The sequence below is a fragment of the Micromonospora sp. U56 genome, assembly GCF_018070095.1.
GTDB classification, from domain to species: domain Bacteria; phylum Actinomycetota; class Actinomycetes; order Mycobacteriales; family Micromonosporaceae; genus Micromonospora; species Micromonospora purpureochromogenes.
Map to the genome: position 1 here is coordinate 1 of NZ_JAGPYL010000025.1, position 54312 is coordinate 54312.

At 74.1% G+C, this 54312-nt stretch carries 60 protein-coding genes; 29 read left to right on the forward strand and 31 right to left on the reverse strand.

Annotated elements, in window-relative coordinates:
- Positions 1-437: 437 nt before the first annotated feature.
- Positions 438-1055, forward strand: coding sequence for a disulfide bond formation protein DsbA (locus KBX37_RS11650; RefSeq protein WP_210775919.1), 618 nt, complete (start codon positions 438-440; stop codon positions 1053-1055).
- Between the two features lie 4 nt (positions 1056-1059).
- Here KBX37_RS11650 and KBX37_RS11655 read toward each other — a convergent pair whose 3' ends face one another.
- Positions 1060-1806, reverse strand: coding sequence for a TIGR02452 family protein (locus KBX37_RS11655; protein ID WP_210775920.1), 747 nt, complete (start codon positions 1804-1806; stop codon positions 1060-1062).
- A gap of 49 nt (positions 1807-1855) precedes the next feature.
- Positions 1856-2623, reverse strand: a complete 768-nt coding sequence (locus KBX37_RS11660) for an SGNH/GDSL hydrolase family protein (protein ID WP_247657708.1) — start codon at positions 2621-2623, stop codon at positions 1856-1858.
- Between the two features lie 4 nt (positions 2624-2627).
- Between KBX37_RS11660 and KBX37_RS35210 the strand changes: the two genes are divergently transcribed.
- On the forward strand, positions 2628-2762 hold the full coding sequence (locus tag KBX37_RS35210) for a hypothetical protein (protein WP_256440255.1): 135 nt from the start codon (positions 2628-2630) through the stop codon (positions 2760-2762).
- A 38-nt stretch (positions 2763-2800) separates the two neighbouring features.
- Here KBX37_RS35210 and KBX37_RS11665 read toward each other — a convergent pair whose 3' ends face one another.
- From KBX37_RS11665 to KBX37_RS11685, 5 genes are all read right to left on the reverse strand, one after another.
- Positions 2801-3895 carry a magnesium and cobalt transport protein CorA gene (locus KBX37_RS11665; protein WP_210775922.1) on the reverse strand — a complete coding sequence of 365 codons (1095 nt, stop codon included), beginning with the start codon at positions 3893-3895 and terminating at the stop codon, positions 2801-2803.
- 70 nt (positions 3896-3965) lie between these two features.
- On the reverse strand, positions 3966-4598 hold the full coding sequence (locus KBX37_RS11670; RefSeq protein ID WP_210775923.1) for a class F sortase: 633 nt from the start codon (positions 4596-4598) through the stop codon (positions 3966-3968).
- Between the two features lie 95 nt (positions 4599-4693).
- Positions 4694-5182, reverse strand: a complete 489-nt coding sequence (locus KBX37_RS11675) for a hypothetical protein (RefSeq protein WP_210775924.1) — start codon at positions 5180-5182, stop codon at positions 4694-4696.
- A gap of 884 nt (positions 5183-6066) precedes the next feature.
- Entirely contained in the window at positions 6067-6585 is a 519-nt protein-coding gene (locus tag KBX37_RS11680) for a pyridoxamine 5'-phosphate oxidase family protein (RefSeq protein WP_210775925.1), read from the reverse strand.
- A gap of 68 nt (positions 6586-6653) precedes the next feature.
- Positions 6654-7478 carry a bifunctional 2-polyprenyl-6-hydroxyphenol methylase/3-demethylubiquinol 3-O-methyltransferase UbiG gene (locus KBX37_RS11685; protein WP_210775926.1) on the reverse strand — a complete coding sequence of 275 codons (825 nt, stop codon included), beginning with the start codon at positions 7476-7478 and terminating at the stop codon, positions 6654-6656.
- A 79-nt stretch (positions 7479-7557) separates the two neighbouring features.
- Between KBX37_RS11685 and KBX37_RS11690 the strand changes: the two genes are divergently transcribed.
- The gene (locus tag KBX37_RS11690) at positions 7558-8814 is read left to right on the forward strand and encodes an MFS transporter (RefSeq protein WP_210775927.1); all 1257 of its coding nucleotides are present in this window, start codon (positions 7558-7560) and stop codon (positions 8812-8814) included.
- A gap of 4 nt (positions 8815-8818) precedes the next feature.
- On the opposite strand, the gene KBX37_RS11695 is transcribed toward KBX37_RS11690, so the two are convergent.
- Positions 8819-9889 (reverse strand): Gfo/Idh/MocA family oxidoreductase, encoded by a 1071-nt coding sequence (locus KBX37_RS11695; RefSeq protein ID WP_210775928.1) that lies wholly within the window; start codon positions 9887-9889, stop codon positions 8819-8821.
- A 91-nt stretch (positions 9890-9980) separates the two neighbouring features.
- A complete protein-coding gene (locus KBX37_RS11700) occupies positions 9981-11090 on the reverse strand; it encodes a serpin family protein (protein WP_210775929.1) in 1110 nt (369 codons plus the stop codon).
- 155 nt (positions 11091-11245) lie between these two features.
- On the opposite strand from KBX37_RS11700, the gene KBX37_RS11705 reads away from it, so the two are divergent.
- The 4 genes from KBX37_RS11705 (at position 11246) to rnhA (ending at position 13991) form a co-directional block, all read left to right on the forward strand.
- Complete coding sequence (locus KBX37_RS11705) at positions 11246-11545, forward strand: zinc ribbon domain-containing protein (RefSeq protein ID WP_305798105.1); 300 nt, start codon at positions 11246-11248, stop codon at positions 11543-11545.
- A 27-nt stretch (positions 11546-11572) separates the two neighbouring features.
- Positions 11573-12793: a lycopene cyclase family protein gene (locus tag KBX37_RS11710; RefSeq protein WP_210775931.1), complete on the forward strand. Its 1221-nt coding sequence runs from the start codon at positions 11573-11575 to the stop codon at positions 12791-12793.
- 122 nt (positions 12794-12915) lie between these two features.
- The gene (locus KBX37_RS11715; RefSeq protein ID WP_210775932.1) at positions 12916-13428 is read left to right on the forward strand and encodes a hypothetical protein; all 513 of its coding nucleotides are present in this window, start codon (positions 12916-12918) and stop codon (positions 13426-13428) included.
- Between the two features lie 62 nt (positions 13429-13490).
- Positions 13491-13991, forward strand: a complete 501-nt coding sequence (rnhA, locus tag KBX37_RS11720) for a ribonuclease HI (RefSeq protein ID WP_210775933.1) — start codon at positions 13491-13493, stop codon at positions 13989-13991.
- A gap of 86 nt (positions 13992-14077) precedes the next feature.
- Here rnhA and KBX37_RS11725 read toward each other — a convergent pair whose 3' ends face one another.
- The 4 genes from KBX37_RS11725 to KBX37_RS11740 form a co-directional block, all read right to left on the reverse strand.
- Positions 14078-14329, reverse strand: a complete 252-nt coding sequence (locus tag KBX37_RS11725; RefSeq protein ID WP_210775934.1) for a hypothetical protein — start codon at positions 14327-14329, stop codon at positions 14078-14080.
- Between the two features lie 42 nt (positions 14330-14371).
- A complete protein-coding gene (locus tag KBX37_RS11730) occupies positions 14372-15277 on the reverse strand; it encodes a pentapeptide repeat-containing protein (RefSeq protein ID WP_210775935.1) in 906 nt (301 codons plus the stop codon).
- A gap of 180 nt (positions 15278-15457) precedes the next feature.
- Positions 15458-15877, reverse strand: coding sequence for an SSI family serine proteinase inhibitor (locus tag KBX37_RS11735; protein WP_210775936.1), 420 nt, complete (start codon positions 15875-15877; stop codon positions 15458-15460).
- Between the two features lie 305 nt (positions 15878-16182).
- Positions 16183-16992, reverse strand: coding sequence for an SDR family oxidoreductase (locus KBX37_RS11740; protein WP_210775937.1), 810 nt, complete (start codon positions 16990-16992; stop codon positions 16183-16185).
- A gap of 77 nt (positions 16993-17069) precedes the next feature.
- Between KBX37_RS11740 and KBX37_RS11745 the strand changes: the two genes are divergently transcribed.
- Entirely contained in the window at positions 17070-18488 is a 1419-nt protein-coding gene (locus KBX37_RS11745; protein WP_210775938.1) for an RtcB family protein, read from the forward strand.
- A 5-nt stretch (positions 18489-18493) separates the two neighbouring features.
- On the opposite strand, the gene KBX37_RS11750 is transcribed toward KBX37_RS11745, so the two are convergent.
- Positions 18494-18919: an archease gene (locus tag KBX37_RS11750; RefSeq protein WP_210775975.1), complete on the reverse strand. Its 426-nt coding sequence runs from the start codon at positions 18917-18919 to the stop codon at positions 18494-18496.
- Positions 18920-18979: 60 nt separating this feature from the next.
- On the opposite strand from KBX37_RS11750, the gene KBX37_RS11755 reads away from it, so the two are divergent.
- Positions 18980-19312 carry a hypothetical protein gene (locus KBX37_RS11755; protein ID WP_210775939.1) on the forward strand — a complete coding sequence of 111 codons (333 nt, stop codon included), beginning with the start codon at positions 18980-18982 and terminating at the stop codon, positions 19310-19312.
- Between the two features lie 56 nt (positions 19313-19368).
- On the opposite strand, the gene KBX37_RS11760 is transcribed toward KBX37_RS11755, so the two are convergent.
- The gene (locus KBX37_RS11760; RefSeq protein ID WP_210775940.1) at positions 19369-20052 is read right to left on the reverse strand and encodes a triacylglycerol lipase; all 684 of its coding nucleotides are present in this window, start codon (positions 20050-20052) and stop codon (positions 19369-19371) included.
- A gap of 209 nt (positions 20053-20261) precedes the next feature.
- On the opposite strand from KBX37_RS11760, the gene KBX37_RS11765 reads away from it, so the two are divergent.
- On the forward strand, positions 20262-20867 hold the full coding sequence (locus tag KBX37_RS11765; protein WP_210775941.1) for an MBL fold metallo-hydrolase: 606 nt from the start codon (positions 20262-20264) through the stop codon (positions 20865-20867).
- Positions 20868-20932: 65 nt separating this feature from the next.
- On the opposite strand, the gene KBX37_RS11770 is transcribed toward KBX37_RS11765, so the two are convergent.
- Both KBX37_RS11770 and KBX37_RS11775 read right to left on the reverse strand, forming a co-directional pair.
- Positions 20933-21631 carry a B3/4 domain-containing protein gene (locus tag KBX37_RS11770; RefSeq protein ID WP_210775942.1) on the reverse strand — a complete coding sequence of 233 codons (699 nt, stop codon included), beginning with the start codon at positions 21629-21631 and terminating at the stop codon, positions 20933-20935.
- Positions 21632-21638: 7 nt separating this feature from the next.
- On the reverse strand, positions 21639-22247 hold the full coding sequence (locus tag KBX37_RS11775) for a LysE family translocator (RefSeq protein ID WP_210775943.1): 609 nt from the start codon (positions 22245-22247) through the stop codon (positions 21639-21641).
- 29 nt (positions 22248-22276) lie between these two features.
- Between KBX37_RS11775 and KBX37_RS11780 the strand changes: the two genes are divergently transcribed.
- Entirely contained in the window at positions 22277-23767 is a 1491-nt protein-coding gene (locus KBX37_RS11780) for a PLP-dependent aminotransferase family protein (protein ID WP_210775944.1), read from the forward strand.
- A gap of 2 nt (positions 23768-23769) precedes the next feature.
- Here the strand turns inward: KBX37_RS11780 and KBX37_RS11785 are convergent, their stop codons facing one another.
- On the reverse strand, positions 23770-24810 hold the full coding sequence (locus tag KBX37_RS11785; protein ID WP_210775945.1) for a YafY family protein: 1041 nt from the start codon (positions 24808-24810) through the stop codon (positions 23770-23772).
- 44 nt (positions 24811-24854) lie between these two features.
- On the opposite strand from KBX37_RS11785, the gene KBX37_RS11790 reads away from it, so the two are divergent.
- Together KBX37_RS11790 and KBX37_RS11795 are read left to right on the forward strand one after the other, a co-directional pair.
- Entirely contained in the window at positions 24855-25331 is a 477-nt protein-coding gene (locus KBX37_RS11790; protein WP_210775946.1) for a hypothetical protein, read from the forward strand.
- Complete coding sequence (locus tag KBX37_RS11795; RefSeq protein WP_210775947.1) at positions 25328-25786, forward strand: hypothetical protein; 459 nt, start codon at positions 25328-25330, stop codon at positions 25784-25786. The genes KBX37_RS11790 and KBX37_RS11795 overlap by 4 nt, the downstream gene beginning before the upstream one ends.
- A gap of 35 nt (positions 25787-25821) precedes the next feature.
- Here KBX37_RS11795 and KBX37_RS11800 read toward each other — a convergent pair whose 3' ends face one another.
- Positions 25822-26478, reverse strand: a complete 657-nt coding sequence (locus tag KBX37_RS11800) for a TetR/AcrR family transcriptional regulator (protein ID WP_210775948.1) — start codon at positions 26476-26478, stop codon at positions 25822-25824.
- A 112-nt stretch (positions 26479-26590) separates the two neighbouring features.
- On the opposite strand from KBX37_RS11800, the gene KBX37_RS11805 reads away from it, so the two are divergent.
- Genes KBX37_RS11805 through KBX37_RS11815 form a run of 3 tightly spaced genes read left to right on the forward strand, consistent with a single transcriptional unit; the run spans position 26591 to position 29936 of the window.
- Positions 26591-28090, forward strand: a complete 1500-nt coding sequence (locus KBX37_RS11805; RefSeq protein ID WP_210775949.1) for an NAD(P)/FAD-dependent oxidoreductase — start codon at positions 26591-26593, stop codon at positions 28088-28090.
- Positions 28091-28128: 38 nt separating this feature from the next.
- Positions 28129-29031: an SDR family oxidoreductase gene (locus KBX37_RS11810; RefSeq protein ID WP_210775950.1), complete on the forward strand. Its 903-nt coding sequence runs from the start codon at positions 28129-28131 to the stop codon at positions 29029-29031.
- Complete coding sequence (locus KBX37_RS11815) at positions 29028-29936, forward strand: alpha/beta fold hydrolase (RefSeq protein WP_210775951.1); 909 nt, start codon at positions 29028-29030, stop codon at positions 29934-29936. The genes KBX37_RS11810 and KBX37_RS11815 overlap by 4 nt, the downstream gene beginning before the upstream one ends.
- 43 nt (positions 29937-29979) lie before the next feature.
- Here the strand turns inward: KBX37_RS11815 and KBX37_RS11820 are convergent, their stop codons facing one another.
- Positions 29980-30894, reverse strand: coding sequence for a glycosyltransferase family 2 protein (locus tag KBX37_RS11820; RefSeq protein ID WP_210775952.1), 915 nt, complete (start codon positions 30892-30894; stop codon positions 29980-29982).
- A 99-nt stretch (positions 30895-30993) separates the two neighbouring features.
- On the opposite strand from KBX37_RS11820, the gene KBX37_RS11825 reads away from it, so the two are divergent.
- The 3 genes from KBX37_RS11825 (at position 30994) to KBX37_RS11835 (ending at position 34172) form a co-directional block, all read left to right on the forward strand.
- Positions 30994-32115: a CapA family protein gene (locus KBX37_RS11825; protein ID WP_210775953.1), complete on the forward strand. Its 1122-nt coding sequence runs from the start codon at positions 30994-30996 to the stop codon at positions 32113-32115.
- Between the two features lie 90 nt (positions 32116-32205).
- Positions 32206-32868 carry a GntR family transcriptional regulator gene (locus KBX37_RS11830; protein ID WP_210775954.1) on the forward strand — a complete coding sequence of 221 codons (663 nt, stop codon included), beginning with the start codon at positions 32206-32208 and terminating at the stop codon, positions 32866-32868.
- Positions 32865-34172: an MFS transporter gene (locus KBX37_RS11835; RefSeq protein WP_307849040.1), complete on the forward strand. Its 1308-nt coding sequence runs from the start codon at positions 32865-32867 to the stop codon at positions 34170-34172. The genes KBX37_RS11830 and KBX37_RS11835 overlap by 4 nt, the downstream gene beginning before the upstream one ends.
- Positions 34173-34183: 11 nt before the next feature.
- Here KBX37_RS11835 and KBX37_RS11840 read toward each other — a convergent pair whose 3' ends face one another.
- Positions 34184-34603, reverse strand: a complete 420-nt coding sequence (locus KBX37_RS11840) for a hypothetical protein (protein WP_210775955.1) — start codon at positions 34601-34603, stop codon at positions 34184-34186.
- Between the two features lie 142 nt (positions 34604-34745).
- On the opposite strand from KBX37_RS11840, the gene KBX37_RS11845 reads away from it, so the two are divergent.
- Positions 34746-35834 (forward strand): S-(hydroxymethyl)mycothiol dehydrogenase, encoded by a 1089-nt coding sequence (locus KBX37_RS11845; RefSeq protein ID WP_210775956.1) that lies wholly within the window; start codon positions 34746-34748, stop codon positions 35832-35834.
- Positions 35831-36460: an MBL fold metallo-hydrolase gene (locus KBX37_RS11850; RefSeq protein ID WP_210775957.1), complete on the forward strand. Its 630-nt coding sequence runs from the start codon at positions 35831-35833 to the stop codon at positions 36458-36460. The genes KBX37_RS11845 and KBX37_RS11850 overlap by 4 nt, the downstream gene beginning before the upstream one ends.
- 24 nt (positions 36461-36484) lie before the next feature.
- Here the strand turns inward: KBX37_RS11850 and tsaA are convergent, their stop codons facing one another.
- Genes tsaA through KBX37_RS11865 form a run of 3 tightly spaced genes read right to left on the reverse strand, consistent with a single transcriptional unit; the run spans position 36485 to position 38702 of the window.
- A complete protein-coding gene (tsaA, locus tag KBX37_RS11855; protein WP_210775958.1) occupies positions 36485-36898 on the reverse strand; it encodes a tRNA (N6-threonylcarbamoyladenosine(37)-N6)-methyltransferase TrmO in 414 nt (137 codons plus the stop codon).
- The gene (locus KBX37_RS11860) at positions 36895-37848 is read right to left on the reverse strand and encodes a sensor histidine kinase (RefSeq protein WP_307849041.1); all 954 of its coding nucleotides are present in this window, start codon (positions 37846-37848) and stop codon (positions 36895-36897) included. The genes tsaA and KBX37_RS11860 overlap by 4 nt, the downstream gene beginning before the upstream one ends.
- On the reverse strand, positions 37845-38702 hold the full coding sequence (locus KBX37_RS11865) for an MEDS domain-containing protein (RefSeq protein WP_210775959.1): 858 nt from the start codon (positions 38700-38702) through the stop codon (positions 37845-37847). Before KBX37_RS11865 ends, KBX37_RS11860 begins: the two co-directional genes overlap by 4 nt.
- A gap of 197 nt (positions 38703-38899) precedes the next feature.
- Here KBX37_RS11865 and KBX37_RS11870 point away from each other — a divergent pair, with 197 nt between their 5' ends.
- The 3 genes from KBX37_RS11870 to KBX37_RS11880 all read left to right on the forward strand — a co-directional run bounded on the left by KBX37_RS11870 (position 38900) and on the right by KBX37_RS11880 (position 41448).
- Positions 38900-39364 (forward strand): VOC family protein, encoded by a 465-nt coding sequence (locus KBX37_RS11870; protein ID WP_307849042.1) that lies wholly within the window; start codon positions 38900-38902, stop codon positions 39362-39364.
- Between the two features lie 53 nt (positions 39365-39417).
- On the forward strand, positions 39418-40527 hold the full coding sequence (locus KBX37_RS11875) for a DUF3626 domain-containing protein (protein WP_210775960.1): 1110 nt from the start codon (positions 39418-39420) through the stop codon (positions 40525-40527).
- A 228-nt stretch (positions 40528-40755) separates the two neighbouring features.
- On the forward strand, positions 40756-41448 hold the full coding sequence (locus KBX37_RS11880) for a hypothetical protein (RefSeq protein ID WP_210775961.1): 693 nt from the start codon (positions 40756-40758) through the stop codon (positions 41446-41448).
- Between the two features lie 78 nt (positions 41449-41526).
- Here the strand turns inward: KBX37_RS11880 and KBX37_RS11885 are convergent, their stop codons facing one another.
- Entirely contained in the window at positions 41527-43155 is a 1629-nt protein-coding gene (locus KBX37_RS11885; protein ID WP_210775962.1) for an alkaline phosphatase, read from the reverse strand.
- Between the two features lie 862 nt (positions 43156-44017).
- Between KBX37_RS11885 and KBX37_RS11890 the strand changes: the two genes are divergently transcribed.
- Complete coding sequence (locus tag KBX37_RS11890; protein WP_210775963.1) at positions 44018-44605, forward strand: hypothetical protein; 588 nt, start codon at positions 44018-44020, stop codon at positions 44603-44605.
- Positions 44606-45017: 412 nt separating this feature from the next.
- Here the strand turns inward: KBX37_RS11890 and KBX37_RS11895 are convergent, their stop codons facing one another.
- Positions 45018-46448, reverse strand: a complete 1431-nt coding sequence (locus tag KBX37_RS11895) for an MFS transporter (protein ID WP_210775964.1) — start codon at positions 46446-46448, stop codon at positions 45018-45020.
- 60 nt (positions 46449-46508) lie between these two features.
- Positions 46509-46745, reverse strand: coding sequence for a hypothetical protein (locus tag KBX37_RS11900; RefSeq protein ID WP_088962112.1), 237 nt, complete (start codon positions 46743-46745; stop codon positions 46509-46511).
- A gap of 138 nt (positions 46746-46883) precedes the next feature.
- On the opposite strand from KBX37_RS11900, the gene KBX37_RS11905 reads away from it, so the two are divergent.
- Positions 46884-48062: a geranylgeranyl reductase family protein gene (locus tag KBX37_RS11905; protein ID WP_210775965.1), complete on the forward strand. Its 1179-nt coding sequence runs from the start codon at positions 46884-46886 to the stop codon at positions 48060-48062.
- Positions 48063-48072: 10 nt separating this feature from the next.
- Here KBX37_RS11905 and KBX37_RS11910 read toward each other — a convergent pair whose 3' ends face one another.
- Positions 48073-48240: a hypothetical protein gene (locus tag KBX37_RS11910; RefSeq protein ID WP_210775966.1), complete on the reverse strand. Its 168-nt coding sequence runs from the start codon at positions 48238-48240 to the stop codon at positions 48073-48075.
- Here KBX37_RS11910 and KBX37_RS11915 point away from each other — a divergent pair.
- Positions 48239-48430 (forward strand): hypothetical protein, encoded by a 192-nt coding sequence (locus tag KBX37_RS11915; protein WP_210775967.1) that lies wholly within the window; start codon positions 48239-48241, stop codon positions 48428-48430. The two genes, KBX37_RS11910 and KBX37_RS11915, sit on opposite strands and share 2 nt — an antisense overlap.
- Positions 48431-48514: 84 nt before the next feature.
- Here the strand turns inward: KBX37_RS11915 and KBX37_RS11920 are convergent, their stop codons facing one another.
- The gene (locus tag KBX37_RS11920; RefSeq protein ID WP_210775968.1) at positions 48515-50308 is read right to left on the reverse strand and encodes a bifunctional UDP-sugar hydrolase/5'-nucleotidase; all 1794 of its coding nucleotides are present in this window, start codon (positions 50306-50308) and stop codon (positions 48515-48517) included.
- 229 nt (positions 50309-50537) lie between these two features.
- Here KBX37_RS11920 and KBX37_RS11925 point away from each other — a divergent pair, with 229 nt between their 5' ends.
- Entirely contained in the window at positions 50538-51440 is a 903-nt protein-coding gene (locus KBX37_RS11925) for an SDR family oxidoreductase (protein ID WP_210775969.1), read from the forward strand.
- Positions 51441-51471: 31 nt separating this feature from the next.
- Here the strand turns inward: KBX37_RS11925 and KBX37_RS11930 are convergent, their stop codons facing one another.
- The gene (locus KBX37_RS11930; RefSeq protein ID WP_307849043.1) at positions 51472-52131 is read right to left on the reverse strand and encodes a nucleotidyl transferase AbiEii/AbiGii toxin family protein; all 660 of its coding nucleotides are present in this window, start codon (positions 52129-52131) and stop codon (positions 51472-51474) included.
- Positions 52128-52460: a hypothetical protein gene (locus KBX37_RS11935; RefSeq protein WP_154936863.1), complete on the reverse strand. Its 333-nt coding sequence runs from the start codon at positions 52458-52460 to the stop codon at positions 52128-52130. The genes KBX37_RS11930 and KBX37_RS11935 overlap by 4 nt, the downstream gene beginning before the upstream one ends.
- Positions 52461-53514: 1054 nt before the next feature.
- On the opposite strand from KBX37_RS11935, the gene KBX37_RS11940 reads away from it, so the two are divergent.
- Positions 53515-54105: a hypothetical protein gene (locus KBX37_RS11940; protein ID WP_210775970.1), complete on the forward strand. Its 591-nt coding sequence runs from the start codon at positions 53515-53517 to the stop codon at positions 54103-54105.
- The last annotated feature ends 207 nt before the right edge of the window (positions 54106-54312 follow it).

The window sequence follows — 54312 nt, forward strand, 5'->3', positions numbered from 1 at the left end:
CCGGACCGGCGCCGCCCACCCGACACCGCAGGTCAGACCGGATATCCAGGCGGCGACCATCGACCTCGATCCGGACATCCGGCACTGAACCGGCGGACGGGTGGCCTCCTGCCCAGGCGCCTACCGACGGCCGACCGACACCCTCGCTCACAGCTCGCGGGCCGGTTGGTCAGGTCTCCGCTGGGAGACATGTTCGTGGTGAGCGATATGCCTGTGAGCCATAAATATGCCTCAGAGTCATATCGCTCACCGGCCCATCGACCGGTCATGCACTACTGGCAGTAGCCGATCGCCGTGTTGCCGTTGCCGGTCGGCGGCCCTCGGCGTGCCGGTCGCCGATTGGCCCAGCCGATCACCCTGAAATCGGCTCTCACACTGGGCCGCTCCACCGGCCAGGATCGAAGGACGACAAAGATCCTGGAAGGACCGGAACGACGATGACGACGGCCGACATGTGGTTCGACCCGCGCTGCCCCTGGGCCTGGAACGCCTCCCGCTGGCTGCTGGAGGTGGAACAGGTCCGCGCGGTCGAGGTGCGTTTTCACGTGATGAGCCTCAGCGTGCTCAACGAGGGTCGCGAGGGGTTGGAGGAGTGGTACCGGGAGTGGTTGAAGCCCGGCATGGGCCCGGTGCGGGTCGTGGTGGCGGCGGAGATGAAGGCCGGCCCGGAGGTGCTGCGGGACCTCTACACCGCGCTGGGCAACCGGATCCACCACGACCGGGCGCCGATCGGGCCCGACCTCTACCGGGCGGCGCTGGCCGAGGTGGGGCTGCCCGTCGAGCTGGCCGACGCAGCCGACTCCACCGTGTACGACGCGGCGCTGCTGGCCAGCCACCACGCCGGCCTGGAACCGGTCGGCGAGGACCTCGGCACCCCGACCATCCACGTCACCGACGACGCCGGCCGGCGCACCGCGTTCTTCGGGCCGGTGGTCGCGCCGATCCCGCGTGGTGAGGACGCCGGCCGGCTCTGGGACGGGGTGGTGCTGGTCGCCGGCACCGACGGGTTCTTCGAGCTGAAGCGGGCCCGGACCCGGCCGCCGATCGACCGCTGACCGTTCAGCCGAACGCCGCGGCGAAGGGGCCCCGGTTCGTCGGATCCGGCACCGCGAACACCACCAGGTCGAACCGGCCCGCGTACGGGCGGCCGGGCCCGAGCAGGTCGGCGAAGGCGGCGGCGACCTGGCGCGGGTCGTTGCGGAACACCCCGCAGCCCCAGGCGCCGAGCACCAGCCGCCGGTGTCCGTGCGCCAGCGCCACCCCGAGCACCCGCCCTGCGCGACGTCGCAGCACCCCGGGCAGGTCGACCGGCTCGCGCAGCGCACCGGCGTTCGGCGCCGCCGCGGTCAGGAAGGTCACCGGGTACGGCGCGATCAGCCGCCCCGAGTCGTCCCGGAACACCGCGACGTCGGGGGAGTGGATGACCCGGTCGGAGTAGACCGGGTCCGGCCGGGCCCGGTGGTACGCGTAGAACTCCGGCGCCGTCCGCAGGCTGGCGGCCAGGGCGGAGGACCGGGCCAGGCTCTCCTCCTGGGCGTGCGCGCCGGTGGCGTACCCGCCGCCGGGTTTCTTCGCGGAGGCGAAGTTGAGGCAGGCGACCCGGCCGTCGGCGGTGCCGGCGAGCCGGCGGGTGGCGGCGAGGCTCGTCTCGTCGGTGACCTCCACCGTGGACGGTCCCGCCGGGCCGGGCTCGGGCAGCGGCTCGTCGGGCAGGTGCAGGGTGGCGGCCGGTACCGGCCCGTACCGGCCCTCGGCGACGAGCCGGTCGGTCTCGGCGGCCAGCGCCGCCCGTTCGGTACGGTCCACCGGCCCATCATGCCGGCCCGGGCCGACTCCGGCCGCCCCGACCGTCCGCTCAGGTCAGCTCGACCGGCAGCGGCACCGGGCGCTTCGCCACCCGGTCGTCGCCCGAGGAGCGGCCGCGCAGGTGCCGGGCCAGCCACGGCAGCAGGTGCCACCGGGTCCAGGCCAGCTCGGTGCGGAGCACCTCGTGCCCGCGTCGCCGGGGTGCGACCGCCAGAGGTCGGGTCCACGAGTCGTCGTACCCGGGCAGGCCGGCGGTGTGCGCGAGCGCCGCGGCGATCCGCTCGTGGCCGGCGCTGTTGGCGTGCAGCCGGTCCTCGCTCCACAGCCGGGGGTCGGAGGCGACCGGGTGGGCGGCGAAGTCCAGCAGGGTGGCCCCGGTCTCGGCGGTGACCCGCCGCAGCGCCGCGTTGAGCATGACCACCCGGCCGCGCAGCGGGCGGGCCAGCGGCATCACCGGCACCGGATCGGGCAGCGTGAAGGTCAGCACGGTGGCGCCCTGGCCGACCAGCGCCCGCTGCATCGTCGCCACGTCCGCGGCGATCCGCCGCGCGTCGAACGAGGGCCGCAGCACGTCGTTCATGCCGGCCACCACCGTGCACAGGTCCGGCGCCAAATCGAGGGCCACCGGCAGTTGCTCGGCGAGGATGCGGGCGGTGGTCCGCCCCCGGATCGCCAGGTTGGCGTACTCCAGGCCGCCCTGCTCCCGGGCCACCGCCTCGGCGAACCGGTCCGCCCAGCCCCGGTAGCCGCCGGCGTCGTCCGGGTCGTCGAGCCCTTCGGTCGTGCTGTCGCCGATCGCGACGTACCGCTGCCACATCACGGTGGACAGCCTATGGGCGGCGGTGCCGCCGCCGTCCGCCGGGCGGGGCCGGTACGGGGCGCGCGCCTGGTTGTTCTCGCTGGACCGGGAGCTGGCCGCGCTCGCCGAGCGTGATCCGACCCTGATCCGGCCCTGATCCGGCTCGTCCTGTCTGCACCGGGTCTGGCGGAGGGCTCAGAGCCAGCCGGAGCGGCGGAAGAGCCGGTGCAGGACCACTGCGGCGGTCGCCATCAGCAGCAGGGCGCCGGCGTAGCCGTACCGCCAGGTCAGCTCGGGCATGTGGGTGAAGTTCATGCCGTACACGCCGGCCACGGCGGTCTGGGTGGCGGCGATCGCGGCCCACGCGGCGATCTTGCGCATGTCGTTGTTCTGGTCGACGGCGAGCTGCGCGAGCCGGGACTGGAGCACCGAGTTGAGCAGCTCGTCGTACGCGGCGACCCGCTCCACCGCGCGGCTCAGCCGGCCCTCGACGTCGACGAACCAGCGGCGCAGCCCCGGCGGCGGCCCACCGGCCCGGTCGGCGACCAGCACGCGCACCGGCTCCTGCAACGGCAGCACCGCCCGCTTGAACTCCACCACCTCCCGCTTGAGCTGGTAGATGTGCTGGATGTCGGCGCCCCGGTCGGGGGCGAAGACGCTCTCCTCGACGCGTTCCAGGTCCTTCTCCAGGTGGGCGGCGACCTCCAGGTACAGGTCGACCATTCGGGCGGCCACCGCGTACGCCACCGCCCACGGCCCCTCGGCCAGCATCGCCGGGCGGCTCTCGATGTCGTGCCGGACCGGGGTCAGGGCGCCGGAGGCGCCGTGCCGGACGGTGATGACGAACCGGTCGCCCAGGAAGACCATCACGTCCCCGGTGTCGATCACCTCGGAGGTCGCGGTCAGCTCGGCGTGCTCGACGTAGCTGGCGGTGCGCAGCACCAACAGGGTCACCCCGTCGTGCCGCTGCACGGTGGGCCGGTGCCCGTCGGCGAGCGCCTGCTCCACGACGAGTTCGTCGAGGCCGAAGGTGCGCCCGACCGCCGCCATCACCGCCGCGCCCGGGTCGTGCAGCCCCAGCCAGACGAAGGCGTTGCGGCCGCGCCGGGAGCGGGCGTACGCGTCGGCGTAGTGCGGGCGGCCGGACTCCCGGCGGCCGTTGACATACACCGCGCAGTCGACCACGGCGTCCGGATTGGACCGCCGCGGGGCCGGCGCGGACGCCTCGGCCTCGCGGCCGAGCACCCGGTCGACCAACGACCCCAGTCGCGGAATGAGCCGTGCCGCCACCGTCCACCTCCGCCGCCCTCGATCCGGGGGCCCACCGTAGTACGACGGAGCTCCCGCCGGTGGTGGTGGGTCAGGCCACGGCGGTGGCCCGCACGACGATGTTGTCGGAGTAGTCGCGGGAGCGCTCGTCGAAGCGTCCGCCGCAGGTCACCAGGCGCAGCCCCGCGCCCGGCCCGCCCGGTCCGTAGACCAGCGCGGTGGGAAAGCTCCGCTTCGGGTACGCCCCGACGCCGTCCACCGCGAACGTCACCGCCCGCCCGTCGGCGCGGGTGACCCGTACGGTGTCGCCGGGCCGCAGCCGCCCCAGGTTGAAGAAGACCGCCGGGCCGTCGCGGGTGTCCACGTGGCCGACGATCACGGCGTTGCCGGCCTCACCGGGGCTGACGCCGGGCCGGTACCAGCCGGCGACGGTGGGGCGGTCCAGCGGCGGCACCTCCAGGGTGCCGTTCGGGTCGCCGGCGACGGACACCAGGTCGGCGTGGACGCCGATGGCCGGGATGTCGATGCGGACCGGTTCCGAGCGGGGCAGCACCGGCCCGGGGGATCCGCTGCGGTCGGCGCCGCGCGCGCCCACGCCGGGCTGCGGCGGCCCCGCCGGCGACGCGGTGAGCCCCACCGTGATCAGGCTGAGTCCGGCGGCGCCGGCCACCGTCACCGCCGCCACCGACGCCCGGGTACGCGTGAACCACCTGCCGAGGGCCATCGCCTCACCTCCCGCGACACGGCGATGCGGTCGGGGTGCCCGTCCCGGTCGCGCCGGTGCGGGCACCCCGTCCTAGGGATGGTGTGAGGTACGGGTCAGGCGACGGGCGCGGCCGCTCGGCGTCGGCGGCGGACCATGACGGTCGCCCCGATCGCGGCGGCTCCGGCGAGCGCGCCGCCCGCGGCCAGCAGGCCGGTGGTGCTGTCATCGCCGCCGCCACCGGCCGGCGCCGCGCCGATCGGGGTGACGGTGAAGGTGGCGCTGCCCCCGGAACTGCCGTCACCGCACGTGGTGGTCACCGTGTAGGTGCCCAGGGTGAAGCCGGCGGTGAAGAGTTCCGCGCTCAGCCCGCCGCCCGCGGCGGCGGTGGTGGAGCGGACGTTCTGGTCCCGGTTCGGGCCGGTGACGCGGAAGATCGCGTCGCCCGCGTTCGGGTTGCAGGTGGTCGCGGTGAGTACGACCGTCCCGCCGACCGGTGTGGTGGCCGGTGACACGATGGTCTGCGCGAGCGCGGCGGCCGGGAGCAGAAGCGTGCCGAGTCCCACGCCGAGCGCCGTCGATACGAGAACTGACTGTGCCTTCATACGCGTCTTCCCTCACTTTTCGTCCGCTGTCTGCGTGGGACGTCGTTCGGGTGGCCAACTCCGTAACTAGCACCGGTGTGGCCAACACTAGGAGGGTTGGGCGTCGCGCCCGACGTAAATGAGAAATCTTCGTTGCCGTCACGAGTTTTACCTCGCGCCGGGGAGCTGCGGAAATGCCCGCACAGGACCGCCCACAACGCCCTTCCGGTCGTACCTGTTCGCGCCGGTCGTCCCGTTGCGACGAGAAGTGGGCTTCCGCGCTGGCCCGTCCCCCTGTGCGAAGAGCTGTCCGGCTCGGCCGGTTTCCGCGGCGGCCGGCCGCCCGGCGCGTCGCGGTCCTGCGCCTTCCAGCCCCCACCCCCACCCCCAGATGCGCGCAGTTTCAGAGAAAGAGTGGCCATTCCGGGCGCTGAGGCCACTGATTCTCGGAAAGTGCACCCGGCCGTCGGGTCGCGACGGGGTCGAACTGTCTTTCCGGACGGGGGCTGTTGCTGGCGTCCAGGCTCGTGTCGCTCCACTGTGGTCGACGGCGCGGGAGGTTCGGTGCGGCCGGATTCGAGGGCGGACGGTGTGCGGCCGGTGGGGCCCGGCGGCGCCAAGCGGCGGCCGGTGGCTCGCTCGGCCAGCGCCCGCCACAGGCCGCTGCGGAGTGGCGCGGAGTTATCTGGTGGACTGAGCTCGGGCTTCCCATGTGCTGACACTCCGGTGTGGACTCGAGGTCGGCGAGGGTGGGTCCGGAGGTCCCCGCCGGCTGTCCATTCCGTCAGCCTCGACCAGGACCCAGCATCCAGCTAGCCTCCTAGGATGGCCTACGGGTTGTGACGCATCCGGCTACCCGACGGTGCGCCGGAGGACGGGTCGGGCCTGCCGGGCGTTGCCAGGAACTACCGAGGTGGGCGTCGCCAGAACTGGCGTGGGGCGTACCCGTCGCGGCGCAGCCAGTGTTCGGTGTAGACGATCCGGTCGGCCTCGACGACGACCAGCGGTCCACTCGGTGGCTCGTCCAGCGACCGTCCCCGCTCCGCGTGGTCGGACTGCCAGCGCACCGTCGGCCACCAGTGCGCGAAGTCGGCGTCGCCCTCGTGCAGCACCCGGGCCTGCCCGAACAGTTGCGCGCCGCGGCTGCTGGCCTGCCCGACGAGCGGGGCGAACACCCCGACCGACACCCGTGGGTCGGCGGCGATGTTGCGCATCTTCGGCGAGGTGGCCGCGGCGGTGAACATGACCGCGAAGTCGAGGTGGAAATAGCGGACCGGGGTGGCCAGCGGGCCGTCCGGGCCGGCGGTGGCGAGCACGCACATGTTCTGCGACGACAGCAGGTTGAGGATCCGCTCGCCGAGGCGTTCGGGGTCCAGGCGGGCGGTGGGGGCGGGGCCGGCGAGCCAGGGGTTCGTGACGGGCATGGTGGATCGTCCCATGCCCGTCCCGGGCCCTCAGATCCGGTCGCGGACCCGCCCCGGTGCGGGACGAATCACCGCTTGCGCGCCTGGAGCGTGTACGTCTGCGCCAGCCGCCACGGCCGGTCGGCCAACCGCCACTCGCCGTCGGCGTCCTTGGTCTGCCGGCCGGGCAGCGCGTCCCAGGGCGCGCTGTCGTGCTCCTGGAGCATGGTGAGATCGAAGCCGGCGTCGAGCAGGGCGGTGACCACCTCGCCGAGGCCGTGGTTCCACTCGTGGGTGGTGTTGTGCCGGAACGTGGCCTCGGTGCTGACGTAGGTGCCCGGCTCCGCCCAGACCAGCGGTTCCGGCCGCTCGAAGTACGGGTGCTCCACCACCAGCAGCCCGTCCGGGTGGGTCTCGTCCAGCGCCCACAGCATCGGGTGGCCCTCGCGCAGGAACAGCCGGCCGCCGGGGCGTAGCAGCGCGGCGACCACGCCCGCCCAGCGGCGGATGTCGGGCAGCCAGCACAGCGCGCCGACGCCGGTGTAGACCAGGTCGAAGCCGCCCACGCCGAGCACCTCGGGCGCGTCGTAGACGTCGGCCTCGACGAAGTCCACGGCGGCGCCGGTCCGCCCGGCCAGGGCGCGGGCCTGGGCCAGCGAGGCGCCGGAGAAGTCCAGCCCGGTCATCCGCGCGCCGAGCCGGTGCAGCGAGACGGTGTCGGTGCCGATGTGGCACTGCAGGTGCACGCCGCGCAGACCGGTCACGTCGCCGAGGCGGGGCAGGTCGAAGCGGATCACCTCGCTCAGGTACGCCGGGTCGGCGGCGAAGCGCTCCACCGCGTAGTCGGGCGACGCGGCGTGGGCGGGGGCGCGCTCGTCCCAGTTGGCCCGGTTGAGGGTGCGGTAGTCGGTCACCGGCGAACCGTCGCACATCCCACCGCCGCCGCTCAACGGGGATTCGTCGCCGCCCGCAGGGCTGGTAGGTTGCCTCGCCGTGACGGCGCAGCGGTGGGACGGGCGGTTCGCGAAGCTGTGGGCGGCGAGCACCTTGTCGGCGCTGGGCAGCGGCATGGCGACCGTGGCGGCGCCGTTGTACGTGGCGGCGCGCACCGACGACCCGCTGGTGGTGTCCGCGGCGTCCGGGGTGGCGTGGCTGCCCTGGCTGCTGTTCGCGTTGCCGGGCGGGGTGTTGGCGGACCGGGTCGACCGGCGGCGGCTGATGGTCGTCATCGACTGGGTACGGGTGGCCGCCCTGGCGGTGCTGACCGGCGCGATGCTGACCGGCCGGGCCGGGGTGGTGCTGCTGTACGTGGTGCTCTTCGTGATCAACACGGGCGAGATCGTGTTCCGTTCGGCCAGCCAGGCGATGCTGCCGGCGGTGGTGCCCCGGGCCCGGTTGGAGCGGGCCAACGGCTGGCTGGGCGGCGGCACCACGCTGATGAACGGGATGCTGGCCGGTCCGCTCGGCGGGTTCCTCTTCCTCGTCGCCGAGAGCATCCCGTTCCTGGTCAACGCCGGCACGTACGCGCTCAGCGCGGTGCTCGTCGCGCTGGTTGCCGGGACGTACCGGGGTGGGGCCGACGCGGGGCGCCCGCCGGCGCGGTCGGTGCGGGCGGAGATCGGGGAGGGGTTCCGCTGGCTGTTGGGGCAGCGGCTGCTGCGCACCATGGCGGTGCTGATCGGGCTGCTCAACCTGACCCTCACCGCGGCGCTGGCGGTGCTGGTGCTGCTCGCCACCGACCGGCTGGGTCTGGACTCGGTCGGCTATGGGCTGCTCTTCACCTGCATGGCGGTGGGTGGGCTGCTCGGCGCGGTGGTCGGCGACCGGCTGGTCGCGGCGATCGGCGCGACCTGGACCATCCGGGTCGGGCTGCTGGTCGAGGCGGGCCTGCACCTGGCCCTGGCGGCGTCGACGAGCGCCTGGCTGATCGGCGGGGCGCTGTTCGCCTTCGGGGTGCACGGCGCGCTGTGGAACATGGTCGCGAACTCGCTGCGCCAGCGGCTGACCCCGGCGGCGTTGCAGGGGCGGGTCGGCGGCACGACGTTGTTCATCGCCGCCGGCGGCAACTGCGCGGGTGCCCTGCTCGGCGGCGTGATCGCCACGACGTTCGGACTGACCGCGCCGTACTGGGTGGGGTTCGTGGTGGCGGTGGCGGTGTCCGCGGCCACCTGGCGGGTGTTCGACCGGGCCACGGTCTCCGCCGCGTACGCCGATCCGGACGACCGGCAGCCGGTCGTCCGGATCGGTTGAGCGGTCAGCGGGCCGAGACGGGCAGCACCTCGCCCCGCTCCGCGGAGCGGTGCGCCAGCTCGATCAGTTCCACTGTGGCGACGGCGTCGCGCGGGTCGACCGGCATCGGGGTGCCGTCCCGCAGCGCCGCTGCCACCTGCGCGTAGAAGTCCTGGTAGCGGCCCGGGTCGGTGGGCACCGGGCGCAGGTCGCCGTCGACGCCGAGCCGGCCGTACCGTTCGGCGGGGACCTCACCCCAGCCCGGCGCGTCCGGGCGGCCCCCGGCGCGCAGCGCCTCCTCCTGCACGTCCAGGCCGTAGCTGGTCCAGCCGGCGTGGTCGCCGAGGACGCGCATTCGCGGACCGAGCTGCGCGGTCACGGCGCTCATCCAGAGGTGGGAGTGGACGCCGCCGGCGTGGGTGAGTGCCACGAAGGCGTCGTCGTCGACCTGGGCGTCGGGTCGCCGCCGGTCCACCTCGGCGTACACGCTGCGCACCGGCCCGAACAGCTGCACCGCCTGGTCGACGAGGTGGGCGCCGAGGTCGTAGAGGGCGCCGCCGGCCTCGCCGGGGGCCGCGCTCTCCCGCCAGCCCTCCTTGATCGCCGGCCGCCACCGCTCGAACCGGGACTCGAAGCGGAGGACCCGGCCCAGCTCACCCTCGGCGATCAGCCGGCGAGCGGTCAGGAAGTCGCCGTCCCAGCGGCGGTTCTGGAACACCGTCAGCGGCACGCCACGCCGGTCGGCCTCGTCGATGAGGCCGCGACCCTCCGCCGCCGTGGCGGCCAGCGGCTTGTCCACCACGACGGCCAGCCCGGCCGTGACGGCGGCCCGGGCCATCGGCACGTGCGTGCGGTTCGGCGTCGCCACCACGACCAGGTCGAGGCTGTCCGCGGACTCCCACAGCCGGTCGGCGTCGTCGAGGACGCGGGCGTCCGGGTGGTCCTTGCGGGCCTGCTCCTGCCGCTGCGGGTTGCCGGTGACGACGGCGTCCAGCCGCAGCCCGGGGGTCGCGGCGATCAGCGGGGCGTGGAAGACCTGGCCCGCCAGCCCGTATCCGAGCAGTCCGACCCGCAGTGGTGCCGGCGTGTTCGCCATGGTGTTCCCCCGGTTTCCCGTCCGTGCCCTGGTCGTTCCAGGTTGTGCCGGTACGAACCTACGCGCCGGCCCGGACCGGTGTGCCGCCCGGTCAGCGGGGAGTCGGCTCGGTCACCCAGCCGGCGACGAGGACCAGGCTGGTCGGGCGGTGCACCGCCAGGAAACCGAACGGGCGGTCGACGTCGAGGCTGACCCGCCGCGCCCGTACGCGGTGCCGGGGTGGCGCGGAGCCGGGTGCGATGGCGATGGCGGTGACCGCGGCGGCGCGGAAGCCGGTGGCGCTGAACTCGGCCGTGACGGTCTGCCGGGCCTGGGAGACGTAGAGCAGCGGGGCGATGCCGGGGAAGTTGTCCGCGTCGCGGCGGGTGGCGGCGGCGAGCCCGTACAGCTCGGCGCGGTCGAGCAGGTCGTGGTCGGCGTCGACGCGGAACGCGACGGTGTGCACGGCCAGGTGCGGCCGGTCGTCGACCGCCTCGACGGTCTCCTCGGTGACGCCGGGCCCGGCCGGGTGGGGCAGCGTCGGGCCGCCGCCGAGGGCGCGGATCGCGGCCGGCAGCACAGCGCCGGCCGGGCGCCCGGGGACGCCGAGGGCCAGCACCACGTCCACGTCCGCGTCACCGGCGACGGTCAGCAGGCTCACCGGTCCGGCCGGGGTGTCGGCCACCCGCAGCGTCCGGGGATCGCCGCCGTACCGGTGCAGACCGGTCAGCCGCCGGCCCTGCCAGGGGCCCTGCCGTGGCTCGCACCAGCCCTCCTGGAAGGGCGTCGCCCAGCCGGTCAGCACCGAGAGGGCGCTGGCCAGCACCAGCGCCGTGTCGGGGGTGACGGTGATCGGCATCTTCTGGATCTGCCCGTCGGTGTGGGTGGACGCCCAGCGGTCCAGCACGGGCTCGTCCACGGCCCGGTCGCCGGTCAGCTCACCCCGCATCGACGCGGGGACCGCGCGCAGCCAGGCCGGGTTCAGTCGCAGCTCGCGTCGGGCCCAGAAGCCCAGCGCCAGCCGGGTGGTGGGGGAGGTGGCCAGGTCGTAGGGGGTGGCGTCGGGGGCGACGGCGGTCAGCTCGTCGCGGGCCGGGCCGGCCGCGTGTCGGGCGAGCAGGGCCAGCAGCGGGTACGCCCCGGCGCCGGACAGGACGGTCTGCCGGTCGTCGATCAGGGCGGCCCAGCGGGCGGTGAGGGCGTTGGCGGGGGTGCTGCTCATGCCGTGGCACCGTACCGGCCGGGCGGTGCGCCGTGGGGGCTCCGCCCGGCGGGGGCCGGGGGCTGCCAACTGTTGCGGCCGGGTGGTGGCGTATGCCCGGGTGTCGTCGGCTGACCAGCGTGATGACCTGGAGCGGCAGGCCGGGCGGGTGGTGACTGGCGCGACCGAGCGGGGCCTGTCGGTCGACCAGGTTGCCGCTGCACGCCCACAGATTCACCTGCGATCCGTGCGGCCTTGTCCTGGATCGGGACGTCAACGCCGCCCGCAACCTCGCCCAGCTCGTGGTCGCCGGGAGTGGCCCGGAGACCGTAAACGGACGTGGAGCCGACCGTAAGACCCGCCTCGGTGGGCCGGTGGCGACGAAGCGTCAACCCGGCACCGCCCCGGCGGGCAAGACCGGGACCGTCGTCCGGCAACGGACGACTGCGAGGCGTGAGCTTACTCATGCTCACTGACTCGCAACGGTGTGACAGCGTGGTCGGGTGGACAACGTCGACCTGGCCGTCGTCGGCGGTGGCGGCGCCGGTTCCCTGGTCCTCGCCGCGCTGGACCGGCACGACGTGCGTGGGCTGCGGATCGCCGTGGTGGACCCGGTGCGCAAGCGCGGCCAGGACCGCACCTGGGCGTTCTGGGGTACGCCCGGCACCGACCTGGAGCCGATGCTCAGCGCGAGCTGGCGGCAGGTGGAGGTGACCACGCCGGCCGGGCGGCGCCGGCTCGACCTCGCCCCGCTGCGGTACGCGATGCTGCCCTCCGCCCCGGTCTACGAGAGGGCCGCCGAGGCGGAGCGGCGCCTCGGCGCCACCCGGGTCGACGCGGCGGTCGGCGCCCTCGACGACGCCGGCGGGTCGGTGACCGTGCGGGACGCCGACGGCGCGGCGCTGCTGCGGGCTCGGTGGGTGCTGGACTCCCGCCCCCGGCCGCCCCGGCGGGCGGGGCGGACGAGCTGGTTGCAGCACTTCCGGGGCTGGTGGCTGGAGTCGGCCGGGCCGGTGTTCGACCCGGGCCGGGCGGTGCTGATGGACTTCCGCACCCCGCAGCCGGCGCGGGGTGTCTCCTTCGGCTACGTGCTGCCGGTCAGCGACCGGTACGCCCTGGTCGAGTACACCGAGTTCTCCCCGCGACGGCTGACCGACGCCGGCTACGACGCCGCGTTGCGCGGCTACGCCCACCTGCTCGGCCTCGACCTGACCGCGCTCACTGTCCGGGAGGTGGAGGACGGGGTGATCCCGATGACCGACGCCCCGTTCGAGCGCCGGCCGTCGCCGCGGGTGGTGCGGCTGGGCACCGCCGGCGGAGCCACCCGGCCGTCGACCGGGTTCACCTTCTCGGCCATGCACCGGCAGGCCGAGGACGTGGCCCGGGCGCTGGCCGCCGGCCGGGCCCCCGTGCCCCGGCCGGCGTACCCCCGTCGGCACCTGTGGATGGACGCCGTCGCGCTGCGGGCGCTGGACTGCGGGGCGGTCGGCGGCCCGGAGTTCTTCGACCGGCTCTTCGACCGCAACCCGGCGCAGCGGGTGCTGCGTTTCCTCGACGGCGCCACCACCCCGGCGGAGGACCTGGCGGTGATGCGGTCCAGTCCGCTGCTGCCGATGACCTCGGCGGTGGTCGGTGACGCCGTCGGCCGGCTGCGCGCCCGGCTGTGGCCCCAGCCGGGACCCGTCGGTACGGCCCCGGACCGGGCGGGTCAGACCGGCTCGTAGGTCGCGATCACCACCCCGGTGACGGTGGTGCCGCTGCCCACCGGGCCGCTTCCGTCGCCGGTCTTCGGCCGGTACGGTCACCCGGGCGCGACCGGCCGGGACGGTCGGGAACGGGGGCGGACGTGCGGCGCGGACACCTGATCGGGCTGGTCGCCGCGACGGTGGCCGTCGCGCTGCTCTGCTGCGGCGGACTCGTGGCCGGCAGCGCGTTCCTGCTGCTGCGCCCGGAGAACGCCCACGCCGTCGCCTACGCCGACCAGCTGACCGTCGGCCAGGGCTACCGGCAGCTCGCCGACTCCGACTGGAGCGACGGGACCTGCGGCTGCAACCTGCTCCGGTCGTTCGTCGGCCCTGCCGACGTCGATCCGGTGGCCGTCTTCACCGGCGGGGGACTGGTCCTCGCGCCCGACACGCGTGTGGTCGACCGGTTCTGGGAATATCTCGCCGCGGGCGAGGGCCGCAGCCCGGAGTCCGGCACCTGCCGGGTCATCGTCGAGCGGCTGCGGCACGGGGAGACCCTGGGCCACCACGAGGAAAGGCTCTCCTGGGCCGAGGTCGACGGCTGGTACGCCGGGTCGCTCGATGTGCTCCAACTTTTCGTCGACTGCGAACAGGACCACGGCGGGATGTGGTGACGCGGAGGCGCCGGGACCGGCCGCCCGGGCCGCCGCCCGCCCGTACCGGTAGGTTCTGCGGCATGGTGGACGCGGGGACCGGCAGGGTCGTGGAGGTCTGGACCGACGGGGCCTGCAGCGGTAACCCCGGGCCGGGCGGCTGGGGCGCGCTGCTGCGCTACGGCAGCCACGAGCGGGAGATCTGCGGCGGCGAGGCCACCCCCACCACCAACAACCGGATGGAGCTGACCGCCGCCATCGAGGCGCTGGAGAGCCTGACCCGGCCGGTCACCGTCCGCCTGCACACCGACAGCACGTACGTGCGCAACGGCATTACCAGTTGGCTGGCCTCCTGGAAGCGCAACGGCTGGCTGACGGCGGCGAAGCAGCCGGTCAAGAACGCCGACCTGTGGCAGCGGCTGGAGGCGGCCTGCGCCCGGCACGAGGTGACCTGGCTGTGGGTCAAGGGGCACAACGGCCACCCGGAGAACGAGCGGGCGGACGCGCTGGCCAACAAGGGGATGACCGAGGCGCGGGCGGCGGCGCCGCTCAGCGCTCCGGCAGGCGCTCGCGCAGGGCGCTGACCAGGGCGATCTCGCGCCGGCCCGGTACGTCGTCGGGCCGGGCCGGACGCCGCCGGCCGGGCCCGACCCGGGTCGGGGCGCCGTGACTACTCCGTGGGGGGATTGACCGCCTCCTCCTGGGAGGGGTCGGTCGTGCCGGACACCGCGTCCACGTCGTAGCCGGCGCGGCTGGTGTCCCGAGCCGAGAGGTGCTCCTCGGCGGGCAGGTCCGCGAAGTCGTCGCCGGTGTCGTGCGTGCTGCGCAGCGAGTCGCCCGGCGGGCGCAGCGACGCCTCGTACGCGGGGGTGCCGTCCGGTTCGTCGGAGTCGGCCCGGTCGAAACGCTGTTCATCCGTCATACCGACCTACCTGCCCGTCTGGCCGGCCGGCAAACACGCCGGTCAGCGGCGGGGATCGCGCTTGCCCCGGCCGGTCGGGCCGGCCGCGGCGCGGGCCCCGCCCGGGCGGGGACGGCCGACCGGGGTGATGGCCAGCCCCGACCAGTGCGGCGGGTGGCGCAGCGCGGGCGGGAGCACGGTGCGCCGGTCGCCGCGGGCCGCGTCGAGCTGCGACTGGTGCAGGAACAACGCGCCGGACAGGTCCGCGCCGCGCAGGTCGGCGCCGCGCAGGTCCGCGCCCGTGAGGTCGGCCAGCCGCAGCCGCACCCCGCGCAGGTCCGCGCCGATCAGGCACGCGCCGCGCAGGTTCGCCCCCACCAGGTCCGCCCCGCGCAGGTCGACGCCGAGCAGCGCCGCGCCCCGCCGGTCGACGCCGTCGTGGCCGGCCCGGACCAGCTCGCTGGCCCGCACCAGCAGCGGGTTCATCCGCCCCCGGTACGCGTCGACGTCCACGTCGCGCAGCGCGTCGGCGCCGCCGGCGGTGCGGCCTCGGGTCTCGTCCACGGCCGCCCGCAGCTCGTCGCGCAGCGCCCCCGCCGGGGTCAGCGCCAGCGCCTCGGTGAGATACCAGAGCAGCTCGTGCAGCGGGCGCACCACGGCGAAGGTGGTGAACATGGCCGACGCCGTCGCCGGGTCGTCCCGCCAGTCCCGCCCGCCGAAGGTGACCTGGGTGACGTGCTGGCCGGCGCCGAAGCAGTCGAAGACGGTGCAGCCGGGGAAGCCCCGCTCGCGCAGCTGCGGGTGGATGCCGCAGCGCGAGTCGGCGCCCAGGTTCGGGCAGGGCTGGCCGGCGGGCTTGTCCAGCGCGAAGTCCGCCGAGGCGGCGAAGGCCGGGGCGACGCAGCACAACCCGACGCAGCGGGCGCAGTCGGCGTGCAGCTCGGTGCCGCCTCGGGGTGTTTCGGACACGCTGACCGGTCTCCCACTGGTTGGTTCGGCTGCCGCCCGGGTCGCCCGAGCCGGCGTACCCCATTGTCCGCCAGCGGGGTGCCCGGGCCGCCCGGGGGAGGCGCTGATCGGTCTCGGCTTGCTCTCGTGACCGAAAGGCGCGACGCCCGTTCCCCAGGGACGGGCGCCGCGCCGATCCGGTCAGAAGGCGAACAAGGCGCCGGTGCCGCGCAGCAGCAGGCACCGGTTCTCGTACGACTTCGACCAGGTCACCGGCCGGTCCTGCCAGAACCCCCAGGCGTGGACCGTGACCGGCGCGTAGTCGAAGGTGCAGGGGCCCGGGTCGGCCGACAGGGCGGAGAGGTCGCCGTCGACGCGGGCCAGGGTGCGGCAGGCGGCGACCGCGTCGGGGTGGGTGCCGCCGGTCGGTCCGCAGACCAGCACGGCCGAGCGGTCCTCGGCGGTGCCGGGCCGGTCGATGTCGAGCAGCAGCACCGACGGGGTCTCCGGGCCGGATCGGGGTGCGGCCTGGGCGGCCTGGGGGAGCAGGGCCGCCTGCGCGGTCAGTACGGCGACGGCGAGGGCGGCCGCCGTGGCGGCGGCGCGTCGGGCGAAGGGCATCGTGGCGTCCTTCCGGTTGCGGCCCCGGGTCGGGGCCGGTGGACGGCCCGTCCGTCGTGTGGCCGGGCCGTCGAGAACCCTAGGTGGACGGTGTGAACGCGAAGCGTCACGATTTGTTACGCCACCTGACGTCCTCCGGAGGGCAGGTGTGACAACCTGCGCCGGCGCGCGCCGGGAGGGCGGTCGTCCGCCGCGACATGGTCTCCGGCCCGACCCATGAGTTGCCGCGGTGTTGCCGACCACCCGCGTGCGCCGGCCGCACGTCGTCGTCCGCCCCCGGTCGGCAGCCCGGACGCAGGGGTGACTCAGACCGAGCGCCAGTCGTCCGAGCGCAGGTGCGAGCCGGCCTGCGGGCCCATCAGCAGCATGCCGCCGTCCACCGGCCAGGACGCGCCGGTCACGTACGCCGCGGCGGGCGAGGCGAGCAGGGCCACCACCGCGGCGACCTCCCGCGCGTCGCCGGGCCGGCCCACCGGTACGCCCGGACGGTCCTCGGTGAACGGGTCGACGTCCTCCTGGCCGGTCATCGGGGTGGAGATCTCGCCGGGCGCCACCGCGTTGACGGTGATTCCGTCGGCGGCCAGCTCCTGCGCCATGACGCGGGTGAGCAGGCCCAGCCCGCCCTTCGCCGCGCAGTACGCGGCCGACCCGACCCGGGGCGCGTGCTCGTGCACGCTGGTGATGTTGACGATCCGGCCGCCCCGCCCGGCGGCGCGCATCCGCCGGGCCGCCCGCTGCGAGCAGAGGAACGGGCCGTCCAGGTCCACCGCGAGCACCTCGCGCCACTGCTCCCAGCCCATGTCGACGAACGGGACGGACGCCCCGGTGCCGGCGTTGTTCACCAGCACGCCGATCCCGGCGAGCCGGTCGGCCAGCGCGTCCACGACGGCGGCGGCCTCCGGCAGCCTGGTCAGGTCCAGCTCGGCGACCTCGCAGCGGCGGCCCAGGGCGCCGACCTCCGCGGCGGTGCGCTGCGCGCCCGCGCGGTCGCGATGCCAGGTGATGCCGATGTCGAAGCCGGCCTCGGCGAGGGCGACGGCGCAGGCCTTGCCGATGCCGGAGTCCGCGCCGGTGACGATGGCGACCTTCGGGTAGTTCTCGTATCGCTGGGGCATGCTGCCAGCACTACCCGGATCGGGCGAGGGAGAACCGGAGGGGGTGTAACCGGTCCGGGCCGGGGTAGCCGGGCGGGATGGACCTGGTCGAGGAGTCGCCGTACCGGTTCCGCATCGACCGGCACGATCCGATGCGGGTACCGGGAGTGGTGTTCGCGTCCCGGGCGCTGCTCCCGGACGCCGGGGCGGACAAGTCGCTGGAGCAGGTGGCGAACGTGGCCACTCTGCCCGGCATCGTCGGCGCCTCCTACGCCATGCCGGACGTGCACTGGGGCTACGGCTTCCCGATCGGCGGGGTCGCCGCCACCGCCGTCGAGGACGGGGGAGTGGTCTCGCCCGGCGGGGTCGGCTTCGACATCTCCTGCGGGGTGCGGCTGCTCACCGTCGACCTGGACCGGGCCGCGCTGCGCCCGCGGCTGGACGCCGTGATGGACGGCCTGAGCGAGTCCACCCCGCGCGGCATGGGCAAGGGCGCCGTGTGGCACCTGACCGACCGGGCCGAGCTCGACGCCGTGCTCCGCGGCGGCTCCCGGTACGCCGTCGAGCGCGGCTTCGGCGTCCAGCGGGACCTGGACCGCTGCGAGGACTACGGCGCGGTGGTCGACGCGAACCCGGCCCAGGTGAGCGAGCGGGCGGTGGAGCGCGGCGCCCGCCAGGTGGGCAGCCTCGGCTCCGGCAACCACTTCCTCGAGGTGCAGGCGGTGGAGGAGGTCTACGACGAGGCCGTGGCGGGGACCTTCGGGCTGCGCGCCGGCCAGGTCTGCGTCATGATCCACTCCGGCTCGCGCGGGCTGGGCCACCAGATCTGCACGGACTACGTCCGGGAGATGGAGAAGGTGATGCCCGGGTACGGCATCCACGTGCCCGACCGGCAGCTGGCCTGCGCGCCGGTCTCGTCCCACGAGGGCCGGGCCTATCTGGGGGCGATGGCCGCCGCGGCCAACTACGCCCGGGCCAACCGGCAGCTGCTCGCCCACGCCGCCCGGCAGGTCTTCGCCCGGGTCACCGGCTGCGACCTCGACCTGGTTTACGACATCTCGCACAACCTCGCCAAGATCGAGACGCACGAGGTGGACGGGACGCCCCGGCCGCTCTGCGTGCACCGCAAGGGCGCCACCCGGGCCCTCCCGCCGGGACACCCCGAGCTGCCCGACGATCTGCGCCCGGCCGGGCAGCCGGTCCTCATCCCCGGCTCGATGGGCACCGGCTCGTACGTGCTCACCGGCGTGGCCGGCTCGCCGGCTTGGGCGTCAACCTGCCACGGTGCTGGCCGGGTGCAGAGCCGCAAGCAGGCCACCAAGGCGGTCCGCGGGCACGACCCGCGCCGGGAGCTGGAGGCGCAGGACATCGCGGTGCGGGGCGCCAGCCGGCGCGGGCTGGCCGAGGAGATGCCGGCCGCATACAAGGACGTCACTGCCGTGGTGGCGGCGGCCGAGGGGGCCGGCCTGTGCCGGAAGGTGGCCCGGCTGGTGCCGCTCGGCGTGGTGAAGGGCTGAGCCGGTCAGACGTCCACCGTCACCGCGCAGCGCCAGCCGGAGTCGGTGCCGGCGAACTGCAGCTCGTGCAGCGAGACCGCCTTCGGCACCGCGCCGACCAGCTCCACCGCGTCGGTACCGACGGTGTGCCAGCGCACCTGCAGGCCATCGGCGCCCGGCTGGGCCTCGGTGACCAGCGGCACCGTGCCCTCGGTCTCCAACCGGAAGATCACCTCGTCGAGGATCCCCACCAGCAGGTCCTCGTCCCGGTCGGCCGGCAGCTCGACCGTCGTCTCGCCGTCCGGGTGGGCGCCGGTGGTGTCGACGAAGGTCTGCACCAGCGCGGCGACCGCCTCGGCCAGGCAGCCCTCCCGGTCCGGCGCCCACGCCTCGATCCGCACGTCGGCGGTGTGCGGGACGGCGCGGTGCCCTCGGTCCATGCCCCCGATCATGCCCCTGCCACGGCTGTCCGGCAGCCGGAACTGTCGCACCGGGACGCTACGTTGCTCCCCATGATCGCCGATGACGCGGACGCCCTGGCTGTCACGTTCCACCGCATGATGCGGGCCGTTCTCGCCGCCGAACGGCGCGGCGCCGACACCCTCGGCCGCACCGTCGAGCTGGCCCGCGACTGGGGCACTGGTCCGGCCGCCGACGCCCGGCTGGCCGACGCGCTGTGCCGGCTGCACGGCGAGCCCGACGAAGCTCCGGCGACGCCGGAGTCCGCCCGGGGCGCGGCGATCGGGAAGTTCGCCGCCAACGCCCGGCGGCTGCGCGAGGGGGAGATCACCCCGGCCGAGTTCCACGAGATCATGGACGACGACGGGGGCGCGACCCGAGGCTGACCCCGGGGGCCGCCGGCCTGCGGCGTGGGTCCGCACCACCGCCGGCCCCACCGCCGTCACGGGTTGACGAAGTCGCGCACCTGGCCGTAAATGGTGGCGTTGCTCTGCAGGCTGTTGTGTGCCACGCAGCCCGCCAGCGTGTTGCTCGCCCCGGCGAGCACCGTGCTGTCCACGGGGTTGATCACGCCGTCGCAGTTCGACCGCCAGGTGCCGTACGTCGGGACGCCGGGGGTCTCGTCGACCGAGTTGAGGTTGGCCAGGAAGGTCGAGCCGATCCGCATCTCGGTGCAGGCGGTGCTGTAGCAGGCGTTGGCGGAGCTGGTGCCATGGTTCGGGCCGCCGAGGGAGACCCAGCGGTCCACCTTGCCCCCGCCGCCGAGGTCCTTCAGGTAGTAGCGGGAGGAGAGCCCGCCCATCGAGTGGGTGACGATGTCCACCTTCGTCGCGCCGGTGCGGGCGAGCAGCTTGTCGACCTCCTGGCCGACCTGCTGCGCGGTGGTGGCGTTGGACTGGCTGGTGTTGTAGGAGAAGGCGCGCAGCCGGCTCGACGGCCAGCCGTCGGCCTGGAACCGGCTGATCATCGTGTTCCAGGTGCTGGCACTGCTGTTCCAGCCGTGCACGAACAGGATCGGGTTGCTCGACGCGGTGTATGTGGCGGCCTGTGCGGGGGTGGGCGCGACGGCGACGGCGGCGACCGCCACGGCCACCGCGAACAGCCACCTGCTGATGTACGTCCTCATGGTCGTCTGTCTTTCTCGGATGCCCGCGCGGGAAGGGGGGTGTGCGCGGACCGACGCCCAACTGGTGGTTGGACGTCGGTCGACGGGGGTCTCGGTACTCCGATGTGACAGATGTTACTGACGGGTTGCCTTTTGATGTCAATACGTCAATCTGTGCTGCTGGGGGCACGGACAGCGACGTCGAGCAGGGCTGCGGTAGCGTCCGTCCGATGCTGATCACGAAGTACACCCACGCCTGCGTACGGCTGGAACGCGACGGTCGCGTGCTCGTCGTCGACCCCGGCACCTGGAGCGAGCCGGCCGCTCTCGTGGGCGCGGACGCTGTCCTGGTCACCCACGAACACGCCGACCACATCGACGTGCTGCGGCTGGCCGGCCTCGGCGTACCGGTCTTCGCGCCCGAGGGCGCCGAGCTGCCCGCCCTGCCCACGCTGCCGGTCCAGCGGGTACGGGCCGGGCAGCGGTTCAGCGCCGCCGGCTTCGCGGTCACCGCGGTGGGTGGCCGGCACGCCACCATCCACGACGGCCAGCCCGACTGCGCCAACCTCGGGTACGTCGTGGACGACGAGGTCTACCACCCGGGTGACTCCCTGCATCTGCCCGGGCAGCCGGTGCGGACGCTGCTGGTGCCGGCCCAGGCCTCCTGGCTGAAGCTGACCGAGGCGATCGGGTTCGCCCGTGCGGTCGGCGCGGCGCGCACCCACCCGATCCACGACGCGCAGCTCAACGAGCGGGGCCTGGCCAGCGTGAACGGCTGGTTCGCCGAGACGCTCGGCGACGGTTACCGCTACCTCGCGCCCGGCGAGACGGCCTGACCAGGGCGCGGCCGGCCGTGGCGTGCTCGCCGGACGCCGGTCCCCGCCGGGAACGACGGGGGACCTCAGCCGGGTACGTCGACGGCCGGTGCGGCGGCGGTCAGCACCGCGCCCCGCGTGTCGACCTGCCAGCCGGCGGCCAGCTCCGCGGTCAGGGTGTCCAGCAGGGCCGGCACGTCCCGGCCGGCCGAATCGTGCAGCGCCTCGGCCACGATGAGCACGGTCCCGGTCGTGTCGCGCACCGCCGACCAGCCGCTCTGCCGGTGGGTCCACCGCCGGGAGTGCGCCCGCCCCGCCCCGTCGGCGAAGACCACCTCCCCGGGCTCCGGGCGCTCGACGTCCCCGCTGAGGGTCACGTACTCCTCCTCGCCGGTAGCGGGCCGGACGGCCAGGTCGCCGTCGACCCGCGTCACGTCCAGCACCGCGACGGGGATCGCGTACGCGAGCGACACCGCGTTGCAGAGGTCGACCAGCGGGTGGAGCCGGGGCAGCTCGCCCTCCCGGCGGAACCGGCGCAGCAGCGACTCGGCGGCGCACCGGTAGCGGGTCGGCGGCAGTCCCATCGCGGCGAAGGCGCGCCGCCAGGCCCGGATCTCGGGGAATCCGCTTTCGGCGCCGCCGGCCAACCGCTGCCGCGCCAGGTCGGCGAAGTGCGCGACCCGTGCGTCCACCGCGACGTCCGGCGTGATGCCGTCGGCGGTCAGTACGCCGGCGACCAGCGTCGGATGCGCCGACCGGACGCCAGGGGCGTGGTGGAAACGCATGGGACTCCTATCTCTCGGCGAGCAGCAGGGAGACGCCGAGCGCGACGAACGACCCGGCGAAGGCGCGGCGCAGCCAGTCGGTCAGCCGGGGCCGGGCCAGCACCCGGTCGCGGACCGTGCCGGCGAAGCTGCCGTAGGCGGCGAACACCCCGAAGGTGACCAGCATGAACACCGCCCCGTGGGTCAGCATCCGGCCGGTCGCGCCGGGGCCGCCGGCCGGCACGAACTGCGGCAGGAACGCCACGAAGAAGAGGGTCGGCTTGGGATTGAGCAGGTTGACCAGTACCGCCGACAGGATCACCCGGTGCGCCGGGCGGGCGGCGGTGTCGGCGTCGGCGAAACCCGAGCGGTCCCGCCAGGTCGACCAGGCCAGGTACAGCAGGTAGCCGACGCCGAGGTACTGGACCAGGCGGAACGCCGGGGCGCTGGCGTGCAGCAGCGCGGCGAGCCCGGTGCACGCCGCGGCCAGGTGCGGCACGACGGCCACCGTGCAGCCGAACGCGGCGATCACCCCGGCGCGGCGTCCTCGGGACAGCCCGGCGGAGAGGGTGTAGACGACCCCGGTGCCCGGGGTGGCGACCACGACCAGCGTGGCCAGGAGGAACGCGATGCTCACGGGTTCCACCCTGCGGCCATAATGGTCCGGTGGACAGGGCCAAAGCCAGCGCATCCGACGAGTCCATAACCCCCGGATCGGACTTCCTCCAGCTCGACGTCGGCGCCGCCCCGCCCGGTGGCCGGGCCGACTGGCTGGCCGGGCGGCTGCGCGCCGCCATCGCCGACGGCCGCCTCCCACCGGGCGGGAGACTGCCGGCCAGCCGGGTGCTCGCCGACGAGCTAGGCGTGTCCCGGGGCGTGGTCACCGAGGCGTACCAGCGGCTGGCCGAGGAGGGGCAGGTCGCCGGGCGGGGGCGCGGCGGCACGGTCGTGGTCGCCACCCCGGCCACCCCGCCGGCGGCACCGGCCCGGGCGGCGGTGCCACCGCCCGAGGCGCTGTTCGGGCCGGCCCCCGGCACCGAGATCTTCGAGGTGCTGCGCGCCGCCCCCGCGCGGATCGACCTGACGCCCGGCGTACCCGATCTGGCGGCCTTCCCGCGCGGGGCCTGGCTGCGCGCCGAACGGGCGGTGCTGCGCCGCCTCGACGCCGCCGCCCTCGGGTACGGCGACCCGCGCGGCGCTCCCGCGCTGCGGCTCGCAGTGGCGCAGCGGCTGGCCCGAACCCGGGGCATCCGCGCCGACCCCGAGGAGGTGGTCGTGGTGGCCGGGGTGTCCCAGGCCCTCGGCCTGCTCGCCCAGGTCCTGCACGCCGACGGCGTGCACACCGTCGCGGTCGAGGACCCGGGCTCGCTCGGCGTCCGCCAGCACCTGCGCAACTGGCGGCTGGACACCCCGCCGGTCGCGGTGGACGCGCACGGGCTACGGATCGGGGAACTGGCCGCCGCCGGTCATCCCGCCGTCCTGCTCACCCCGGCCCACCAGTTCCCGACGGGCGGGGTGCTGCACGGCGACCGGCGACGCCAGCTCCTCGACTGGGCGCGGCGCGGCGGGCTGGTCCTGGAGGACGACTACGACGCCGAGCACCGGTACGACCGCCCGCCGGTGCCCGCCCTGCGCGGCGCGCTGCCCGAGCGGGTCTGCTACACCGGCAGCGTCTCCAAGCTGCTGGCCCCCGCCCTGCGGGTGGGCTGGGTGCTGGTGCCCCCGCGTCACCTCGACGCCCTGGTCGCGGCGAAGCGGATGGCGGACCTCGGCAACGCCGTCCTGCCGCAACTGGTGCTGGCCGAGCTGATGACCTCCGGCGACCTGGACCGGCACCTGCGGCTGCTGCGCCGCCGGCACGTGCGCCGCCGGGACGCGATGATCCGCGCGATCGCCGCGTACCTGCCCGGGGCCACGGTGCACGGGGCGGCGGCCGGGCTGCACCTGACCGTCACCTTCGCCGGTGACATGCCCGACGCCGACCTCGCCGCCGCCACGCTGCGCCGGGGGGTGAAGACCCAGCCGCTGTCCTGGCACGCGCAGCGCCCGTACCCGCCCGGACTGGTCCTCGGCTACGCGGCGAACACCGCGAGCGAGATCGACGAGGGCGTCGCCACGATCGGCGCGGTGCTGCGCGGCCGTCCGGGTCCCGCGTGACCTCACCGACGTGGTCGCCGGCCCGGCGTCGAGGCCGCCACGTCCGGGGAGCAGGGCCCCGATGACGGGGCGGTCGCGGTCCGGTAGAGGGCGGCGAGCCCGGCCGCCGTCTCCGCCAGCAGGTCGCGCAGCTCGGTCGGGGCGAGGACCTCCACCTGGGCGCCGAGCCGCAGCAGGTCGCCGTGGGCGTGGGTCAGCGACTCGATCGGCACCACGGTGGTGACCCATCCGTCGGCGTCGGGGGCGCCCGCGCCCGCCTCGGCCGTCGCGACCACCACCGCACTGCCGATGTCCCGGAGTCGTTCCCGGCCGGCGGGGGAGAGCCGGATCACCGCCTCGTCCCGGTGCAGGCGGGCACGGAAATCCATGACGTGGGTCCGCCACCAGGTCGGCAGGTCGAAGCCGGCCGGCCGCTCGAAGGTCTCCGGCAGGACGGTCAGGTCGAGGATCTGGTTGACCCGGTAGCTGGCTGGACCGTTTCCCCCGTCGGCGACCACATACCATCGACCGCCCTTGAGGACCAGCCCGTACGGCGCCAGCACCGTCGTCCGCTCGCCGCGCCAGCTGCGGTAGCGCACGCGCAGCCGGTGCTGCCGCCACACCGCGTCCGCCGTGGACGCCAGGTACGGCGAGGCGTCGCCGTCGGAGTACCCGCTCGGGGTGTCCAGGTGGAATCGCTGGCGGAGCGCCTCGGCCCGGTCCCGCAGCGCCGCCGGCAGCGCGGCGTCCAGCTTCAGTTGCAGCGCGGCGACCACGGCGCCGTAGCCGAGTTCGGCGGCCGGGCCGGGCAGCCCGGCGAGGAAGAGCCGCTCGGCCTCCTCGGTGGTCAGCCCGGTCAGCCGGGTGCGATAGCCGTCGAGCAGTTGGTAACCGCCGGCGTGCCCGGCCTCGCCGTAGAGCGGAATGCCGGCGGCGTGCAGCGACTCGACGTCCCGGTAGATGGTGCGGGTGGAGACCGTCAACCGTTCGGCGAGTGCCGCAGCGGTCATCCGGCCGTGCGTCTGGAGCAGGAGCAGGAGCGAGAGCAGGCGACTGGCGCGCATTCCGCTGACACTAGTTGTCAGCAGATCGGGCCTACCGTCCCGGCATGGCTTTCCGAGACAAGGAGCTGCGGACGCCGGGACCGGTCACGGTCGCCGGGCGGCAGCTCAAGCGCTACCACATCGACCAGCCGGAGCCGCGCCTCACGCCGGAGGTGGAACGCGCCGCCTACGCCTTCCTGCCCCGCCTGCTGTCTCCGCCCGACGGCGGCACCCCGCCGGCCGGTTGGGTGGTGCTGCACCGGGGCGCGGACACCGGCGCCTACCTGCTGGCGTACGCCTGGTTCTGGGACAACGTGGTGGAGTGCCGGATCGCGGTGGCCGGGCAGCCGGCGCTGCGCTGCCCGGACGACGACCCGGCGCACTTCGTGCCGCTGGACCGGCCCGGGGTCGGCTGCGTCTGGGAACTCGGCGTGCTCGAGCACGAGCGGGCCGCCTGGGTCCGCCACGTGCTGGCCCCGGACCTGCCGGACCTGGCCGGGTACCTGGCCGACAGTCGGGCGGAAGGACCGGTGGGCCGGTGAGCGGGGACTTCGACTTCCTGGCCGGCCGGTGGGACGTCGCCAACCGTCGCCTCACCCGGCGGCACGTCGGCAGCGACGACTGGGACGAGTTCCCCGCCACCATGGTCGCCCACCGGTTCTTCGCCGGCGCGGGCAGCTTCGACGAGATGACCTGCCCGACCAGGGGCTTCTCCGGTGCCACCGTACGGATCTTCGACCCGGTCTCCGCGCAGTGGTCGATCTACTGGATGCACAGCCAGCGCGGCCGGCTGGAACTGCCCCCGGTCGTCGGAAAGTTCACCGATCAGGTGGGCACCTTCTACGCCGACGACAGCGACGAGGGTCGGCCGATCCGGTGCCGGTTCGTCTGGTCCGGCATCACCGCCACCTCCTGCCGGTGGGAACAGGCATTCTCCATCGACGACGGGACGACCTGGGAGACCAACTGGATCATGGACTTCACCCGGGCCGACTGAACGGTCGAGGGCGTGGCGGCAGCGCCGCCACGCCCTCAGCCCGGATCGGTGCTGCGGTAGATGCCGGTCAGCCAGACGTCGAGCAGCACGTCCACCACGTCCCGCTCGGCCACGGCCGGCCCGTCGCCGGCGAAGGTCGCGTACCAGACCCGCTCGTTCATCGAGTTCAGCGCGATCGCCAGGTCCCGCGCGGGCAGGCCCGGTGGGGCGGCGCCCCGGCGGCGTTCCGCCTCGATGGCGGCCTCCACCGCCTGCACCCACCGCTCCAGCACCCGGGCCCAGAGCCGGCGCACCTCGGCGTTGGTGCCGCGCACCTCGGCGCAGGCCAGCACCACGGCCCGGTGGGCGCCGAAGGTGGCGTGGAACCGGCTGATCAGTTCCCGCCACCGGGCCCGGGGGTTCTCGGCGAGGTGGACCAGCACGTCCCCGGCGGCGGTGTCGGCCTCCTCGGTGACCCGGTCCAGCAGGGTCAGCAGCACCGCGTCCTTGGCGGGGAAGTAGAAGTAGAAGGTCGGCCGGGAGATGCCGGCGCCCCGGGCCAGGTCGTCGATGGAGATCTCACCGAACGGGCGCTGCTCCAGCAGCCGCTCGGCGGTGGCCAGGATGGCCAGCTCGCGGTCGTCGCCCGCGGACCGTCCGGCCCGCCGTCCGCGGCCGGCCGCGGCGCCGGTGGGGGTACGGACGGTCGTCATGAACGCCGATGTTACACGCGCTCGACAGGGTGTCGATTGCTCTCGACAGAGTGTTGACGGGCGTCGACGGTGGTGGATAGTGTCCGTCCACCGCCTCAGCCAGGGAGTTGCCATGGCCTCCGACCACGTCGACGTCCTCATCGTCGGAGCCGGCCTGTCCGGCGTCGGCGCGGCCTGCCACCTGCGACGCAACTGTCCGGACAAGACGTACGCGGTGCTCGAGGCCCGCGACGCGATCGGCGGCACCTGGGACCTGTTCCGCTACCCCGGCATCCGCTCCGATTCGGACATGTTCACCCTCGGCTACTCCTTCAAGCCGTGGACCGACCCGAAGGCCATCGCCGACGGTGACGCCATCCGCCGCTACGTACGCGAGACCGCCCGCGAGTACGGCGTCGAGGAGCACGTCCGCTTCCGGCACCGGGTCCTGCGCGCCGAGTGGGACGGCGCGAGCGCCCGGTGGACCGTCCACGCGCACCGCGACGACACCGGCGAGGACGTCGTCCTCACCTGCGCGTTCCTCTTCGCCTGCTCCGGCTACTACCGCTACGACGCCGGCTACACGCCCGAGTTCCCCGGGGCCGAGCGGTTCACTGGGGAGCTGGTGCACCCGCAGCACTGGCCGGCGGACCTCGACTACACCGGCAAGCGGGTGGTGGTGATCGGCAGTGGCGCCACGGCGGTCACCCTGGTCCCGGCGATGGCCGAACGCGCCGGCCACGTCACCATGCTCCAGCGCTCGCCCACGTACGTGATGTCGCTGCCCTCCCGGGATGTGGTCGCCGACGCGCTGCGGCGCTGGCTGCCCGCGAGGGCCGCGTACCCGGTGGTGCGCTGGAAGAACGTGCTGCTCGGCACGGCCAATTTCCAGCTCAGCCGGCGCGCGCCGAAACTGGTCAGGTCGTTGCTGCGCCGGGCCGCCAAGGGCCGGCTGCCGGTCGGCTACGACGTGGACCGGCACTTCTCGCCCCGCTACAACCCCTGGGACCAGCGGCTCTGCATCGTCCCCGACGGCGACCTGTTCCAGATGGTGCGGGCGGGCCGGGCGTCGGTGGTCACCGACACCGTCGACACCTTCACCGAGCGCGGCGTCCGGCTCGGCTCCGGCGAGGAGCTGCCCGCCGACGTCGTGGTCACCGCCACCGGGCTCAACCTGCTGGCCCTCGGCGGGATGACCCTCGCCGTGGACGGCGTCGACGTCGACCTCGCCAAGACCGTCGCGTACAAGGGGATGATGCTCTCCGGCGTGCCGAACTTCGCGATGACGATCGGCTATACCAACGCCTCCTGGACCCTGAAGGCCGACCTGGTCGCCACCTACGTCTGCCGGCTGCTGCGCCACCTCGACGCCACCGGTCAGCAGGTCGTCGCCCCGGTCGCGCCGGGCTCCGGCGAGCTGGTGCCGCTGATCGACATGAAGGCCGGGTACGTGCTGCGCAGCGTCGACGCCCTGCCGAAGCAGGGTGCCCGAGCCCCCTGGCGGCTGCACCAGAACTACGCCCGCGACGTGCTGCTGATGAAGCGCGGGCGGCTGGTCGACGAGGGCATCCGGTTCTCCCGCGCCACGCCGGCCGCCGCCGGCGCCCGTACCGCCGACGCCCCGGTCGCCTGACCCGGGCTCCACCACCCGCACCGCAGAAGGAGAACGCCGTGCGAAGGTTCGTCTTTCCCGCCGGGACCGCCGTGGTCACCGGCGCCGCCAGCGGGATCGGTGAGGCGCTCGCCCACGGGCTGGCCCCGCGCGGCACCGACCTGGTGCTGCTCGACCGGGACGCCGACCGGCTCGACACCGTGGCGGCGGCGATCCGCGCCGCGCACCCCGACCGGCAGGTCGACACGCACCTGGTCGACCTGGCCGACCCGGCCGCCACCGATCGGGTCGCCGAGGAGATCCGGACCCGGCACCCCCGGATCCGCCTGCTGGTCAACAACGCCGGGGTCGCCCTCGGTGGACGGTTCGACCAGGTCACCCTGGACGAGTTCAACTGGGTGGTCGACATCAACTTCCGGGCGGTGGTGCGGCTGACCCACGCCCTGCTGCCGGCGCTCAAGGCCGAGCCCGGCGCCCACCTGGTCAACGTCTCCAGCCTCTTCGGACTGATCGCCCCCGCCGGCCAGGCCGCCTACTCGGCCAGCAAGTTCGCCGTGCGCGGCTTCACCGAGGCGCTGCGCCACGAACTGGCCGACGACGGCATCGGGGTGACCTCGGTGCACCCCGGCGGCATCGCCACCCGGATCGCCCGCAACGCCCGGATCGGCAGCGGCGTGGCGCCCGAGGAGTACGAGGCCGGGCTGCGGCAGTTCGAGAAACTGCTCTCCATCCCGCCCGCGAAGGCCGCCGAGGTGATCCTGCGCGGCGTCGAACGGCGGCGCGGCCGGGTGCTGATCGGCTGGTCGGCGAAGCTGCCCGACCTGCTGGCCCGGGTCGCCCCCGCGTCGTACCACCGGGTGCTGGTGGCCGGGCTCAACCGGGGCGCCGCCGATCCGGCGCGCCAGGCCGGTCGAACGCCCACGGCGACCACGCCGGAGCTGTCCACGGGGGAGCGGGTATGACCGCCACGACCGACCCGCGCCCCCGGCACGTCACGGTGAACGGGCGCCGGGTGCGCCACCGGGTCGACGGCGACGGCCCGCCGGTGGTGCTGCTGCACGGGATCGGGCGCACCCTGCGCGACTTCACCGAGCAGCACGAGCTGCTCGCCCGCGGCTTCCGGGTGCACAGCGTCGACCTGCCCGGGTACGGCGGGTCGCTGCCGATGGCCGAGCCGTGCACCCTGCCGGCGCTGGGCCGCTTCGTCGGGCACTACCTCGACGCGGTCGGCGTCGACCAGCCGGCGCATCTGGTCGGCAACTCGCTCGGCGGGGCCGTCGCGATGCGCTTCGCCGTGACCGAGCCGGCCCGGGTGGCCAGCCTCGTGCTGATCAACAGCGCCGGGTTCGGCCAGGAGGTCGCCGCCGCCCTGCGGGTGCTCGCCCTGCGCCCGTTCGGCCGGCTGCTGCTGCGCCCCAACCGGTCCTTCGCCCGCCGCGTCGAGCGCGCCCTCTTCCACGACCCGTCGTTCGCCACCGACGAGCGGATCGCGTACGCCCTGGAGGTGGCCCGCCAGCCGTACACCGCCCGGGTGATGCTGGAGACGTGCCGTGACCTGGGCACCTTCCGGGGCGTCCGCCCGCAGTGGCGCGAGGAGCTGCTGACCGAGGTCTCCCGGCTCGACGTGCCGACCTTGATCGTCTGGGGCGACCGGGACCTCATCCTCCCCGCCGGGCACCTCGACGCCGCGCGGGCCCGGCTGCCCCGGGCCCGGACCCACCTGTTCGCCGAATGCGGGCACATGCCGCAGATCGAACGGGCCGAGGAGTTCCACCGACTGCTGGTCGACTTCTGGGCCGCGGCCGAGGCGGGCGACCTCGCCGACGAGGCCGCCCCGCAGCGGCCGGCGGTGACCGAGGCCGGCTGACCGCGTCCGCGCTGACCGCGTCCGGCGCCGGCCGGAGCGGGGGTTACCCGACCTCCGCGCCGGCTGGCGCCGGCACCGCGCGCGCCACCGGTGCGTCCTGGGCGGGCACCGGCGGCGGGGCGGCGCCTTCCAGCACCGCCAGGTCCGCCTCGACGGCGGCCGGCAACCGCCGGCGCTCCCGCAGCACCCAGCCGAGCTGTCGCGCCGCGTCGAGCAGGCCGGCCCGGCGCTCCGGGTCCCGCCAGGTCTGGCGGACCACCCCGGCGACCACCCGCGACGGCCGGCGCAGCGCCGCCGTCAGCACCCGGTTGCGCGCCTCCTGCCGGTGCCGGGCCCGCCGGTCCCGACCGGCCGGCAGCGGCAGGTGGTGCACGACCAGCTCGTCCACGTACGCCAGGTGCCAGCCGGCGGCGGCCAGGTCCATCGCCAGCAGCGCCTCCTCGCCGTACGTCCCCAGCCGGTCGGCGAACCCGCCGACCTGGGTGAACGCGGCCCGGCGCAGCACCACCGCGCAGGCCAGGAAGCCCAGCACCGCCGGACCCGGCGCGCCCGCCGGGGTGCCCAGCGGCGCCCGCGCCATCCCGGCGGAGACCGGGTCGAGCCGACGCTGCGCGCCGACCCGCACCTGGGCGGTCAGCAGCCCGGTACGCGGGTGCGCCCGCAGGATCTCCGCCGCCCGGTCCAGCGCCCCCGGCACCCAGTAGGAGTCGTCGTCGGCAAAGGCCACGAACGGGGTACGGGCCAGCGCCACCCCGACGTTGCGGGCGGCGCCGGCGCCCAGGTTGGTGCCGAGCGGCACCACCCGTACCTCGGGGAAGGCCGCCGCGACCGCCTCCGGGGTGCCGTCGTCGGAGTAGTTGTCCACCACGATCACCGGCCCGGCGTGCCGGCGCAGCACGTCGAGCAGCTGCTCGCGCCGGTTCCGGGTGGCCACCACCACCGTCACGTCCGCCGTCATGGCGGCCCTGGTACCCCTTATCCGGCTGCCTCACGCAATCGTGGGTGCAATTCCCACCATGGTCGGGGTACGACGCCGCCGGTACGGGAAGCTGGCGTCATGCCCGGCGACCAGGTGACCCTGTTTCTCAGCGGCGACGTGATGACCGGTCGCGGCGTGGATCAGATCCTGCCCCGACCGGGACCGCCCGAGCTGCGCGAGCCGATGGTGGGCGACGCCAACGGGTACGTGGAGCTGGCCGAGCGGGCGTCCGGGCCCATCCCGCGCCCGGTCCCGCCGGACTGGCCGTGGGGGGAGGCATTGCGGCTGCTCGACGACCTGCGACCGGACGTGCGGATCGTCAACCTGGAGACCTCGGTGACCGGCCGGGGCGAGTTCGCCGCCGGCAAGGAGATCCACTACCGGATGCACCCGGACAACCTGGGCTGCCTCAGCGCCGCCCGGCTGGACGTCTGCGCACTGGCCAACAACCACGTGCTCGACTTCGGCCCGGACGGGCTCACCGACACCCTCGACGGGCTGCGCCGGGTCGGCATCACGCCGGCGGGCGCGGGCCGGGACGCGGCGGAGGCCTGGCGGCCGGCCCGGATCGACCTGGGGGATGGCCGCCGGCTGCTGCTCTGGTCGGTGGGCGCCCCGTCCGCCGGGGTCCCGCCACAGTGGGCGGCGGCCGAGGGGCGACCCGGGGTGGCGTACCTGCCGGAGACGACCGAGGCGTCCGCCGACGCGCTGGCCGAGCGGGTGGCCGGCGAGGCCGGGCCGGGCGACCTGGTGGTGGTCTCCGTGCACTGGGGATCGAACTGGGGTTACCAGGTGCCGGCGGAGCAGGTGAGCTTCGCCCGCCGGCTGGTGGCGGCCGGGGTGCACCTGGTGCACGGCCACTCCTCGCACCACCCGCGACCGATCGAGGCGTACCGGGGTGGGCTGATCCTGTACGGCTGCGGTGACCTGATCGACGACTACGAGGGGATCGGCGGGCAGGAGTCGTTCCGCCCGGAACTGCGGACGCTGTACCTGCCCACCTTCGACACCGACGGCCTGGCCGGGCTGCGCCTGGTGCCGGTCCGGGTCCGCCGGATGCGGCTGGAGCCGGCGGCGCCCGACGAGGCCCGCTGGCTCGCCGAGCTGGCCGACCGCCTCGGCGCGCCGTACCGGACGCGGTTCCGCCTCGGCGACGACGGCCTGATCGTGCTCGACCCGGCCGGCGGCGGCACCGCCTGATCCGGCCGACCCTGCCGCGGCGGTGTGGCGGGCCCCACCCGGACCCTCCCGCCACAGCGACCCCACCGGGCAGGGGCGCACCATAGATACATGACGCATCCCAGTTCGCTGCCGCGCGCCGCCGTGCCGTCGGCCGCGGAACGGGCCTACCGCCACCTCAAGCGGGCCATCCTGGAGCAGGTCCATCCGGGCGGGTCGCTGATCAGCGAGGGCGAGATCGCCGAGGCGGCCGGGGTCTCCCGCACCCCGGTCCGCGAGGCGCTGCTCCGGCTCGAGGCCGAGGGCCTGGTGGCGCTCTACCCCAAGCGTGGCGCGCTGGTCCGGCCGGTCTCCGCCCGCGAGATCACCGACGTCGTCGAGGCCCGGCGGCTGGTCGAGCTGCACGCCGCCGAGCGGGTCTGGCCGCAGCGGCACGCCCTGCGCCCGGTGCTCGCCGACTGGCTCGACCGGATGCGCGCGGCCCACGCCGCCGGTGACCTGCGCGCGCTGATGGAGGCCGACCGGGCCTTCCACGCCAGCGTGGTGGAGGCGGCCGGCAACGAGATCCTCGCCGAGCTGTACCACCGGCTGCGCGACCGCCAGCTGCGGATGGGGGAGGCCAGCTTCCGGCTCTCGCCCGGCTGGGCCCGGGTGGCGCTCACCGAGCACGCCAGCCAGCTCGCCGCCCTCGACGGCGACGACCCGCACGCCTGGCTCGACGCCGTGGGCGCGCACATCGACAGTGCCGCCAGCGCCTTCCGGTCCCTGCGGTGAACGCCGCCCCGGCCATCCCGCGCCGGTCCGCCGCGCTGGTCTGGGCGGTCGCGCTCGGCGCGTACGTGGCGGCCGTGTTCCACCGCGGCTCGCTCGGGGTGACCGGGGTCGACGCCGCGCACCGGTTCGACATCAACGCCGCCGCCCTGGCCACCTTCTCGGTGGCGCAGCTGGCCGTGTACGCGGCCATGCAGGTGCCGGTCGGGGTGCTGCTCGACCGGTACGGCTCCCGCCGGCTGCTGCTCGTCGGCGGCGCGCTGATGGTCGCCGGGCAGCTCTGCTTCGCCGTCGCCACCGACGTACGCGTGGCCGTGGCCGCCCGGATGCTGGTCGGCCTCGGTGACGCGATGACCTTCATCAGCGTGCTGCGGATCGTCGCGTTCTGGTTCCCCGGCCGGCGCAACCCGCTGATGGTGCAGCTCACCGGCACCCTCGGCCAGCTCGGGGCGATCCTCGGCGCGGTGCCGCTGGTGGCGTTGCTGCACCACGCCGGCTGGACCCCGGCCTTCCTCACCGCCGCCGCGCTCGGCGCGACGGTGCTGCTGATGGTGGCCGCCGCCGTCCGGGACACCCCGCACCGCGAACACGCCGGCGCCCTCGCCCCCGACTTCGCCACCGTACGCCGGCAGCTCGCCGCCGCCTGGGCGCAGCCGGGCACCCGGCTGGGCCTGTGGACCCACTTCGTCACCCAGTTCTCCGGGGCGGTCTTCGCGCTGCTCTGGGGCTACCCGTTCCTGGTGCAGGGGCAGGGTCTGTCACCCACCGCCGCGGCCGGCCTGCTCACCCTGATGACCGTGGCGACGCTGCTCAGCGGCCCGGTCGTCGCGCACCTGTGCGCGCGGCACCCGTTCCGCCGCTCGGTCGTGGTCTTCGCCATCACCGCCGGGACCGCCGCGGTCTGGGCCGTGGTGCTGGCCTGGCCGGGCCGCGCGCCGCACTGGCTGCTGGTGGTCCTGGTGCTGGTCCTGGCGGTGAACGGCCCCGGTTCGGTGATCGGGTTCGACTACGCGCGCACCTTCAACCCGGTGCACCGGATCGGCAGCGCCACCGGCATCGTCAACGTCGGCGGGTTCGTCGCCTCGATCGTGCTGATCCTCGCGGTCGGCGTCGTCCTGGACGTGGCCGGCCCGGCCGGACCGGCGACCCCGACGCTGGACGCCTACCGCTGGGCCTTCGCCGTGCAGTACCTGCTCTGGGCGCTCGGCGCGGTCCAGGTGCTGCGCTACCGCAACGCCGCCCGCCGCCGGCACGCCGCCGAACGGGCCGCCGACGCCGTACCCGTCGGGAGCGTGGCCGGCCGCTGACGGCGCGGCGGTCAGCGGACCAACCGGCGGTGGGTGAGCGAGTCCAGGACGAGGGTGAGGCCGACGCCGACCAGCCACGAGTCCTTGGCGAGGCCGACGCCGGCCTGGGTGGGTCGGAGACTGCCCGGCTCGCGCAGGCCGGGCGTACGCACGTAGAGCTGGACCAGCCCGGCCCCGAACGCGGTCAGCCCCAGCCCGCCCAGCAGGGACGGCACGAACGGGGTGAGCAGGGCGGCGCCCAGCGCGATCTCGCTGGCGGACAGCAGCCGGGCGAAGCGGGCCGCGTCGATCTGCCGCAGCTGGGGGAGCGCCCCCGCGGCCATGCCGTGCAGCTGTTCAGCCGCCTCACCCTCCAGCGTCCGCTTGCCGAGCCCTGAATTGAGGAAGAACGCGCCGATGATGAGCCGCAACGGCGCATGCGTGAGCTTCATGTGCACTCCCGTCCCGCGGAGAATCGTGCCCCCGCCTACCCCGCATCGGCCGCGATAACCCGCCGCGTGGGGCTGTGTCCCCGAGCCCGCGCGGCGGTAGGTTCGCGGGAGGCATGATCGTGGGCGCAGCCGGGAGGACACCGTGAGCCAGGAAGTCCGGGGAGTCGTGTCGCGGCGCAAGGGCGCGCCGGTCGAGGTCACCACCATCGTGGTGCCCGACCCGGGGCCCGGCGAGGCGGTGGTGAAGGTGCGCTCCTGCGGGGTCTGCCACACCGACCTGCACTACCGGGACGGCGGGATCAACGACGAGTACCCGTTCCTGCTCGGCCACGAGGCGGCCGGCGTGGTCGAGCAGGTGGGGGAGGGGGTCACCGGCGTCGCGCCGGGCGACTTCGTGGTGCTCAACTGGCGGGCGGTCTGCGGCGTGTGCCGGGCCTGCCGGCGCGGGCGGCCCTGGTACTGCTTCAACACCCACAACGCCGCCCAGAAGATGACCCTCACCGACGGCACCGAACTCGCCCCGGCGCTGGGCATCGGCGCCTTCGCGGAAAAGACGCTGGTCCACGCCGGGCAGTGCACCAGGGTCGACCCCGCCGCCCGGCCCGCCGCCGTCGGGCTGCTCGGCTGCGGAGTGATGGCCGGGCTCGGCGCGGCGATGAACACCGGCCAGGTCACCCGGGGCGACTCGGTCGCCGTGATCGGCTGTGGCGGGGTCGGCGACGCCGCGGTGGCCGGCGCGGCCCTCGCCGGCGCGACCACGATCATCGCGGTGGACACCGACGCCCGCAAGCTCGAGTGGGCGCGCAGGTTCGGCGCCACCCACACCGTCAACGCCTCGGCGGACGACCCGGTCGAGGCGATCCGCGCCGCCACCGGCGGGTTCGGCGCCGACGTGGTGATCGACGCGGTCGGCCGCCCGGAGACCTGGAAGCAGGCGTTCTACGCCCGTGACCTGGCCGGCACGGTGGTGCTGGTCGGGGTGCCCACCCCGGAGATGACCGTCGAGCTGCCCCTGCTGGACGTCTTCGGCCGGGGCGGCGCCCTCAAGTCCAGCTGGTACGGCGACTGCCTGCCCAGCCGCGACTTCCCCCTGCTCACCGAGCTCTACCTGCAGGGCCGCCTCGACCTGGACGCCTTCGTCACCGAGGAGATCGCCCTGGACCAGGTCGAGGAGGCGTTCCGCCGGATGCACCACGGCGACGTGCTGCGCTCGGTGGTGGTGTTCCCGTGACCGCCCGCGTCGACCATGCCGTCACCTCCGGCACCTTCTCCGTCGACGGCCAGACCTTCGACGTCGACAACAACGTCTGGGTGGTCGGTGACGACACCGAGTGCGTGGTGATCGACGCCCCGCACGACGTGGACGCCATCCGGCGCGCGGTCGCCGGCCGCCGGGTCGTCGCCGTTCTAGCCACCCACGCCCACGACGACCACGTACGGGTCGCTCCCGAGCTGGCGAAGGCCACCGGAGCGCCGGTGCTGCTGCACCCCGCCGACCGGGTGCTGTGGGACCTGGTCCACCCCGACCTGCCGCCCGACGGGACACTCGCCGACGGGCAGGGCATCGACGTCGCCGGCACCACCCTGCGGGTCCTGCACACCCCCGGCCACAGTCCGGGCGCGTGCAGCTTCCACGCGCCCGACCTCGGCGCGGTCTTCACCGGGGACACCCTGTTCGCCGGCGGTCCCGGCGCCACCGGCCGCTCGTACAGCGACTTCGGCACCATCGTCGCGTCGATCCGCGACCGGTTGCTCACCCTGCCGCCGCAGACCGTGGTGCACACCGGGCACGGCGACGACACCACCATCGGCGCGGAGGCACCGCACCTTCCGGACTGGCTGGCCCGGGGGCACTGACCGACGCCGGCGCCGGGGTCGGGCTCAGCGTTCCCCGGGCCCCGCCAGCACCGGCTTGACGTCCAGCACCGGCGTGCCGTCCAGGGCCTCCAGGTCGGCCACCCGCACCCGCAGGCCGTCGACCGCCAGCACCCGCACCCGGTGCAGCCCGATCGGGTTGGGCCGGTGCGGGGAGCGGGTGCTGAACACCCCGGTCTCCGGCCGGCTCCGATCGCCCCGCGGGTGCACCGTGAGGACGTCCCGGCGGGCCCGGTCCAGCCAGGTCAGCACCAGCACCTCCGCGCCCGGCCGCAGGTCGCGCAGGCCCGCGCCGACGGCGGGGGAGAAGACCAGCCACGCCTCCGGCGCGCCCTCGTCCCCCTGCTTCGGCGCGAGGTCCGCGTCGGTCAGCGGGGACTCCACCCGCCCGACCGGCCGCAGCTCGTACGTCCCGCTCACGCGCCCGCCAGGCGCAGGTGCAGCCGTACGGTGGTGCCGGCCGGGGCCGTGTGCACCAGCACCAGGTCGCAGAGCGCCTGCACGATGACCAGGCCACGCCCGCCGATGCCGTCCTGCCGGGGCGCCAGCCGGCCGGCGAGCGGATCGGTCAGCCAGCCGCCGTCGTGGATCTCGCACACCAGGTGTTCACCGGTGCGCCACACGTGGAGCACACCGCCGCCACCGGCGTGGGCGATGCTGTTGGTGGCCAGCTCGGTCACCGCGATCTGCAGGTCGGCCACCCGGTCGGGGTGCAGATCGGCGGCCTGCGCGTGCCCGGTGACGAAGCGGCGCACGTCGCCGAGCATGTCGAGGTCGTAGGGCAGCACGGCGACCGGTTCGGCCGGGACCGGCAGCGGCTTGTTGTGCCCGGCGACGACCTGCTCCGGCGCGAAGGTGGGGCTGGGCCGCCGACCGGCCCCGTCGACCAGCACCGGGTGGGTGCGATACGCGTCCGCGAGCACCGCGGGGGCGAGCCGCGACACGTCGTACGGGCAGAGGATCGCGACGTCCCGCTCGGCGAACGCCACGTTGATCAAGGCGTCGTGCTGCGCGCAGGCCGGCCGTTCCAGCTCGGTACGCTCCGCCCACACCGGCTCGCCGACGATCCGCACCCGGCGGTCGGGGTGCCGGTCGACGAAGGCCTGCAACACCCACGGGATGATCCGCCCCGGGTTGCGCCCCTGCACGGTCAGGTCGGCGTACCGGACCCGGTCGTCGTCCGCGCCGACGGCGGCCCGGATCAGCGCCAGCCGGTCCTCCGGGGCGGCCACCAGCACCGGTTCCCCGTGAGTCAGACCGTCCCGGACGAAGGGCACCGCCAGCGCCAGCAACTCCGCGGCGTCCCGGTAGAACGCTCCCTCGTGGACCAGACTCCCCGGTATCGGCCCGGTCTCCGCCGCGGCCGTCACGCCGGTGGTCCCGGGTCGGCGCCGTCGACCAGGTTTAGCAGCCGCGTCAACGCCGGGCGGCAGCCGACCAGGCGTACCTGCGAGGGGGCGTTGCGGCGGACGCGGGCCAGCGCGCTCGCGGCGCCGACGTCGGCGAAGCGCAGCTCGGAGACGTCGAGCACCGCCGTCCGCTGGTTGGTGCCCGGACCGGTGACGTGCTGGAGCACGGCGGCGAAGGCCCCCCGGTTGCTCTGATCGACCTCGCCCACCAGGCGGAGGCCGTGCGGTTCCCGCGTCCGGTACGCCCGCAGCATCGGCGCCCAGGCCCGGCCGGCGTTGCGTCCCACGGTGGCGGGGTGGGCGGCGGTGGCCGGCAGCAGGTACTCGGCGGGGAAGAGCCGCCGGTCGTACAGGCACATCGCGGCGGCCTCGCCGTCGAGGAAGAGCCGGTTGACCTCGGCCTCGTACCGGACCAGGTCGGCGACGGAGATGCCCTGGCGGATCGCCCAGCCCATGTCGCCGACGACGCGTACCCCCGCCCGGTCCTCGCGCCGGGCCCGCAGGATCTCGGTGGTGAGGTTGCCGATCATCTCGTCCGGAGTGAACCGACCCCCGGCGATGTAGCTCTCCACCGCCGGTGCGATCCGTAGCTGGCCGCCGGCCAGCGCGGCCTCCGTGGGCACGCCCGCACCGTCGAGGTGGGCCCGGACGGCGGCCGGGGAAACCCCGTCGGTGAACCAGACGACCTTGTGACCGAGGCGGAGACCGCTGGCGACGAAGCGGCCGGCGGCGTGCAGGCTGCCGGTCTCGTCGTCGTCCACCCAGCAGACGTGGTCACCCAGGTGCAGCTGGTCGACCACCGCGCTTGCAGTCACCCTCATCGCCTTCCGGTCGCCGCGCGCCCCACTCTAGCCCGCACCCCGGCACCGCCCAACGCCGAAGGACGCCCGGTGCCCGCCGGTCCGCCCCCGTCCGCTGCCGCCGAACCTGCCGCTGTGTCCCGGGTGGACCGTCACAAAACCGCGGCCGGCCCTGCCGACGACCGGACAGCCGCGGTTCTAGGATCGACCGGGTGAGCACCGAGGACCGACCGCCGACCGTACGACAGCTGCGCCTGGTGGTGGAGGCCGAGGACTACGACGCCGCGGTCGCCTTCTTCCGCGACGCCCTGGGCCTGCCGGAGCAGGCCGCGTTCTCCGGTGCCGGCGACGCCCGCGTGGTGATCCTCGACGCCGGCCGGGCCACCCTCGAAATCGCCAACCCGGCCCAGAAGCGCATGATCGACGAGGTCGAGGTGGGCCGGCAGGTGGCTCCGCAGATCCGGGTGGCGTTCGAGGTGGACGACGCGCCGGCCGCCACCGCCCGGCTGGTGGCCGCCGGCGCGACCGAGATCGCCCCGCCCACCGTGACGCCCTGGCACTCGCTCAACTCACGCCTCGACGCGCCGGCCGGGTTGCAGCTCACCCTCTTCGAGGAGCTGCGGGACCTCGACGACCGCGCCACCCTCGACGGCTTCGGCACCGATCGCGAGCGCTGACGCCGGCCGGAAACGGGTCGACTGGCCGCGGTTCGCCGCCGATACTGCTGCCCATGCCGGCCGCCACCCGCCCCGTCGTCCTCACCCCGGCGCAGTCCGCCGCGCTGCGCCACGTGCGCACCGTCGCGCTGCGGGACCGCTCGACCGCGCTGGCCACCATCGCCCGGCACCTCGCCGGGTCCGGCGCCGGCCACCACCCCGAGCAGTTGATCGCCGCGATCACCGCCGGGGGAGGGCTGACGGTCAACTTCCACCCCGACCGGCTGATCGCCGACGGTCGCACCGTGGCCGAGGTGCTCGCCGAGGAGGGGAGCTACCGCAGCCAGTTCCTCACCGGCATCTCCAACGGCGGGCTCACCGCGTACCCGGGCGGGGACCGGGACCGCTGGGAGGAGGCGATGTTCGGCCGTGCGTACCAGGCCCCCGGCGTAGGCCCCGCCGAGCGACCGGTCTACGGCGGGTTGAACCTGCTCGACCACCCCGACGGCGCCTGCCCCCGCTTCGGCTCCTGCCACCTGCGGCTGCGTCCCGAGGTGCTGGCCCGGACCACGCTCTGCTTCGGCGACAGCCACCTGGGGCCGAAGGACTTCGGCACGGTCGACGTCGCGGAGCCGGTGCTGGCCGCCCTGCTGGAGGTGACCGCCGGCATCGGTGTCAGCCTGGGCGTCGCCGGCATGGACACCGCGCGCCTCGTCGCGACGCTGCTGCGCCGGCGGGAGCGGCAGGCGTGGACGCCCGGGTCCGCCGGCCGCGCCCTGGACGACTACGTCGAGGCGCAGGTCCACGGTGGCGTCGAACTGGCCCGGGACGTCGAGGCCATCGTCGTCGACCCCTCGTTCCACGACACGGACACCGGGCGCGTACTGGCCCGGATCGCCCACCGGTGCGGCATCGAACTGCTCTTCCACCCCGGCTTCGCGCTACCCGTCGAGGACGTCGACCCGGACTTCCGGGGACCGGCCATCCCGGTGCTGGCCGCCCGGGTGCACGCCGAGTTCGGTACGCCGGGAGCGCCAATCGACGCCGCGCTGATCGGCCGGGCGGCGGCCTCGGTGGTCCGCGAGCTGCAGCGCTGGGCGGACCGGGGACCGACCGCCGACACCCTCCAGCACCTCAAACAGCTCTGGCACGTCCTCGTCCGGTTCGGCGCGCCCCGCGCCTGACGTCCGGTTCGACGCGCACGCGGCTGGCGTCTGGTTCTGTCCCTGCCGTCCGATCCTCGGGGTGACCCGCGCCGCAGCCCCCGGGGGTCCTGGCATTTCCGGAATGCCCGACAGGTGAACCTGGTTGTGTCCCCAGAACCGCCGGCAGGCAAACCCCGGCGGGCCAGGTAGTTCCCCCGAGGGGCGCTCACTGAGCGAGCGCGTCGACACGACGAAAGGGCAACCATCGTGAGGGCCGACTTCACTCGATGGCTCCCCGCCATCGCGAAGAACCGCATCACCACACTGAAGGTCGCCGGCGTCGCCTGTCTCGGCGCCCTGGCGTTCGGACCCGCCGCTGTGGCCGCCCCCGTCACCAGCGGACCACACGCCGGGGCCGTGGCCGCCATCGACCTCGCCACCGGCAAGAGCCGGCAGGGCGCCACGGTCGAGTCGGGCCTGACCACCGGCAGCGCGACCGGCAAGGTCCCGACCGGCAAGCCGGGCAAGGACAAGCTCATCCCGCACGGCGTGGAGGGCGCGCAGTCCCGCATCCCACTGGACGACGACCAGCTCGCCAACGCCAAGGCCATCGTCAAGACGGCCAAGAAGACCGGCGTGGGAGAGCGCGGCGCGGTGATCGGCATCGCCACCTCGCTGCAGGAGTCGAAGCTCTACAACCTGGGGCACCTCGGCGCGTACAACGACCACGACTCGCAGGGGCTGTTCCAGCAGCGCCCGTCGTCGGGTTGGGGCACGCCGGAGGAGATCACCGACCCCGAGTACTCATCGCGGGCGTTCTTCGAGGCACTGAAGAACGTGCACGGCTGGGAGGACCTGCCGCTGACCACCGCGGCGCAGACCGTCCAGATCTCGGCCTTCCCGTACGCGTACGCGCAGTGGGAGGAGCAGGCTGCGGACATCGTCCAGCAGCTCTGGTGACCTTCTGAACGAGCAGCACGACCGGCCGGTCCCCGTCACGGGGGCCGGCCGGTCGTCGTTCGCGGGCGTACCCCCGGCTCAGAGCGTCGGGGCGGTCTCCCGGCGCAGCTTCGCCGACCCCGCGCCCACCGAGAACCCGGCCACCCACCGGCTCGCGCTGCCGGCCCGGGTCCGGTCGGTCAGGTGGTACCAGTCCATCCGGCAGTGCTGCGGCGTCACCTCCAGCACCCCGTACCCGTGCCCGTCCAGCTCCGTCCACTTGACGTGCGGATTCGTCGACCGGATCAGCCCGGCGCCGAGGGCGCTCAGCGGATTGCCGGCCGGCAGCCTGAGGAAGTCGTTGACGTTGTCGCTGGTCACCGACGGCACCACGAACTCCGCGGCGGCCGGGTTGGACAACCCCGTCGACTTCGTGGTCACCTCGTTCGCCCACGACGTGTGGATGTCACCGGTGAGGAAGACGACGTCGCGGGTCCCGGTCGCCCGCAGGTGGTCGACCAGCTCGTTGCGGTCGGCGTTGTAGCCGTCCCACTGGTCGGCGTTGAGCACCGCGCCGTTCTGCGGGATGCCGAGCAGCGTGCCGAGCGGCCCGAGCAGCCACGCCGGCAGCGAGCCGACGTCGACCCGCGCCATCATCACCGGATTGCCGACCAGCTTCCAGCGCGCCGTCGACGCGGCCAGGCCGGCCTTGAGCCAGGTCATCTGGGCGTCGCCGGTGACGGTGCGACCTGGGTCGTCCACCGCCGTGCCCGAGGCCTGCTGCGAGCGGTACGTCCGCAGGTCCAGCATGGACAGCTCGGCGAGCTGCCCGTACCGGAACCGCCGGTAGATCGCGCCGTCCTCGCCCATCCGCACCGGCATCCACTCCTGGTACGCCCGCCGCGCGGCGGCCACCCGGTCCGCCCAGGCGCCCTCCGTGGCCGGGGTGTGGTTCTCCGCCCCACCCGACCAGGCGTCGTTGGCCACCTCGTGGTCGTCCCAGGTGATCACCCAGGGCAGCGCGGCGTGCAGCGCCACCAGGTCCGGGTCGGACTTGTAGAGCCCGTGCCGGATCCGATAGTCCGCCAGGGTCAGCACCTCGTGCGCCGGCTCGACCTTGCGCACCACCGTGCCCGCCGCGTCGAACTGGCCGGTGCCGTACTCGTAGAGGTAGTCGCCGAGGTGCACCACCAGGTTCAGATCGCCCCGGTCGGCCAGCCGCCGGTACGCCGCGAAGTAGCCGGCCTCCCAGTTCGCGCAGGACACCACGCCCAGCCGCAACCGGTCGATGGCCGCGTCGGTGGGCGGGGCGGTCATGGTCCGGCCCGTCGGCGACCATCCGCCGGCGTACCCGAACCGGTACCAGTACGTCGTCGCCGGCGCCAGACCGCTGACCGCCACCTTCACTGTGTGGTCGCGGGCGGTACCGGTCGTCAACTGGCCCTGTGCGGTCACCGTGACGAAGTCGGGGTCGGTGGCGACCTGCCAGCTCACCTCCACATCGGGGCCCACGCCGGAGCCGGGCGTCGCGTCGGGGGTCGGGGTGATCCGGGTCCAGAGCAGGATGCCGTCCGGCAGCGGATCGCCCGAGGCGACACCGTGCAGGAAGGCGCCACCGGCGGCGTGGGCGGCACCGGCGCCGGCAAGGGTGGCGCCGGCGAGGACAGCCGTGCCGGCGGATGCGCCGGCCATACGCAGGAGGGTGCGGCGGTCGAGGGTGTTGGTCATGGTCTATGTGTTTACCGGTACCCGCCGCGTTCCCGCTGCCCCCTGCGGCGACTGTTCGCCAGTCCTTCCATTGTGTTTCGCTTTTCCGTCCGACGATCACCTTGTTAACGACATCCTTTGTGGACCGATTGGTCGAGTCACGTCCGCTTACCCGCCGGCACCGACAAATCCGCTGCATGGTGGTGTTCGACGCCGGCCACCACTCTCCCGCCGCCGACCCGTGGAACGTCATGGTCGTCTCCCGCCTCTGGAGACAGGCCACGGTGTTCCGCTCGTCCGGGGAGAGGGTGCGGCCGCCCGGTTGTGGGCGGTCGGGATGAAATCCGGGCCGGCCACTGGGGTGTGTGCCCGATGTCGGGATCGCGCCGTGTCCGAGGTCCCTACGGTGGCCGATCCTCACCGCCCCGCGCGTCCGATATTCGGCTGCATGGGCGTCCGGTTTTGCGCGAATCGCTCCGGGAGTCGGGTGCTCGGGGCGTTCTGGCGGTGGAATGGTGGCCGGGCGGGGGTCGTTACATCACCTGGACGATCGCAGCACCCCCCGTTGGCCTGGCCCGATCACGTGGGCCGCCCGGGGTGCCCGGGCACCGGAATGATGACGGGCCCCGGGTCGTTACATCACCTGGACGATCGCAGCAGCACCCCCGCTGGCCCGGCCCCATCACGTGGGTCGCCCGGGGATGCGGGCCCCCGGAATGATGGTGGGCCGCCGGTCGTTACACATGGACCCGGCACCCGAGCCCCCCGCTCGCGAAGCCTGCCGGGCGAAGACTTTCCCCTGATCTTTGAGCGCCGTCGTGGTGCTTGCGCCCGCTCGACCCCCATCGAGCCTGGGTGCCGACCCCCGAATGGAGCCACTCTGATGAACACCACCATTCTGCGTAAGAGCGTTCTGGGTATCGCTGGTCTGGCCTTCGCCGGTGGCGTCTTCGCCGGCCCGGTCACCGAGGCCCACGCCGCCCCGGCCGTGGACGCCAAGGCGGTTGCCGTGGTGCAGGCCGACAAGCCCGGCGTGGACAGGCTGATCCCGCACGGTGTGCAGGGCAAGCAGTCGCGCATCGACCTGGGCGATGAGCAGACCGCGAGCGTGAAGGCGATCATCGCGGCGACGAAGAAGTCGGGCATGGACGAGCGGGCCGCGGTGGTGGCGATCGCGACCGCGCTGCAGGAGTCGAAGCTGGAGAACCTGGGTCACCTGGGTGCCCGTAACGACCACGACTCGCAGGGCCTGTTCCAGCAGCGCCCGTCCAGCGGTTGGGGCACCGTTGAGCAGATCACCGACCCCGAGTACAGCACGATGGCGTTCCTGAAGGGTCTGAAGCAGGTCGACGGCTGGCAGGACATGCCGCTGACCGAGGCCGCGCAGACCGTGCAGGTCTCGGCCTACCCGGACCACTACGCCCAGTGGGAGAAGCAGGCCGCCGACCTGGTCGCCAAGCACTGGAACTGACCGCACCTCAACGACTGCTGATCGCCCCTGAACGACACGCTGGCCGGCACCCCTGAGCGGGGTGCCGGCCAGCGGCATATCCGCCGGGGAACCCACCCCTGTCCGGCCGGATCTTGGACACTTACCGTTTCGTCGGAACGACAACTGTCCAAGATCGCCCCGGGCCAGACCCGACCACCCCGTTGATCATGACGTTGGCGGCGGCGGTGGGTCCACTGCCTGCCACCTTCATGATCAACGGGGTGGTCGGCGGAGCGCGGCGCGGTCGGCAACGGCGGGCGGTCCACGGGTGTGGGGGTGCGGGCCACACCCCACCACCGACCAGCCGGCGGGGCGAAATCCACCGACCAGCCGGCGGAGCGGAATCCACCGACCAGCCGGCGGACCGAAGATCACCCCGGGCGGAGCGGGATCACCCCCGCCGATGCCCCACCCAGATGTCCACCCCCGCCGCCACCAACGCCAGCACGACCACCCCCGCCGCCAGCAACAACGAATGCCGGAACGCCGCGGCCCAGTCCCCGCCCGTGCTCGCGAGCGAGGAGAAGAACATCGCCCCGACCGCCGCGATCCCGGCCGCCGAGCCGATCCGCTGGCCGGTCTGGAGCATCCCGGCCGCGCTGCCCGCCTGCGGCACCGGCACCTGGGACAGGGTGAGGGTCTGGTTCGGCGTGATGACCAGCCCGCTGCCCAGCCCGGCCACCAGCAGCGGCACCGCGGTCAGCAGCGGTACGGAGTGCTGCGGCGAGCCGCGCAGCACGAGCACCACCGTGCCGAGGCCGATCACCACGACGACCAGCCCGATGCCGACCAGTGGGCGGCCGAAGCGGTTGACGATCCGGCCGCCGAGCGTCGAGGCGAGTGCGGAGCCGAGGGCGAACGGCGTGATCGCCAGGCCGGCGATCAGCGCGCTGTAGCCGAGGCCGTTCTGCAGGTAGAGCGTGAAGATGAAGAAGATGGCGGTGAACCCGCCGAAGTACACCAGCGCTATCAACGCGCCGAGGGTGTACGAGCGCAGCCGGAACAGCCGCAGGTCGAACAGGGGTGTCTGGTGGCGGGCGTACCGGCGCTCCCAGAGGCCGAAGCCGACCAGGACCGCCAGGCCGGCCGGGACGAGCGCCCACTTCCACGGGCTCTGCCACTGCTCGCGTTGCACCAGCGGCAGCAGCAGGAGCAGCACGCCGACGCCGAGCAGCAGCACACCCACCGGGTCCAGTCGGTGCCGGTCGGGTTGCCCGGTCGGTCGGGCGGGCAGCAGCCGCCAGCCGAGCACCACGGCGAGGATGCCCACCGGCACGTTGACGAAGAACACCCAACGCCAGCCGTGCTCCTCGCCGCCGAGCTGGATGAGCAACCCGCCCAGCAGCGGGCCGACCGCGGTGGAGATGCCGATGGTCGCGCCGAGCAGACCGAAGGCCCGACCTCGTTCGGCGCCCCGGAACAGCTGCTGGATCAGGCCGGTCACCTGGGGGTTGACCACCCCGGCGGCGGCGCCCTGGAGCAGCCGGGTGGTGACCAGCCAGGCGGGCGAGGTGGACAGGCCGGCGAGGGCGCTGGTGAGTGTGAAGAGGGCGACGCCCACCACGAAGGCGGTACGTCGCCCGCGGGCGTCGCCGAACCGACCGGCGGGCACCAGGATCAGCCCGAACGTCAGCGCGTACCCGGAGAGCACCCACTGCAGGTCGCTCGGGCTCGCGTGCAGCGCCCGGTCCATCGACGGGACGGCCACGTTGACGATGCTGACGTCCAGCAGCGTCATGAACGCCGCGACCAGCCCGACCCCGAGGGCCTGCCAACGGCGTCGGTCACCCGCGTCCGTCACGGCGGCCCGTCGATCATCCATGACCGACCGCTACCCGCTTCCATGACCGACCGCTACCCGGCGCCCCGACGGGCAAACCGGTTACGCCATCTGGCGGGCACACCACCGTGGGCCGAAGTCCAGCCCGGCCATCGGGGAGTCCTCCCGGTGCAGCAGGTCCTTCTCGGTGAGCAGGTGCAACGGCCCGTGCACCTCCTCCTCCGCCATCCCCGCCTCCTGGGCGATCGAGTCGGGGTACGGCACCTGGCCGCGCGCCTCCAGCGTGGCGACCGCGTCGTACACCCGTACCTCGGCCTCCGACAGACGTACCTGCTGCATGGTGACCTCCTTGCCGTGACCCGCCCGTCGCACGGGCGGTCTGGGTACCGCGGCTTACCCGCCGGGTGACCGACAATGCCCACCCGATCGGTCGGTCGTGAGCGGCCGGCCGCGCCGGGGTGCCCTAGGCTGGAGCCCGTGATCACCTGGGATCTCGTCGTCGTCGGCGCGGGCCCCGCCGGGCTCTCCGCCGCCCACGCCGCGGCCGGCGCGGGGGTGCGCACGCTGGTGCTGGACCGGGCCGTGCACCCCCGGTACAAGACGTGTGGCGGCGGCCTGATCGGCACCTCGCTGACGGCGGTCGCCGGCCGCATCGAGGTGCCCGCGCACGACCGGGTCGACCGGGTGACCTTCACCCGGGACGGGCGACGCGCCTTCACCCGCCGGCACCGCACCCCGCTGGTGGCCATGGTCCGCCGGGACGAGTTCGACGACCGGCTGCGCGCGGCCGCGGTCGCCGCCGGGGCCGAGCTGCGCGAGGGCGTCGCGGTGCGCGGCATCGACCAGGACCCCGACGGGGTACGGGTACGGCTGGCCGACGGCCAGACCGTGCACGCCCGGACGGTGGTCGGGGCGGACGGTTCCTCGGGGGTCGCCTCCCGGCACGTGGGTGTCCGTTTCCGCCAGGTGGACCTGGGTCTGGAGCGGGAGCTGCCGGTGCCGCCGGCCGAGCAGCGGCGCTGGCGCGGCCGGCTGCTGCTCGACTGGGGAGCGGTGCCCGGCTCGTACGCCTGGGTGTTTCCCAAGGGGTCGAGCCTGACGGTGGGGGTGATCGCCGCCCGCGGCGAGGGGGAGCGGACCCGCGATTACCTGCGCCGCTTCGTCGACCGGCTCGGGCTGTCCGGGGTGGAGGCCGAGCACGACTCCGGGCACCTGACCCGCTGCCGGGCGGCGGGGTCGCCGTTGCGGCACGGCCGGGTGCTGGTCGCCGGCGACGCGGCCGGCCTGCTGGAGCCGTGGAGCCGGGAGGGGATCAGTTACGCGCTGCGCTCCGGGGCACTGGCCGGCGCGGCGGTCGCCGCCGGTGACCTGGCCGGCTACGAGCGGGACGTGACCGAGCAGCTGGTCCCGTCGATGCGGGCCGGGCACCGGCTGCTGGAGGTGTTCGAACGCCGGCCCGACGTCTTCCACGCCCTGCTGGCGACGCCAGCCGGCTGGGGGATGTTCGTCCGGTTCTGCCAGGGCCGGGCCAGCTTCGACCAGACGCTGACCCGGGCCCCCGTGCGGGCCGGTCTGGCGCTGCTGGACCGCCTCCCGCCGGTACGGCAGCGCACGCCGTCGGCCCCCGCCGAGTCGATGACCACCCGATCCGGCTGACACCCCCCGGTCAGGGCACGACCACCGCCCAGCCCTGGACCTCCAGCTGTCCGAGCATCCCCGGAGCGGTCATCCGTACCGCGCGCAGGTGTCCCCACCTCGTCGCCGGCGCGCTGACCCGCGCGGGCGTCGTTGATGCGACGGCGGTGCTGGACCGGCGGCGGCACAATGCGGGCATGACCGACCCACAGCCCACCTCGTTCGACGACGAGGAGTACGCCTTCCTCCGCCACGTGCGCTTCGGCGATCTGCCGCCGGCGGTCCGCCCCGAGGAGCGGGTGGAGCTCACCGAGACCGATCCGCGCCGCGACCGACCCGAGTCGACCAACGACGACGAGTGGCACCTCCGGGTCGGGCCGGGCGGCTGACCGCGACCGGCGAGGCGGCACCGGACGCGGACGGGCCGCGGGGGTCGAGCCCCGCGGCCCGTCGGCGTGTGTCGGTGGTACGGCTCAGAAGACCGGCACGCCCTCGCGCACCAGCTTCCAGTTCGGGACGTAGAAGTCGACCGGGTCGATGGTGCCCTTCGCCTGCGCCCAGTCGATCAGCAGCTGGCGGATCTCCTGCTGCTCGTTGTAGACCTGGGTCTTGACGATGCCGGGGAAGTTGCCGCCACCGCTGCGCCGGTAGTTGTTCACCGCGATCACGAACTGCGCGGTGTCGGCCACCGGGGTGTCGGTGCCGGCCAGCACCAGGCGGGTGATCCGCTGGCCGACCGGCTTACTGATGTCGATGTCGTAGTCGACGCCCGAGATCACGTCGTAGTTGTAGTCCGGCACGGCCGGGTCGCTGATGGTGGCCGGGTCGACGGCCGCGCCCACCGGCAGGGTGACGAAGTACTTCGCCGAGAACTCCAGGTACGCCTTCACCTCGGCGCCGGTGAGCACCACGGCCTCGAGGGTGTTGTCGAAGACGTAGAGGCCGGCCACGTCGCGGATCCGCACGTCGCCCTGCGGGAAGACCGCGGTGCGGCTGAACGGGGCGGCGATCGACAGCACCGGCAGCGACGCGTACGACGTGGCGGCCAGCGCCGCGGTGACGACCTCGGTCTGGACGTGGTTGATGAAGTCCAGGATCGGAGTGTCCCTGTACCGCGACTCGGCGGCCGACAGCTCCTCGGAGGACTGGGCGACGACCGTGTTGACGTAGTCGACGGTCTTGTCGTGCTGGCCGCGCACGGCCGCGAGCACCGCCGGGTCCTCCACCACCGTGTTGGTGTTGAGCATGGTGGCGCGCTTGGTGACGACCTTCCAGGTGCCGCGCACCTTCTGGACGGTGAAGTCCATCCGGGTCAACCGCTGGCCCCACTTCGACGGCTCGGCGGTGAGTACCTGCGCGCCGGTGGCCGTGTTGGTGACGAACTTCTCCACCACCTCGGCGTGGGCGTGGCCGAAGAGGATCGCGTCGATGCCGGGGACCTGCTGGGCGATCAGCGTGACGGGATTCTCGTTCGGCAGCTCCGGGCCGTAGCTGGAGGTGCCGCTGTCGCCGCCGTGCGCCGAGATGATGACCAGGTCGGCGCCGCGCTCGCGCATGTTCGGCACCCACTTGGCGGCGGTCTCGACCATGCCCGGGAAGACCAGCTTGCCCTCGACGTTGCCCTTGTCCCAGATGGCCACGCCCGGGTTGGTGAGGCCGAGGATGCCGATGTTGATGGTCGGGGAGTCCCAGCCGCCGAGGCGGACCTTCTTGATCACGTACGGCAGGTAGGCCGGCTTGCCGGTGGCCGCGTTGACCGCGTTGGCGGCGAGCGCCGGGAAGCCCAGCTGCGAGATCCAGGTGGCCAGCAGCGGCAGGCCGTAGTTGAACTCGTGGTTGCCCAGCGTCACGGCGTCGTACTTCAGGATGTTCATGGCGTTCGCCATCGGGTGCGTCTCACCGCTGGTGGTGATCGGCTCCTGCTTGGCGTAGTAGGTGGCCAGCGGCGTGCCCTGGATGGTGTCTCCGGCGTCGAGGACCAGGGTCGGCTTGCCCTTGCGCTCGGCGCGGATCTGGTTGACCAGGGTGGCCAGCTTGGCGACGCCGACATCGTTGTGCCTGCTGTCGTCGTACTCGGCGTCCTTGTAGTAATCCCAGTTGTAGACGTTGCCGTGGGTGTCCGACGTGCCGAGCACGGTCAGGTCCCAGGTCTTCGGTCCCGTCGCCTCTGCGGCCCGGGCGGGGGCGCCGGCGATCAGGGGGGTGGTCGCCGCGGCGGCGGCGACGGCCAGCACCTGGCGCCGCGAGGCGCCGGAGGAGGAGGTCATGCGGTGCCCTTCCAATGGGGGTGAGGCGCCTCGTGGGCACCGTTGCGCACCATAACGAGCCGCTGTCACTCCCGCCACAGTGGCTCGAGGTGTTCCACCCCACCAGCGCCGCCGGCCATCGTGGCGTAACACCGAGGTCGTCCGGGCGGCGGTCGCCGTCGTTTCCGGCCCGGCCCGCCGGGTAGGGCAGACGAGCAGAAGGCCGGACGAACTACCCCGAGGAGCACCGGTGAGCGAGGACCAGTACACCCAGCAGGACCCCACCGAGCAGTACGGCCAGCAGCAGGGCCAGCCCGCCCAGCAGCAGTCCGCGCCCGGCTCCACCGGCGAGATGGGCCCGAAGCCCGACCACGGCGAGGAGTCGTACCGGGGCAGCGACCGGCTGACCGGCAAGCGGGCCCTGATCACCGGCGGTGACTCTGGCATCGGCCGCGCGGTGGCGATCGCCTTCGCCCGCGAGGGCGCCGACGTGGTCATCTCCTACCTGAGCGAGGAGGAGGACGCCGACGCCCGGGAGACGGTGCGGCTGGTCGAGGAGGCCGGCCGCCGGGGCGTGGCGGTGCGCACCGACCTCACCGACGAGGGCCACTGCCGGGAGCTGGTGAAGCGGACCCTGGCCGACCTGGGCGGCATCGACATCCTGGTGAACAACGCCGCCTACCAGATGTCCCAGGACGACGGCATCGCCGGCATCAGCACCGCCCAGTTCGACCGGGTCCTGAAGACCAACCTGTACGCCATGTTCTGGCTGTGCCAGGAGGCGATCCCGCACATGGACGACGGCGCCACGATCATCAACACCACGTCGATCCAGGCCTTCGACCCGTCACCGCAGCTGCTCGACTACGCCACCACCAAGGCGGGGATCGCCAACTTCACCAAGGGGCTCGCGGCGCAGCTGGCCGAGAAGGGCGTCCGGGTCAACGCGGTGGCCCCCGGCCCGATCTGGACGCCGCTCATCCCGGCCACCATGCCGCAGGAGAAGGTCAAGCAGTTCGGCACGGACACCCCGATGGGACGCCCCGGCCAGCCGGCGGAACTCGCCCCCACGTACGTCTTCTTCGCCTCGCAGGAGTCCAGCTACGTCACCGGTGAGATCCTCGGCGTGACCGGCGGCCGCTTCACCAAGTGAGCGCAACGCGCCCAGCTGGCCGTCGCGGCGGTCAGCGGGGCCAGGCGGCCAGCCGGCGACGGACCTCGGCGATCCGCGCGTCGTCCAGGCCGTAGCGGGTGAACCGCTGGTCCGGCACCCGGTCCAGGTAGCGGCCCGCCTCCCGGACGTCGTCGTCGTCCAGCGCCGGATCGACCTGCCGGGCCAGCGCCAGCAGCTCGGCCACCGGGTAGTGGTCCAGCGCCGCCGACACGTCGATGTAGTCGCGGACCTCGCGCCGGTTGACCAGCGCGGCGGTCTTGTTCGCCACCAGGTCCCGGACGTCCATCACCGGGCCGAAGTCCATCACCACGGGGGAGCGGTACCGGTCGAGCCGGGCGAGGCTCAGCCGGATCCGCCTCGGGCCGCGGGTGACCACGAAATCCTTCATGTCCCGGTCGAAGCCGTCGAACAGCTCGCCCAGGTCGCTGTCCGGGTCGGCGTCGGCCACCTCGAACCCGGCGCGCTCCAGCGCCGCCCGCACCTCCGCGGCGGCGGCCGCCGCCGCGCCCTCCACGTCGGCGAACAGGTCGACGTCCTCGGTGGGGCGGGTGACCAGCCCGTGCGCGGCCCAGGCCACCCCGCCGCCGAGCACGAACCGGTGCGGCCCGGCCGCCGTGAGCGCCACCCGGGCGACCTCCCGGTAGAACTCGTGCAGGTGAGGGCCGCTCACGCGGTACGCAGACCCCGGTGCCGACTCTCCCACGCCTGCCGGACGCCCCGCGGCAGGTTCAACCGCCGCCACACCCGCCGCAACGTCCGGCCGTTGATCAGGTGCCGCAGGTCCTCGGCGCGGGTGGTCTCCCGCAGCACGTTCTCGTACATCCACAGCAACTGGTCCGGGTCACCCAGGTCGAACGTCCGGTCGGCGTTCCACATCAACCGCACCGGCAGCTCCACCACCCCCCGGGTGGGCCCGGCCAGCTCCGCCAGGGTGCGCGCCACCACGGCGGGACGGCCCGGGCGGGCCAGGTGGGGCGCGGTGCTGACGACGGCCTGCATGGTGTCAGGGTAACGCCGACTCCGCCTTGCGCAGCCGACCAGGCCGCCCGCATTCCGCTCCCCGCCCATTTCTCCCGTCCCGCGCCCCCGCTCCCACCACCCCCCGCTGCGGCCGATCACGCCCGTCTCCGGCACCGATCACACCCGCCGACGCAGGCCGGCCTCGACCGCCTCGGGCTGGCCGCCCGGTCGGTGCCCGCCGGGTACGCGGCCAAGATCCGCGCCCGCACCTTCCTGACGCGTTCGTCCCGCACGGTCCGTGCCCGCGCCTCCTGACCCGCCCGTCCCGCATGGTCCGCGCCGCCCGGCCACCCCTGCCCGAGTACGCGAGCCGCCCCGGCCCTGCCCGTCGTCGCCTCCGCGATTTGCGGTGTGTCGCGGGGGACCTGGGCGCGAGATCGCGCGACAGGCCGCAAACCGTGCCCCTCGCGGGGTGGCCCGGTGCCGGTGCCGTGAGTGCGGGCGGCCGCGGACTGAGGGGCGGCAAGGCGCGGGGTTCGCCCGTTCCGGTCGCTCGCCGTGCCGGGATGTCCGGTTCCGGCCGGATCGGCGTGCCGGTTGTCGCGCGCCGGGCTGGCCTTCGCGTTCCGGATGTCCGGTTGCCGGCTCGGCTGGGCGTGCCCGGATGTCCGGGTCTGGTCGGCGAGTGGCGGGTCGTCCCGTGACCGGCGGCATGCTGGCGGTGGAATGGTGGCCGGGCGGGGGTCGTTACATCACCTGGACGATCGCAGCAGCACCCCCGTTGGCCTGGCCCGATCACGTGGGCCGCCCGGGGTGCCCGGGCACCGGAATGATGACGGGCCCCGGGTCGTTACATCACCTGACGATCGCAGCAGCACCCCCGCTGGCCTGGCCCGAACGCGTGGCCGGCCCGGGGATGGGCCCCCGGAATGATGGTGGGCCGCCGGTCGTGGACCCGGCGCCGTGAGCCCCCCGCTCGCGAAGCCTGCCGGGGCGAAGACTTTCCCCTTTGATCTTTTGAGCGCCGTCGTGGTGCTTGCGCGTGTCCGACCCCCCTTGGACACGTCGCCGACCCCCGAATGGAGCCACTCTGATGAACACCACCATTCTGCGTAAGAGCGTTCTGGGTATTGCTGGTCTGGCCTTCGCCGGTGGCGTCTTCGCCGGCCCGGTCACCGAGGCCCACGCCGCCCCGGCCGTGGACGCCAAGGCGGTTGCCGTGGTGCAGGCCGACAAGCCCGGCGTGGACAGGCTGATCCCGCACGGTGTGCAGGGCAAGCAGTCCCACATCGACCTCGGCGACGAGCAGACCGCCAACGTGAAGGCGATCATCGCAGCGACGAAGAAGTCGGGCATGGACGAGCGCGCGGCCGTGGTGGCCATCGCGACCGCCCTGCAGGAGTCGAAGCTGGAGAACCTGGGTCACCTGGGTGCCCGTAACGACCACGACTCGCAGGGCCTGTTCCAGCAGCGCCCGTCCAGCGGTTGGGGCACCGTCGAGCAGATCACCGACCCCGAGTACAGCACGATGGCGTTCCTCAAGGGTCTGAAGCAGGTCGACGGCTGGCAGGACATGCCGCTGACCAAGGCCGCCCAGACCGTGCAGGTCTCGGCCTACCCGGACCACTACGCCCAGTGGGAGAAGCAGGCCGCCGACCTCGTCGCCAAGCACTGGAACAACTGACCCACCCTGAACCAACACGCTGGCCGGCACCCCCGAGCGGGGTACCGGCCAGCGGCACATCCACACCCCACCCACCGACCACCGCGACCCACGCACGGAACAAGCAGTGGCACGCGTCACGACGGCCGGTGGAAGACCCGGAGCGGGTAGCCTGTTGAGTCAGGTGTCGGTGTGTCCAGTGTCCCCGGGCCTCACCTAAATTGCCTT

Excerpts from the sequence above, each read along its gene's own strand:
- KBX37_RS11940 (WP_210775970.1), top strand. The coding sequence starts at position 53,515 with ATGAACACCACCATTCTGCGTAAGAGCGTTCTGGGTATTGCTGGTCTG.
- KBX37_RS11660 (WP_247657708.1), bottom strand. The coding sequence starts at position 2,623 with ATGTGGCAGCGGTACGTCGCGATCGGCGACAGCACGACCGAAGGGCTC.
- rnhA (WP_210775933.1), top strand. The coding sequence starts at position 13,491 with ATGGTGGACGCGGGGACCGGCAGGGTCGTGGAGGTCTGGACCGACGGG.
- KBX37_RS11785 (WP_210775945.1), bottom strand. The coding sequence starts at position 24,810 with ATGCGCGCCAGTCGCCTGCTCTCGCTCCTGCTCCTGCTCCAGACGCAC.
- KBX37_RS11725 (WP_210775934.1), bottom strand. The coding sequence starts at position 14,329 with ATGACGGATGAACAGCGTTTCGACCGGGCCGACTCCGACGAACCGGAC.
- KBX37_RS11805 (WP_210775949.1), top strand. The coding sequence starts at position 26,591 with ATGGCCTCCGACCACGTCGACGTCCTCATCGTCGGAGCCGGCCTGTCC.
- KBX37_RS11735 (WP_210775936.1), bottom strand. The coding sequence starts at position 15,877 with ATGCCCTTCGCCCGACGCGCCGCCGCCACGGCGGCCGCCCTCGCCGTC.
- KBX37_RS11895 (WP_210775964.1), bottom strand. The coding sequence starts at position 46,448 with ATGGATGATCGACGGGCCGCCGTGACGGACGCGGGTGACCGACGCCGT.
- KBX37_RS11760 (WP_210775940.1), bottom strand. The coding sequence starts at position 20,052 with ATGAGGACGTACATCAGCAGGTGGCTGTTCGCGGTGGCCGTGGCGGTC.
- KBX37_RS11745 (WP_210775938.1), top strand. The coding sequence starts at position 17,070 with ATGGACCTGGTCGAGGAGTCGCCGTACCGGTTCCGCATCGACCGGCAC.
- KBX37_RS11815 (WP_210775951.1), top strand. The coding sequence starts at position 29,028 with ATGACCGCCACGACCGACCCGCGCCCCCGGCACGTCACGGTGAACGGG.
- KBX37_RS11920 (WP_210775968.1), bottom strand. The coding sequence starts at position 50,308 with ATGACCTCCTCCTCCGGCGCCTCGCGGCGCCAGGTGCTGGCCGTCGCC.
- KBX37_RS11750 (WP_210775975.1), bottom strand. The coding sequence starts at position 18,919 with ATGATCGGGGGCATGGACCGAGGGCACCGCGCCGTCCCGCACACCGCC.
- KBX37_RS11885 (WP_210775962.1), bottom strand. The coding sequence starts at position 43,155 with ATGACCAACACCCTCGACCGCCGCACCCTCCTGCGTATGGCCGGCGCA.
- KBX37_RS11935 (WP_154936863.1), bottom strand. The coding sequence starts at position 52,460 with ATGCAGGCCGTCGTCAGCACCGCGCCCCACCTGGCCCGCCCGGGCCGT.
- KBX37_RS11700 (WP_210775929.1), bottom strand. The coding sequence starts at position 11,090 with ATGAGCAGCACCCCCGCCAACGCCCTCACCGCCCGCTGGGCCGCCCTG.
- KBX37_RS11910 (WP_210775966.1), bottom strand. The coding sequence starts at position 48,240 with ATGCCCGCATTGTGCCGCCGCCGGTCCAGCACCGCCGTCGCATCAACG.
- KBX37_RS11820 (WP_210775952.1), bottom strand. The coding sequence starts at position 30,894 with ATGACGGCGGACGTGACGGTGGTGGTGGCCACCCGGAACCGGCGCGAG.
- KBX37_RS11800 (WP_210775948.1), bottom strand. The coding sequence starts at position 26,478 with ATGACGACCGTCCGTACCCCCACCGGCGCCGCGGCCGGCCGCGGACGG.
- KBX37_RS11680 (WP_210775925.1), bottom strand. The coding sequence starts at position 6,585 with ATGCCCGTCACGAACCCCTGGCTCGCCGGCCCCGCCCCCACCGCCCGC.
- KBX37_RS11765 (WP_210775941.1), top strand. The coding sequence starts at position 20,262 with ATGCTGATCACGAAGTACACCCACGCCTGCGTACGGCTGGAACGCGAC.
- KBX37_RS11875 (WP_210775960.1), top strand. The coding sequence starts at position 39,418 with ATGCCGGCCGCCACCCGCCCCGTCGTCCTCACCCCGGCGCAGTCCGCC.
- KBX37_RS11675 (WP_210775924.1), bottom strand. The coding sequence starts at position 5,182 with ATGAAGGCACAGTCAGTTCTCGTATCGACGGCGCTCGGCGTGGGACTC.
- KBX37_RS11825 (WP_210775953.1), top strand. The coding sequence starts at position 30,994 with ATGCCCGGCGACCAGGTGACCCTGTTTCTCAGCGGCGACGTGATGACC.
- KBX37_RS11790 (WP_210775946.1), top strand. The coding sequence starts at position 24,855 with ATGGCTTTCCGAGACAAGGAGCTGCGGACGCCGGGACCGGTCACGGTC.
- KBX37_RS11900 (WP_088962112.1), bottom strand. The coding sequence starts at position 46,745 with ATGCAGCAGGTACGTCTGTCGGAGGCCGAGGTACGGGTGTACGACGCG.
- KBX37_RS11695 (WP_210775928.1), bottom strand. The coding sequence starts at position 9,889 with ATGGCGAACACGCCGGCACCACTGCGGGTCGGACTGCTCGGATACGGG.
- KBX37_RS11670 (WP_210775923.1), bottom strand. The coding sequence starts at position 4,598 with ATGGCCCTCGGCAGGTGGTTCACGCGTACCCGGGCGTCGGTGGCGGCG.
- KBX37_RS11915 (WP_210775967.1), top strand. The coding sequence starts at position 48,239 with ATGACCGACCCACAGCCCACCTCGTTCGACGACGAGGAGTACGCCTTC.
- KBX37_RS11755 (WP_210775939.1), top strand. The coding sequence starts at position 18,980 with ATGATCGCCGATGACGCGGACGCCCTGGCTGTCACGTTCCACCGCATG.
- KBX37_RS11650 (WP_210775919.1), top strand. The coding sequence starts at position 438 with ATGACGACGGCCGACATGTGGTTCGACCCGCGCTGCCCCTGGGCCTGG.
- KBX37_RS11840 (WP_210775955.1), bottom strand. The coding sequence starts at position 34,603 with ATGAAGCTCACGCATGCGCCGTTGCGGCTCATCATCGGCGCGTTCTTC.
- KBX37_RS11890 (WP_210775963.1), top strand. The coding sequence starts at position 44,018 with ATGAACACCACCATTCTGCGTAAGAGCGTTCTGGGTATCGCTGGTCTG.
- KBX37_RS11830 (WP_210775954.1), top strand. The coding sequence starts at position 32,206 with ATGACGCATCCCAGTTCGCTGCCGCGCGCCGCCGTGCCGTCGGCCGCG.
- KBX37_RS11770 (WP_210775942.1), bottom strand. The coding sequence starts at position 21,631 with ATGCGTTTCCACCACGCCCCTGGCGTCCGGTCGGCGCATCCGACGCTG.
- KBX37_RS11740 (WP_210775937.1), bottom strand. The coding sequence starts at position 16,992 with ATGCCCCAGCGATACGAGAACTACCCGAAGGTCGCCATCGTCACCGGC.